Origin of the sequence: Mesorhizobium sp. WSM4308, assembly GCF_002294905.1 — a bacterium.
Lineage (GTDB): Bacteria > Pseudomonadota > Alphaproteobacteria > Rhizobiales > Rhizobiaceae > Mesorhizobium.
In genome coordinates, this window is sequence record NZ_NSFW01000004.1 from 115344 (window position 1) to 172774 (window position 57431).

The 57431-nt window shown below is 63.9% G+C and carries 53 protein-coding genes (1 of these 53 only partly in view); 32 read left to right on the forward strand and 21 right to left on the reverse strand.

Going from position 1 to position 57431, the window contains the following annotated elements; genetic code table 11:
- Window positions 1–106: 106 nt before the first annotated feature.
- Entirely contained in the window at window positions 107–1660 is a 1554-nt protein-coding gene (locus CK227_RS08615) for a heme peroxidase family protein (RefSeq protein ID WP_179296413.1), read from the reverse strand.
- 456 nt (window positions 1661–2116) lie between these two features.
- Between CK227_RS08615 and CK227_RS08620 the strand changes: the two genes are divergently transcribed.
- The gene (locus tag CK227_RS08620) at window positions 2117–3475 is read left to right on the forward strand and encodes a YcaO-like family protein (protein ID WP_245318108.1); all 1359 of its coding nucleotides are present in this window, start codon (window positions 2117–2119) and stop codon (window positions 3473–3475) included.
- A gap of 23 nt (window positions 3476–3498) precedes the next feature.
- The gene (locus CK227_RS08625; RefSeq protein WP_095772637.1) at window positions 3499–5565 is read left to right on the forward strand and encodes a BTAD domain-containing putative transcriptional regulator; all 2067 of its coding nucleotides are present in this window, start codon (window positions 3499–3501) and stop codon (window positions 5563–5565) included.
- On the opposite strand, the gene CK227_RS08630 is transcribed toward CK227_RS08625, so the two are convergent.
- On the reverse strand, window positions 5527–5928 hold the full coding sequence (locus tag CK227_RS08630; protein WP_095772636.1) for a hypothetical protein: 402 nt from the start codon (window positions 5926–5928) through the stop codon (window positions 5527–5529). The genes CK227_RS08625 and CK227_RS08630 overlap by 39 nt on opposite strands.
- A 2-nt stretch (window positions 5929–5930) precedes the next feature.
- On the reverse strand, window positions 5931–7670 hold the full coding sequence (locus CK227_RS08635) for a peroxidase family protein (protein ID WP_095772635.1): 1740 nt from the start codon (window positions 7668–7670) through the stop codon (window positions 5931–5933).
- Window positions 7671–7928: 258 nt separating this feature from the next.
- On the opposite strand from CK227_RS08635, the gene CK227_RS08640 reads away from it, so the two are divergent.
- A complete protein-coding gene (locus CK227_RS08640) occupies window positions 7929–8312 on the forward strand; it encodes a VOC family protein (protein ID WP_095772634.1) in 384 nt (127 codons plus the stop codon).
- 125 nt (window positions 8313–8437) lie between these two features.
- Window positions 8438–8965: a GNAT family N-acetyltransferase gene (locus CK227_RS08645; protein WP_095772738.1), complete on the forward strand. Its 528-nt coding sequence runs from the start codon at window positions 8438–8440 to the stop codon at window positions 8963–8965.
- Window positions 8966–8983: 18 nt separating this feature from the next.
- Here CK227_RS08645 and CK227_RS08650 read toward each other — a convergent pair whose 3' ends face one another.
- A complete protein-coding gene (locus CK227_RS08650; protein WP_095772633.1) occupies window positions 8984–10024 on the reverse strand; it encodes an aminopeptidase in 1041 nt (346 codons plus the stop codon).
- Window positions 10025–10416: 392 nt separating this feature from the next.
- On the opposite strand from CK227_RS08650, the gene CK227_RS08655 reads away from it, so the two are divergent.
- The 4 genes from CK227_RS08655 to CK227_RS08670 all read left to right on the forward strand — a co-directional run bounded on the left by CK227_RS08655 (window position 10417) and on the right by CK227_RS08670 (window position 12447).
- Window positions 10417–10977: a rod-binding protein gene (locus tag CK227_RS08655; RefSeq protein WP_095772632.1), complete on the forward strand. Its 561-nt coding sequence runs from the start codon at window positions 10417–10419 to the stop codon at window positions 10975–10977.
- 13 nt (window positions 10978–10990) lie between these two features.
- Entirely contained in the window at window positions 10991–11416 is a 426-nt protein-coding gene (locus tag CK227_RS08660) for a hypothetical protein (RefSeq protein ID WP_095772631.1), read from the forward strand.
- A 27-nt stretch (window positions 11417–11443) separates the two neighbouring features.
- A complete protein-coding gene (locus CK227_RS08665; RefSeq protein ID WP_095772630.1) occupies window positions 11444–11980 on the forward strand; it encodes a hypothetical protein in 537 nt (178 codons plus the stop codon).
- A 182-nt stretch (window positions 11981–12162) separates the two neighbouring features.
- Window positions 12163–12447: an SCP2 sterol-binding domain-containing protein gene (locus CK227_RS08670; protein WP_019861010.1), complete on the forward strand. Its 285-nt coding sequence runs from the start codon at window positions 12163–12165 to the stop codon at window positions 12445–12447.
- Between the two features lie 87 nt (window positions 12448–12534).
- Here CK227_RS08670 and CK227_RS08675 read toward each other — a convergent pair whose 3' ends face one another.
- Window positions 12535–13104, reverse strand: a complete 570-nt coding sequence (locus tag CK227_RS08675) for an N-acetyltransferase (RefSeq protein WP_095772629.1) — start codon at window positions 13102–13104, stop codon at window positions 12535–12537.
- 152 nt (window positions 13105–13256) lie between these two features.
- Window positions 13257–14390, reverse strand: coding sequence for an ornithine/lysine decarboxylase (gene odc2, locus CK227_RS08680; RefSeq protein WP_095772628.1), 1134 nt, complete (start codon window positions 14388–14390; stop codon window positions 13257–13259).
- 541 nt (window positions 14391–14931) lie between these two features.
- Between odc2 and CK227_RS08685 the strand changes: the two genes are divergently transcribed.
- The 4 genes from CK227_RS08685 (at window position 14932) to CK227_RS08700 (ending at window position 19093) form a co-directional block, all read left to right on the forward strand.
- Window positions 14932–16128, forward strand: coding sequence for an amidase (locus CK227_RS08685; RefSeq protein ID WP_095772627.1), 1197 nt, complete (start codon window positions 14932–14934; stop codon window positions 16126–16128).
- Window positions 16129–16131: 3 nt separating this feature from the next.
- The gene (locus CK227_RS08690; RefSeq protein WP_095772626.1) at window positions 16132–17031 is read left to right on the forward strand and encodes a LysR family transcriptional regulator; all 900 of its coding nucleotides are present in this window, start codon (window positions 16132–16134) and stop codon (window positions 17029–17031) included.
- Window positions 17032–17231: 200 nt separating this feature from the next.
- Window positions 17232–17900, forward strand: a complete 669-nt coding sequence (locus tag CK227_RS08695) for a DUF1007 family protein (RefSeq protein WP_095772625.1) — start codon at window positions 17232–17234, stop codon at window positions 17898–17900.
- Window positions 17897–19093: a nickel/cobalt transporter gene (locus tag CK227_RS08700; RefSeq protein ID WP_095772624.1), complete on the forward strand. Its 1197-nt coding sequence runs from the start codon at window positions 17897–17899 to the stop codon at window positions 19091–19093. Before CK227_RS08695 ends, CK227_RS08700 begins: the two co-directional genes overlap by 4 nt.
- Before the next feature lie 41 nt (window positions 19094–19134).
- On the opposite strand, the gene denD is transcribed toward CK227_RS08700, so the two are convergent.
- The 4 genes from denD to CK227_RS08720 all read right to left on the reverse strand — a co-directional run bounded on the left by denD (window position 19135) and on the right by CK227_RS08720 (window position 22116).
- Complete coding sequence (denD, locus tag CK227_RS08705; protein ID WP_095772623.1) at window positions 19135–20112, reverse strand: D-erythronate dehydrogenase; 978 nt, start codon at window positions 20110–20112, stop codon at window positions 19135–19137.
- A 12-nt stretch (window positions 20113–20124) separates the two neighbouring features.
- Window positions 20125–20337: a hypothetical protein gene (locus tag CK227_RS08710; RefSeq protein WP_081295203.1), complete on the reverse strand. Its 213-nt coding sequence runs from the start codon at window positions 20335–20337 to the stop codon at window positions 20125–20127.
- A gap of 82 nt (window positions 20338–20419) precedes the next feature.
- Window positions 20420–21397: a cation diffusion facilitator family transporter gene (locus CK227_RS08715; protein ID WP_095772622.1), complete on the reverse strand. Its 978-nt coding sequence runs from the start codon at window positions 21395–21397 to the stop codon at window positions 20420–20422.
- 32 nt (window positions 21398–21429) lie between these two features.
- Entirely contained in the window at window positions 21430–22116 is a 687-nt protein-coding gene (locus tag CK227_RS08720) for a GNAT family protein (RefSeq protein WP_095772737.1), read from the reverse strand.
- A gap of 83 nt (window positions 22117–22199) precedes the next feature.
- Here CK227_RS08720 and CK227_RS08725 point away from each other — a divergent pair, with 83 nt between their 5' ends.
- Both CK227_RS08725 and CK227_RS08730 read left to right on the forward strand, forming a co-directional pair.
- On the forward strand, window positions 22200–23384 hold the full coding sequence (locus CK227_RS08725) for a pyridoxal phosphate-dependent aminotransferase (protein WP_095772621.1): 1185 nt from the start codon (window positions 22200–22202) through the stop codon (window positions 23382–23384).
- 153 nt (window positions 23385–23537) lie between these two features.
- Complete coding sequence (locus CK227_RS08730) at window positions 23538–23912, forward strand: YciI family protein (RefSeq protein ID WP_019861024.1); 375 nt, start codon at window positions 23538–23540, stop codon at window positions 23910–23912.
- Window positions 23913–23945: 33 nt separating this feature from the next.
- On the opposite strand, the gene CK227_RS08735 is transcribed toward CK227_RS08730, so the two are convergent.
- The 3 genes from CK227_RS08735 to CK227_RS08745 form a co-directional block, all read right to left on the reverse strand.
- On the reverse strand, window positions 23946–24701 hold the full coding sequence (locus tag CK227_RS08735) for an SDR family oxidoreductase (protein WP_010911332.1): 756 nt from the start codon (window positions 24699–24701) through the stop codon (window positions 23946–23948).
- Between the two features lie 299 nt (window positions 24702–25000).
- Window positions 25001–25741, reverse strand: coding sequence for a tellurite resistance TerB family protein (locus tag CK227_RS08740; RefSeq protein ID WP_095772620.1), 741 nt, complete (start codon window positions 25739–25741; stop codon window positions 25001–25003).
- A 116-nt stretch (window positions 25742–25857) separates the two neighbouring features.
- Window positions 25858–26787, reverse strand: coding sequence for a rhodanese-related sulfurtransferase (locus CK227_RS08745; protein ID WP_095772619.1), 930 nt, complete (start codon window positions 26785–26787; stop codon window positions 25858–25860).
- 191 nt (window positions 26788–26978) lie between these two features.
- Between CK227_RS08745 and CK227_RS08750 the strand changes: the two genes are divergently transcribed.
- On the forward strand, window positions 26979–27617 hold the full coding sequence (locus CK227_RS08750) for a 2-dehydro-3-deoxy-phosphogluconate aldolase (RefSeq protein WP_095772736.1): 639 nt from the start codon (window positions 26979–26981) through the stop codon (window positions 27615–27617).
- A gap of 11 nt (window positions 27618–27628) precedes the next feature.
- On the opposite strand, the gene CK227_RS08755 is transcribed toward CK227_RS08750, so the two are convergent.
- Window positions 27629–28378, reverse strand: a complete 750-nt coding sequence (locus tag CK227_RS08755) for an SDR family NAD(P)-dependent oxidoreductase (RefSeq protein ID WP_095772618.1) — start codon at window positions 28376–28378, stop codon at window positions 27629–27631.
- Between the two features lie 129 nt (window positions 28379–28507).
- On the opposite strand from CK227_RS08755, the gene CK227_RS08760 reads away from it, so the two are divergent.
- Window positions 28508–29401, forward strand: a complete 894-nt coding sequence (locus CK227_RS08760; RefSeq protein WP_095772617.1) for an AraC family transcriptional regulator — start codon at window positions 28508–28510, stop codon at window positions 29399–29401.
- A 455-nt stretch (window positions 29402–29856) separates the two neighbouring features.
- On the opposite strand, the gene CK227_RS08770 is transcribed toward CK227_RS08760, so the two are convergent.
- Together CK227_RS08770 and CK227_RS08775 are read right to left on the reverse strand one after the other, a co-directional pair.
- Complete coding sequence (locus CK227_RS08770) at window positions 29857–31674, reverse strand: DUF882 domain-containing protein (RefSeq protein ID WP_245318107.1); 1818 nt, start codon at window positions 31672–31674, stop codon at window positions 29857–29859.
- A gap of 490 nt (window positions 31675–32164) precedes the next feature.
- A complete protein-coding gene (locus tag CK227_RS08775) occupies window positions 32165–33700 on the reverse strand; it encodes a sigma-54 dependent transcriptional regulator (protein WP_095772734.1) in 1536 nt (511 codons plus the stop codon).
- A gap of 159 nt (window positions 33701–33859) precedes the next feature.
- On the opposite strand from CK227_RS08775, the gene CK227_RS08780 reads away from it, so the two are divergent.
- From CK227_RS08780 to CK227_RS08840, 13 genes are all read left to right on the forward strand, one after another.
- Complete coding sequence (locus tag CK227_RS08780; protein ID WP_179296411.1) at window positions 33860–35698, forward strand: M3 family oligoendopeptidase; 1839 nt, start codon at window positions 33860–33862, stop codon at window positions 35696–35698.
- A gap of 361 nt (window positions 35699–36059) precedes the next feature.
- Window positions 36060–36812, forward strand: a complete 753-nt coding sequence (locus CK227_RS08785; protein WP_095772615.1) for a proton-conducting membrane transporter — start codon at window positions 36060–36062, stop codon at window positions 36810–36812.
- 171 nt (window positions 36813–36983) lie between these two features.
- Window positions 36984–38129 carry an aminodeoxychorismate synthase component I gene (locus CK227_RS08790; protein ID WP_095772614.1) on the forward strand — a complete coding sequence of 382 codons (1146 nt, stop codon included), beginning with the start codon at window positions 36984–36986 and terminating at the stop codon, window positions 38127–38129.
- The gene (locus tag CK227_RS08795) at window positions 38078–38740 is read left to right on the forward strand and encodes an aminotransferase class IV family protein (RefSeq protein ID WP_095772613.1); all 663 of its coding nucleotides are present in this window, start codon (window positions 38078–38080) and stop codon (window positions 38738–38740) included. The genes CK227_RS08790 and CK227_RS08795 overlap by 52 nt, the downstream gene beginning before the upstream one ends.
- Before the next feature lie 13 nt (window positions 38741–38753).
- Window positions 38754–39041: a YciI family protein gene (locus tag CK227_RS08800; RefSeq protein WP_095772612.1), complete on the forward strand. Its 288-nt coding sequence runs from the start codon at window positions 38754–38756 to the stop codon at window positions 39039–39041.
- Window positions 39038–39976, forward strand: coding sequence for a DUF3445 domain-containing protein (locus CK227_RS08805; protein ID WP_095772611.1), 939 nt, complete (start codon window positions 39038–39040; stop codon window positions 39974–39976). Before CK227_RS08800 ends, CK227_RS08805 begins: the two co-directional genes overlap by 4 nt.
- 131 nt (window positions 39977–40107) lie before the next feature.
- Window positions 40108–41553: a homospermidine synthase gene (locus tag CK227_RS08810; protein WP_095772610.1), complete on the forward strand. Its 1446-nt coding sequence runs from the start codon at window positions 40108–40110 to the stop codon at window positions 41551–41553.
- Window positions 41554–41735: 182 nt separating this feature from the next.
- On the forward strand, window positions 41736–42113 hold the full coding sequence (locus CK227_RS08815) for a hypothetical protein (protein WP_095772609.1): 378 nt from the start codon (window positions 41736–41738) through the stop codon (window positions 42111–42113).
- 190 nt (window positions 42114–42303) lie between these two features.
- A complete protein-coding gene (locus CK227_RS08820; protein ID WP_095772608.1) occupies window positions 42304–44454 on the forward strand; it encodes a bifunctional UDP-sugar hydrolase/5'-nucleotidase in 2151 nt (716 codons plus the stop codon).
- 145 nt (window positions 44455–44599) lie between these two features.
- Window positions 44600–45664, forward strand: a complete 1065-nt coding sequence (gene hemH / locus CK227_RS08825; RefSeq protein WP_095772607.1) for a ferrochelatase — start codon at window positions 44600–44602, stop codon at window positions 45662–45664.
- Window positions 45665–45821: 157 nt separating this feature from the next.
- Window positions 45822–47033, forward strand: coding sequence for an FAD-binding oxidoreductase (locus tag CK227_RS08830; RefSeq protein ID WP_095772606.1), 1212 nt, complete (start codon window positions 45822–45824; stop codon window positions 47031–47033).
- 121 nt (window positions 47034–47154) lie between these two features.
- Window positions 47155–48105: an SPFH domain-containing protein gene (locus CK227_RS08835; RefSeq protein WP_095772605.1), complete on the forward strand. Its 951-nt coding sequence runs from the start codon at window positions 47155–47157 to the stop codon at window positions 48103–48105.
- A gap of 20 nt (window positions 48106–48125) precedes the next feature.
- A complete protein-coding gene (locus CK227_RS08840; protein WP_095772604.1) occupies window positions 48126–48590 on the forward strand; it encodes an NfeD family protein in 465 nt (154 codons plus the stop codon).
- Between the two features lie 253 nt (window positions 48591–48843).
- Here CK227_RS08840 and CK227_RS08845 read toward each other — a convergent pair whose 3' ends face one another.
- On the reverse strand, window positions 48844–49845 hold the full coding sequence (locus tag CK227_RS08845) for a KpsF/GutQ family sugar-phosphate isomerase (protein WP_095772603.1): 1002 nt from the start codon (window positions 49843–49845) through the stop codon (window positions 48844–48846).
- A 207-nt stretch (window positions 49846–50052) separates the two neighbouring features.
- Here CK227_RS08845 and CK227_RS08850 point away from each other — a divergent pair, with 207 nt between their 5' ends.
- Entirely contained in the window at window positions 50053–51834 is a 1782-nt protein-coding gene (locus tag CK227_RS08850) for an outer membrane beta-barrel protein (protein WP_179296410.1), read from the forward strand.
- A gap of 52 nt (window positions 51835–51886) precedes the next feature.
- On the opposite strand, the gene galU is transcribed toward CK227_RS08850, so the two are convergent.
- Window positions 51887–52801, reverse strand: a complete 915-nt coding sequence (gene galU, locus CK227_RS08855; RefSeq protein WP_179295816.1) for a UTP--glucose-1-phosphate uridylyltransferase GalU — start codon at window positions 52799–52801, stop codon at window positions 51887–51889.
- Between the two features lie 203 nt (window positions 52802–53004).
- Between galU and CK227_RS08860 the strand changes: the two genes are divergently transcribed.
- Window positions 53005–54228 (forward strand): lytic murein transglycosylase, encoded by a 1224-nt coding sequence (locus tag CK227_RS08860; protein WP_095772732.1) that lies wholly within the window; start codon window positions 53005–53007, stop codon window positions 54226–54228.
- Here the strand turns inward: CK227_RS08860 and CK227_RS36660 are convergent.
- Entirely contained in the window at window positions 54215–54463 is a 249-nt protein-coding gene (locus CK227_RS36660; protein WP_179296403.1) for a hypothetical protein, read from the reverse strand. The genes CK227_RS08860 and CK227_RS36660 overlap by 14 nt on opposite strands.
- On the opposite strand from CK227_RS36660, the gene CK227_RS08865 reads away from it, so the two are divergent.
- Window positions 54354–55586, forward strand: a complete 1233-nt coding sequence (locus CK227_RS08865; protein ID WP_095772600.1) for a DUF459 domain-containing protein — start codon at window positions 54354–54356, stop codon at window positions 55584–55586. The two genes, CK227_RS36660 and CK227_RS08865, sit on opposite strands and share 110 nt — an antisense overlap.
- A gap of 31 nt (window positions 55587–55617) precedes the next feature.
- On the opposite strand, the gene CK227_RS08870 is transcribed toward CK227_RS08865, so the two are convergent.
- Both CK227_RS08870 and gltB read right to left on the reverse strand, forming a co-directional pair.
- Entirely contained in the window at window positions 55618–57072 is a 1455-nt protein-coding gene (locus CK227_RS08870; protein ID WP_095772599.1) for a glutamate synthase subunit beta, read from the reverse strand.
- 142 nt (window positions 57073–57214) lie between these two features.
- A protein-coding gene (gltB, locus tag CK227_RS08875) for a glutamate synthase large subunit (RefSeq protein ID WP_095772598.1) crosses the window boundary here: on the reverse strand, window positions 57215–57431 show its 3' end. Its footprint extends 4529 nt past the window's final position; the window shows 217 of its 4746 coding nt (coding positions 4530–4746); its start codon lies beyond the right edge, outside the window; the stop codon is at window positions 57215–57217.

Here is a 57431-nt window from a genome sequence, read left to right on the forward strand (position 1 = left end):
GGACATCTCAAGAATCTCCGCCCTGCTTCGCCCCCGCCGAATTGTCGAAGATTGTCACGACATATCCGGTCGTCCCCTGACTTCACCCGCTGCCAAGGACTGGTTGTCACCGGTAGTGAAGCGGCGGCCCCATGCCGAGCCCGTAGGAGACCAGGTCCTTCAGTCTGAAGCCTGCCCCGCTCACAGGCTTCCACAAAGGATCGAGCGACAGGTAAGACCTGCCGTCGCCAAACAGCAATCCGAGGAAGACCTCCGCCACAATCCGGCCGCCCACCGGTCCAAGCTGCGGCGTGGAACGTGTGCCGCCGCCTGTAATCGGGATAGCCATGTTGGTCTTGTGTGTTGCCGCTTCGGCAAGGACATAGGTCCAAAGTGGGCAGTTGTCGGCGAAGGCCTTGCCGTCGCCACCCTTGGCTGTGACGGCATCGATGATCGGGCCTACGACATCACCATCCTCGGGAGCGTCCACAGCCTTGCCGATTATGATGTCCGGATCGGCCAGGGGCTCGATGGCCATGGCACGTGCGACGCTCTGGCCGGACGGCAGGCCGAGTAGCCAGCCCCGCAAGAGATTGCGCTCGCCGAGGGAGACCGGCGGATCACCCGCCACGGCTTTCGGCAGATCGTGCAGGAAACCGACGAGGGATGTGTCGATCCTGTAGGCAAATTGCAGCCGACGCACGTTGGCAGGATCTCCAGTCTCGGGATCCGATCCGCCTGCGCGCTTGTCAATGTCGATAAATCGACCCCAGTCCAGGGCGCGACCCGGCTTCATCGTCTGGAAGCCGGTAAGCGCCTCCTCATGCGGCTTGCCGGCGCGTGGGAAGATCGGCAGCAGCTTGTCGTCGTTCAGCCGATAACCGGGCCTTACCATCGAATGGCCAAGCCTGTAGGCGGCGACCGAAAACTCGACTGGCATGAACGGCAGGTTGCGCCAGTGATAGTACCGCAATCGCTTTTGATCGAAGCGGCCGTCCGTCTTGAGTGCGTCAAGGATCGGTTGCGAAACGACCCTGGCGAGGAAGTCATTGACGACAACATACTGGTAGTGGAAGCGGACGAGCTGCTGGACCGCTTCAAAATCCAGGCCCGGATTGTCATCGACCATCCGGTTGTGCACGTTGAGCATCAGCCCTTGCAGTTGCGAAACCAGACTGTTTTCATCGTTGCGGGGGTCGCCGATGATTGCGCGTCCGGCGAAGCGCGGCAGATCGTGTCCGGGCTGGCCACCGGCTCCTGTCATTGCATCGCCGTGGCGGAAGCGGCCTTCTTTCGTATACATGTAAGGCTGGTCGGCGGGACCCCGGCCATAGACATTATCCAGATTAAAGCTCGGCGTGCGGAAATCCACCAGCCCATCGGGATCCAGCGATTTACGCAAGGTGCTGACGGGATCGAAGGTGATGTCGTGATCAACGAACTGGCCAAAATAGGTATAGAGGGCAGGAATCCCGCTTTCCTCGGCGTCGAGCCCATCTTTCGGCTCGTCAATATCAGCAGACATGGCGGCGCCGAGCGCCTTGAGGTTGCGACGGTTGTCATCGTCGTTTGCCCCGAACGTTGCGGGTGCCAGATTTCGGAACATGCGGCCGAAGCGGCCTTCGAACAACGGCGATCGTGTCGCATCAATGCCACGGGGCGGGGTGCCATGCGCTGCCATTTTTTGATCTCCTGTCTTGTCGAATTTCTGATCCGAGGATGGCCTTGTGTCGACGAAGCCGCTTCGCCCTTCCGAGTGGGCCGCGAGGCACAGGCCGGCCCCATCCGGTCATGGCCCCGCGGCGCCGCTCCCGGGAGGAAACCCGAAATGGGCCTTGTGTCGAAGAAGCCGCTTCGCCCTTCCCAGTGGGCCGCGAGGCACAGACCGGCCCCATCCGGTCATGGCCCCGCGGCGCCGCTCCCGGGAGGAAATGAATTGGCGCCGATTTTCCATCGTCTCGTCCGGTGCGGGTCGTTCAGCTCCGGGGCAGTCGAGATGACGTCTCGGAAACAACCATTAGACCAGCTAGCGTGAAATCAGCGTGAGATGACCGCCATCTTCGGCTCTCGCGTCTTTCAGAGATCGCTTTGCCTTGCCTGCGACGCTTGTTGACCCGATCAAAATCGTGAGGCGAAAGTGGCAGCCAGGAGTGAGAAGGCTTTCTTCAACAGCGAGGATGGTGAATTGACCGCCGCGAATGCGTTTGAACTGGCAGCGCGATTTTGTTCAAAGCCGCAAGATTTGGCACCTGACCAGGCTGCAATGGCACGCGGGTTGCTCACCTCACTTGGGTACTTTGGCTCCCGCGACACAGATCCCGACCCGGTGGTGGTCAACAACCGCCAAGGACTACTGTTGGCCGCAGCGAATTTTGGCAATCTGTTCCGCTTGCACGCCCGCCACGCACCGGGGCTGCACTTTTTTGGTGCGCAGGTACATCGCAGTTGGAGAGATTCGGCCTCACCCACTTCGGCGAGCTTCAGCGGTGTCGGCCTCACCCCGGGGCGCGCATTCGAGGCCTGCATCGGCGAGGGCATCGAATATCATAGCGAATGGCAAGTGCCGCACGGGACGACGCACGGCACGCCAGTAGATGGTGTAAGTCATTGGCAGGACATTCGGCTGGCTGAACACCTCGACGATTTCCAGGTGCAATCCGGTTTCGGTGAAAGTGACCGATGGGTGCCCGTGCGCCGGCTGGACGACGGTCGGCAGGGCTATCTGCCCGAGACACTTTTCATTCGCGGCGCAAACCGAAGCGCCTGGGTAACCAGTTGCGGATGCGCCGCAGGGATAACCCACGAGGCTGCCCTGACCTCGGCGCTGCTGGAAGCAATCGAGCGCGATGCGGCTGCCGCCTGGTGGCGCAGCAGGCGCGGCGGCCGGTTGATCGGACTGGAAGCGCTTGCTGGCGCGGGCGTGCTCGATCTGCTTGCGCGGATAAGGCAGGAGAAGCTCGGCAGATGCACCCAGTTTCTCGACATATCGGGTGAGTTTCCCGCGCCTGTAATCGCGGCGCTATCCTTCGACGCGGATGGTCGCGGCCTGGCAGTCGGGCTGGCTTGCAGGCTGGACGCGGGCAACGCCCTGAGGGCGGCGCTGCTGGAAATGTGCCAGATGGAACTGGCTCTCGATCTGGCGGCAATGAAACGCGCAGAACAGGGGGGTGAGAGGCTCGACGAGGTCGACCGCCTGCAGGCGGAGCGCGCCGAGACCGCTGGCGCAATCGACACGGGCCTCGTCTCACACCTGTCCAGTGGCGTGCTGATGCACAAAAATGATGAAAGGGACTTGAATTTCGTATCCTTGGTTGGCGAAATGCTTAAGAAGCAATACCGCATATACGCAGCGGATCTGACCACGCCGATGTTTGACATTCCCGTCGCCAAAGTCTTCGTCCCAGGGCTGCAGCCATTTCCGTCGCCGTTCCAGTCGCGTCGGCTTCGTTCCCTCATTGACCAGGCCGGCCCGAGCGGCCGCGCCGATCTTATGTAGACGGAGGCAGTTGCGGGACAACGATGATCGGGCACAACTCCCCAACGAGGACTGCGCCGCTGATCAGTGTCACGACGCTTGACAAGGTAGCGCTGAGCCAATTTGGGCGAGACGTCGCCGTGAGAAACCGCAAATCGCGTGCCGTCCTTGCCTATCTTGCACTGAGCCCTCATGGCTTTGAAACCCGCGAGCGCATCTGCGGCTTGCTCTGGAGTGAATCGGACGAAGCACGAGCGAGGGCCTCGCTTAGGCAAACCGTAGTCGATCTCAAGACCTGCCTGGCTGAAGTCGAAGGGGTCTTCCTCGGAGACCGGCTCAACGTGACGCTGAAGCAGTCGCTCGTCACAGTGGATGTGAGTGAGATCAGGCACGAGCTGAAAGCTGGAAGGATTCCGCCCGTCCTTCTGGAGAGGCAACGTGTCGCCGAAAGCTTTCTCAATGGCCTGGACGACATCGACCCCTCGTTTCGCAACTGGGTCCTCGTCCAGCGGCAATGCCTTCAGGACGAATTTATCTCATGTCTGGAAGCGATGGCCAAGGCCGCGGCAGACTGGCCAGCGCTAAAGCGAGCCGGACAAGCCCTGCTCAATCTCGATCCGACCAACGAGATCGGCTGCCGAGCAGTCATGGAAGCGTCGGCTCGGATGGGCGACCAAGCAACGGCCTTGAGGGCCTATAAGGGGCTTTGGGACCTGCTTGAAACAGAGTTCGACAGCGAACCTTCAGCCGCCACGCAGGCACTGGTCAGTGACATCAAGCTCGGTACGATCGGGGCCACGGACAGGGGGGCGGTAACCGCGGTTGCCGCCGAGGCATTCGGGTCCCAGGCGCAACGGCTGCAAGAGCCCGCCGCCGGCGTGCTGCTGTTCGTGCGGGAGTTCGAATTGGTGAGCGGTTCCGTCCGCGCGCGGAACGCCGTGCAAATCTTCCGCAGTGAACTGGTCGCGTCCCTGGTGCGGTTCCGCGACTGGGCGGTAATGGAGTGGGAAGGGCATCCTCCCCGCTTCACCGAGAATGCCTATTGCATCGAGGCGACCGGATTTATCGACGGGCCGGCATTGCGTCTCAGCATGACGCTTAAGCAGCTTGCATCGGGGCGCTACATCTGGAGCGAGCAGTTTGTCATCGAAAACAGCCAGTGGTACCAGACCCAGCAGAGGCTCATCCGCCGCATCGCCGTCGCGCTGGGTGTCAGCATGTCGTCCGAACGGCTGGTTCAGATCGCCAGCATCCCGGACCTGTCGCTGGAGCAGTTCGACCGCTGGCTGAGGGCGCAGGAACTGATCTTTCAGTGGCGCCCGGAGTCAGAGGAGAGGGCCGAGGCTCTGTTCAGATCAATCATCGCGGAGTCACCGCGGTTCGCTGCCGCCTACGCCGGGTTGGCCGGCATCATCAATTCACGGCATCTGATCTTTCCCGGCATCGGCCGGCGACGCGAACGCCACGCAGAAGCGCTGACGTTTGCCAAGCAGGCGACCCAGATCGATCCGATCGATTCGCGAAGCCAACTGCATCTGGCGTGGTCCTACGCCATGAACGGCATCCCGCAGCAGGCGGCCATCAGCTTCCTTCTGGCCTGCGAACTCAATGGCAACGATCCCTGGACCCTGGTCTCCGCGTCTCTCGGGCTTGCCTATTGCGACGATCGCGAGAACGCGCGGCGTATCGCCACTCTGGCGTTGCAGACCGGACTCGGCGTTTCACGCCTGCAATGGAGCTATCAGGCGGGCGTGCGGTTCCTGCTTGGCGACTATGCCGGTTGCGTCGAAGCGGCCGAGCGCGCCGCCGATAGTGTGTCGTACATCGGCGGCTGGAAGGCCGCGGCGCTCGCCTTGCTCGGAAATGAGCAAGCCGCGCATCAAGAGGCCGACCGATTTTTGGCGCAACTGAAGACGACGTGGTTTGGAAATGAGTCACCGGAGCCGGGCAATGTCGGCACATGGCTCATGGACAGCTTTCCGATCTACAGTCCAGACGCCCTCGAGGCGCTGCGCCGAGGGCTAGCCGGGGCCGGCATTGTCGTCAGCCAGATACCTTTGCCAGAGCCCGTTCTATCGGCAGCCCCGAATGGTGTAGTCCGCGATGCGTGAGTAGAAGAAACTGTCGCGGTTGAACGGCACCGTTTCGAGAATGGCATCGAAATAGAATTCCGGAATGCCATAGTCGGCCATGCCGCCTTGTTCGGTCTGGAGCTTCTTTTGCGATTGCGTCACTTGATTGTTGGGCGGTAACCGCAGGAAGAAGACGTGGTCGTATCCCTGAACGATCTGGATTTCCTTATAGCGGTCCGGCACGACGACGAGTCCATCGAGTTGGGCCTTGAACTCGGCCAAGTCGCGCGGACGCGTGCTGGGGTCCTGTGCCCATTGCACCACCTTGCGGCCGGTCGCCTCGAAGTTAAGGGTTCGGATCGGTTCGGGAAAGGCGTCCAAATTGTCGACGGGGTCAGCCATGTTTAAGCTCCAGGAGTTGTAGGCGGGGTGATGAACCGGGGCCAGGCATCGCCCAGATTGAGCGCGCTGGCGACGAAAAGGATCAGGTCGGCCATTGTTCGCGGGATGCCGGTGGGAAACAGTCTGGCGACGAGGTCCTGCGTAATTGGGTCGTCTTCGATCATGGCGCGCGAGGCCGCCAATCTTGCCATGAAGACATCCCCTATAATCACCGATCCGATGGTACCGAAACACAGCCCGTCCTGTTCGATCGCGGCCTCCAACAACAGCCAGAACAGCAAAGGCGGATTTTCTGCCAGCTCAGTCGCCTCGGCCGCGGTGAAGGCAACGGTCGATCCTTGAAGCCAGGATCGAATAGCCTGGTGCCGTTTCCCGGCATCGCCGAGTAACGGCGCGGTCGCGAGAGCGGCCTGAGGCAATTGTTCGATCAAGGCATCGAGCCTTAGCAGGCCACCAATGGTTCCTCGGACCAAATCGCTGAACAAAAGTCCCGACGCATTCGGATCGGGTAGTGCAGCGCTGTCTGCTTCGCTCAACAGCCCCGCTGTGGCGGGGTCAAGTGGCTTTGAATCGGGGCCGACGCACAGGATCGGCATGCTGTAGGCACTCAGCAGCACGTCGTTGACCGTTGGTCCGATCCGCCGACTGAACTGCGGCGTCGAGCCGGCGATCTGGAAGAAATGCGACCAATCGGCGATCCAGTGTTCGGAGACCGGGAATCTGTGCGGGCGTGATGAGGAGCGGTTGAGCAACACGTTCTCCAGCCCTTCGCCTTCCGGATGCTGGTCATTGAAGACATAGGAAAGCCTGACCATGGAATGGCCCAAGCGGTATGCCGCGTGGGAAAACTCAATCGGGATGCCTTGCGGCATGTCGACCAGTGGTCTGAACCCGTTCGCGTTGTAGAGGTCCCATATCGGCTTGGCGATGAGGCGCGGCAGCAAATCATTTTGCAGCACATTCCGGTAAATCGCCGTCGTGACGCGGCGTGTCCGGTCGAAAAGATACGCGCCTGCCGGCAGTTCGACGTCCTTTTTGGGTATTCCGCTGCTGCTCAGTGCACCGGCCACGGCATTGTGCAGGTGCAGGAAAAGCGCCGTCATTTGCGCAATGTTGGCGTTGTCGTCGCTACGCTGGTCTGCGACCAGGACATCCGTCCGACCCCTTTCGACCCCATCGCTCAGATCGGCCTGTTGAAAGCGTGGCAAGTCGCGTATGGCAAAGGGACAGGCGCCCGCGGGAATCGCCATGGCGTTCGGTGACGGCGGTGCCATCGGCCCGGTACGCATGAGCGACCTGACGACTTCACCAGGCTTGGCCACGACATACATGCCAGGGTTCGAGAACGGTCCTCCGCCGTAAAGCACGTCGAGCAGGAGTGCCTCCTCGCGTTCGTTGCGGCGCTCTGCCTCGTGGGCCGCCAACAAGGGACTGAGCGAGGAATTGCGGATAATGTCGTGCGCGGCGAACTGGGCAAGATAGGTGTATCCTGCCGGAATCCGCTCGTTGGTTTTGTTGCCACCTCCGGCGGATGCCACACTCATCCTGCGCAGCAGCTTGGCAAACAGGCACTGAGTGGCCCAAGGTGTCTCCAGGCCATGATAGAGCTTGGCTTCGTCCGCGCCGGCAGCATTGCCGAAGTTGCGAAACTGCACCTGACGCGGATCGACAGTGCCGGCGATGCCTTGAACACCGCCCGACACGGCCAGCCCGGCGGTAGTCGTGCCGCGATGAGCGTTCATTCCGGTTCTCCCCGTCCCTTGGACCGTATTCCATACGTGTCGTGAAACCAGCGTGAAATGCTACTAATTTCGCGGCGCGCGAGGAAAGTTGACGGCCCAAAATCTGCCGGTCAGCAATGCGCCGCATGGTCGCCGTCCGCCGATCCCCGCCAAGCCTGGAAGCTGCCGTACTGTATCTTTGAACGGCGACATAAACAAAGTGCTTCGTGCCCGCTGGTGACCTTGGCCTCGAATCCAAGCTTCGCTAGAGTTCACGACATGCTGAACGCCATTCACCACGTCGCGCTCATCTGCACCGACTACGACCGGTCGCGACGGTTCTACGTCGAACTCCTCGGCCTCGATCTGATCCGGGAGGTCTATCGGGAGGAGCGACAGTCATGGAAGGCCGATCTGCGGATCGGGTCCGTCCAGCTGGAATTGTTCTCCTTCCCCGCCCCAGTGACGAGGCCGTCCTATCCAGAGGCGACGGGCCTGAGGCATCTGGCATTTGCCGTGGCCAATCTTGATCCCGTAATCATTCGCCTGGAAGCCGCAGGCGTCGCCGTTGAGCCGATCCGCGTCGACCCATATACAGATCAACGGTTTACCTTCTTCAGCGACCCGGATGGATTGCCGCTGGAACTCTGCGAAGTCCCATAAGCAACGGTACGCTTTCGCCACCATGCCGGTCGCGGCCTGCCCGCGCCGTTGCATTGGCGCCGCCTCGGGTCGAAAATGCCCCCATGGAAGCAGTCCGATTTCCCAAACTCATGACACCAAGGCTCGTGCTTCGGGCGCCCAGCGAAAGGGATGTCCCGGCATGGTTTGCGCGCGCGACGGATGTCGAATCCGCCTCCCTCGCCGGTGATCCCATTCCCGGCGACATAAGCGCGGGCGAGCGATGGTTGGCCCGCTCGCGTCAGCGGTTCGCCGACGGCAAGGCGATCCAGTGGTCGATGGACCAGACGGGAGTATCGGACGCGATCGGGACGATAACCCTGACCTTCGGCGCAACCGATGCCAAGGCAGCCGCATTGGGATTTGTGCTGGCACGCGCGCATTGGGGGCACGGGCTGGGTAGCGAGGCGGTGCGCGAAGTCCTGCGCTACGCCTTTGAAACCCTGGCGCTTGAACAGGTGACGGCCGAGGCGGCGGCGCGCAATTTCGCGTCGCTGCGGATATTGGCGAAGCTCGGCTTCAGGCATATCGAGAGCTTCATCGATGAGTCCGATGGCGAGCGCTGCGAGCGTTTCGCACTCGACGCGGATATTGGATCGCCACTGTTGGCGAGCAAGGCGACGAGCGACCGCTAGGTCCCGTGCTTGCTCGATTCAATTGCAGGTATTCGCGGCCTTAAGCGCTTCGGCACGGGAGGGTTCGTGCAAATCCGCGATCCGGCGGACAGCAGCGTAGAACCTTGGATAGTCGCCGGAACACAAATCGAACAGATGAAGGAACGCCGGAACCTGTTCACCGTAGACGGCAGTCGCGGCGAGCTTTGCATTGTTGATCGGGGCATCGAACCAGGCATCGTATCCCCGGTATCCGGCCCAGCTTTTGTCGCGCATCTGTCGGTAGCGCATCCGCAGCCTGTCGATCGTGGCTGCCTTGGCAGCCGCCATCTGCTCAGGGGCGCGGGGACTTCCATAGACCTGCCGCAACTCATCCCGCGTTTTCGCGATCAGTCCGAGAAAATCCGCCTGGCGCTTGCGGTTCGTTTCGTAGCGGCGCAACCCGGCGCGATCGCCGGCAGCTCGGAGCCATCTCCTCACACCGCTGGTTTCGACGGAGACCGCGAAAGCCTCGTTGAACGCGGAGTCGTTGTTCACATAGATTTTCTGATGCGCCAGCTCATGAAAGACAAGGCTGGCGATATAGGTGTCGTCCTGACGCAGCATGGTGCTGAGCAGCGGGTCGCTGAACCAGCCCAGCGTGGAGTAGGCGGTGACGCCTGACACATAAACGTCCAGTCCTTGCCGCTGCAGTTCGGCGGCGCTATCAGCCGCTGATTTGCGGGAAAAGTAACCCCGGTACGGAACGCAGCCGAAGACCGGAAAGCACCATGTTATCGGCGTAAGCGAGAATCGCGGCGCGGCAAAAACGGCAAGGGTCACATCGGCCCGGCCGATGTCGACATAGCTGCGATAGCTGCTGTTGTCGGGCAGCGCCAGTTCTTCCGTGGCAAAGCGGCGTATGGCGCTGGCCGACGTCAATTTGGCGCGCAATGCCTCGGGCGTCGAGGGATCACGGATGAGCCTTCCGACATTTTTCCGCGCGGCCATGATCTGCACGTGGCCCTCCACCGACTGCGCGTAGTAGGAAATGCTGGTGCACCCGGCCAGGCCGGACGCCACAATCACAGCGGCAAGCATTCGAAGAACGCGCTTCACTGTTTGCCCACCGCTTGCCCATCTCCCATGCAGCAAATGTCTCGATCCCGTTCTCAAACAGGCGCACCAATTCCCGTCAAGATGTACAGGGGCAGCGGGCCGGACTTTCGACGTTGGCAGGATTGGCGATGCGGCCATTCGCCTACGGCGTGCCGTGTCCCCCTGGCTGTCGTCAGCTTGCGGGCTGCCGCGGTCATTCGAGAACGGCGGCGGATGCCCGCTTCCGGCCCGAAGCCGACACCTCGTCTCCACCCCACATTCCGCGCCCTCCCCTCGCGCAAGCCTGCCACAAGCTTGTTGAGGCATGGTCTGGCCAAGGAAAAACCGGTAAAAGGCGGACTTTCTTGGCGATTTCTCCACCCAGCGACATCGTTATGGATGTCGCCCGAGCTGCCGATCCGATGGATATCGAGGCTGCCCGTGCCGCGCTGACCAGGCGCGCGGGTGGCGCGGCCGGTGCCTTTTCGGTCGACACCTCCGGTTCGCTGGATACCGCGGCGTCGGTCGACGCCGGCTCGATTCTGTCGCGCGCCACGGCTGACAAGGCGGCGGCGACAGCCGATCCGGCCAAGAAATTCAAGAAGTTCGAGGCGATGGTCTTGCAGACCTTCATTCAGAACATGCTGCCCAAGGACACGGAGGGCGTCTATGGCACGGGTCTGGCCGGCGACATGTGGAAGTCGCAGCTCGCCGAGCGCGTTGCCGACGTGATGGCCGAGCGCGGCGGCATCGGCATCGCCAAGTCGCTGCTTGCCGACCACTATATGGACGGCAAGCGCAAGGTGCCGATCGGCCCGGTTTCAAACGGACCGGAAAAGACCGAGATCGATCAGCAGACCCGTCTGTCCAGCTCGCTCGTCCAGGAATTGCAGCGCAAGGCCGCCAGGTCGATGACCGGCGACGAGACAACCATAAAAACAGACATCAAGATCTAGACTGGGAAACACCATGGCCGATTCTTCCGAATTCACTGCCAACCTGCCGGCGCGCACGACCGCGTCGGAGGCTCCGATCCCGTTCGCGCGGCCCGGAAACCTTGCCGCCATCATCGGCCGCATCGAGGAGGTGGTCGAGGAAGAGACCGCCGGCATCCGCAGCGATACCGGCTATGATCTCAAGGCGTCGAACGCCCGCAAGAGCCGCTATCTCTACGAGCTGACCCGCGCCATGAAGGGCGGCAGCGAAGCTGAGTTCCTCGAACAGCACCGCGAGGGCCTGACCCGGCTGCGCCAGAAACTGGCGAAGAACGAGGCGGCGATCCTGGCGCATCTGAGCGCCGTCAATGAGGTCGCCGGCCTGCTGCGCAGCGCCATCCAGCGCGCCGAAACCGACGGCACCTACTCCGCCGCCGAGTTCGGCCGGATGAAAGGTTAGCGCGATGATCTCGGGCTCGGGCTCTGAATGATCAAGATCATCGCCATCGCGGTCTGGGTCTGCGCCGCCACGCTCGGCGCCGTCTTCTATTCGTTCCAGGCAGCCGGTGAACGCGGTGTCGGCGAGAAACCCAAGCCGATGCTGGGCGGGCTGGACTACGTCAAGACCGACGTCATTTCGGTGCCGCTGATCCGCGATTCCAAGATCGGCGGCTATTTCCTGGCCAAGCTCGTCTACACCGTCGAACCGGAGCAGATAAAGAAACTGTCGATTCCAGCCGAAGCGCTCATCACCGACCAGGTCTACAGCTACCTCTACGCCAATCCCCAGATCGACTTCACCAAGAAGGCGACGATCGACCTCGATGCCTTTCGCGCCGCCATCCGCGACACCGTCAATGCCCGCGTCGGCGCGAACCTGGTGCATGAGGTTCTGATCGATCAGGTCAATTTCCTGAGCAAGGACGAGATCCGCGACAACTGGCTACGCCGTCGGCAGGATTCCGACACCGCGGCTGCCGGGACCGTCAAGCCGGCCGAAGCGGACGCGCCGCCAGCCCACTGACCACCGGTGCCCCGACAGGCTTCCTGGTGCGGCGATAGGAACCAGCCTCCAGGATTTGCGTTGACGTAAACGTCAACCAGAAGCTATATGCGGCAGCGACCGTGATCGCCAGAGATGCCGCATGGACTTCGGCCAGACCGAAATGCCCTGCGCGACAGGTGCAACCAGACAGGGAGAACAGCGTGAGCGTTCAGGAGATTGCCGAGAAGATCAAGTCGCGCGTGGCCAGCAGCGGGTTTGATCGTTCCGTGAAGTTCGACACCGGCGGCGACGGCGTCATCGTCATCGACGGCGCAACCGTCTCGAACACCGATGCCCCCACCGACTGCACCATCAAGCTCTCGCTCGACGATCTCGATTCACTGATCGCCGGCGACCTGAACCCGACCATGGCGTTCATGACCGGCAAGATCAAAGTCGAAGGCGATATGACGGTGGCCATGGCACTCAGCCAGTTGATTGGCTGAACACACACGATTACCCGATCGTCAATGGATCGCAAAACGCCGCCGCTTCAGGCGGCGTTTTGTTTGAGGAATAGCGTGGTCGATTCCTCAGGCGGCCAGTGTCGGCGCCTGGGCCTTCATCTTGCGGCCGCAGGCCTTCAGCGTGCCGAGCACGCCGTCGAGCGCACCGTCCACCAGTTCCAGCGCCAGCAGGCGATGCCGCTCATAGGGGCCCGGCATCGCCAGCCGGCCCGTCTTGTCGGCCGAGAAACCGAAGCGTCCGTAATAGGGCGCATCGCCGACCAGCAGGATCGCCGCGTGACCGAGACGCGCCGCCTCGGCCACGGCGTGGCGCATCAGCGCCGAGCCGATGCCGGCATTCTTGAGTGACGGATCGACGGCGAGCGGGCCAAGCAGCAATGCCGGCGGGCCGCCCTCGCCCAACCTGACATCCCACAGCCGCACCGTGCCGGCGACGCCGCCCGACGCGTCGCGCGCGACGAAAGCCAGGCCTTCCGAGGGCCGGCGGCCACGCCGCAGCTTCTCCGACGATTTTTTCCGCCGCATCGGCCCCATGGCACGATCGAGCAAGGCTTCGCGTGCCGCTACGTCGGCGACGGTTTCGGCGACCATGGAGAAGGCCGGCGCATGAGCTACGATTTCAACTGACATTTCCATTTCCGCAATCCCTGGCAAGCGGAGATCTGTTCCACAAGCGAGCCCGGGCGGGTGGCAAGCGCCCACCTGGGATGATCTGATCGGCTCTCAGCGCATTTTCAGGCGAAGTGGTATCCGGTTCGCCGTCCGAAAATGCGCCAAATAAAGAACCGTCAGATCACGTAGGATCGGAGAGGCTCGAAGCCGTTGAAGGCGACCGCCGAGTAGGTGGTCGTGTAGGCACCGGTGCCTTCGATCAGCACCTCATCGCCGATCGTCAGCGACAGGGGCAGTGGATACGGCGTCTTCTCGTACATCACGTCGGCCGAATCGCAGGTCGGGCCGGCGAGCACGCAAGGCGCGGTCTCTGAGCCGTCATGGCGGGTGACGAGGGGATAGCGGATCGCCTCGTCCATCGTCTCGGCCAGACCGCCGAACTTGCCGATGTCGAGGAACACCCAGCGCACATTGTCATTGTCGGCCTTCTTCGAGATCAGCACGACTTCCGACTTGATGACGCCGGCATTGCCGACCATGCCACGGCCCGGCTCGATGATGGTTTCGGGAATGGCATTGCCGAAATGCTTGCGCAGCGCCGAGAAGATCGCCTGGCCATAGGCCTGGGCCGCCGGCACGTCACGCAAATAGCGCGTCGGGAAACCGCCGCCCATGTTGACCATCTTCAAGACGATGCCTTCCTCGGCCAGCGTCGCGAACACCTTCTTGGCGTCGGCCAGCGCACGGTCCCAGGCGGTCAGGTCGGTCTGCTGCGAGCCGACGTGGAACGACACGCCATAGGCGTCGAGGCCGAGCGCCTTGGCATGGCGCAGCACGTCGACGGCCATGGCGGGCACGCAGCCGAACTTGCGCGACAGCGGCCATTCGGCGCCTTCGCCGTCGGTCAGCACGCGGCAGAACACGCGCGCGCCGGAAGCAACGCGGGCGATCTTCTCGACCTCCTCGACGCAGTCGACCGCGAACAGCCGGATGCCGAGCTGGTAGGCGCGTGCGATGTCACGCTCCTTCTTGATGGTGTTGCCGAAGGAGATGCGGTCCGCGGGCGCACCCGCGTCCATCGCCATCTCGACTTCGGCAACGGAAGCGGTGTCGAAGGACGAGCCCATCGCAGCAAGGAGGCGCAGGATTTCCGGCGCCGGGTTTGCTTTCACCGCATAGTAGATCTTGGAATCGGGCAGCGCCTTCTCGAAGGCGCGGAAATTGTCGCGCACGACATCGAGGTCGACGACGAGGCAAGGGCCGGACGGACGTCGGGTGGCGAGGAAATCGAGGATGCGCTGCGTAGCCATCGGGTTCTCCAAACACGCCTTTCGGCGCGCACAAGGGTGCGGACGCGGGCTGTCGGCCTCGCGAACACGCGGTGGACAAAGGCGGGACGGAAAATCCATGGAACCAGCCGGTGGAGACCCCGGAACCATGAAACGCCGTCTCGCGGCGATGAACCTCGGCCTTGCCCGGCTTCGGTCCGCTTTGTCTGCCTTGGCTTGGATTGGGAGAACCCCGTTCCGCACTGCAGGCAATGAAGGTGTGCCTCTTCAGTAACCCCGGTCTTTGGACAACCGGCAGAGAACCAGAAAGGCCCGCACCGTCGTTGCTTCAAGGTGTCCTCGGTCTGGCGGTTGGCCGCTAAACCGACTGGAGGGGTTGGCTCCAGTTACCTTACCGATTTCCCTCACCATTCGAGGATCGGCGGACACCCACAGGCACGTGCGACTTTGGGCAAGCGCGATATAGGGGCGAAGGATTTCACAATCAATAAAAATCGTATCGCAGGTTGTAAAATTTCTGGCATCGAACAATGTAGGTGCAACCGTATCCGGATATCGAACGATGACAGGCACGCACGGCCCCTACAACGCCTTCCTCGATCTTCGCCAGATACCGGTGGCCCATGCCAACCTCGGCCCGCTCGCCGGCCTGCGGCTGGCTGTCAAGGACATCTACGACGTCGCCGGCTACCGTACCGGCTGCGGCAATTCCAGGAAATTCGCCGAAAGCAATGCCGCCTCGAGCACGGCGCCGGCCGTGCAGACGATTCTGGATGCTGGCGCGCGCTTCGTCGGCAAGACGCAGACCGACGAACTGGCTTTCGCGCTGTTCGGCCAGAACGCGCATTTTCCGTTTCCGGTGAACCCGGCGGCGCCCGACCGCGTCACCGGCGGCTCGTCGTCCGGATCGGCAGCGGCTGTGGCTGGCGGGCTGGCCGACATCGCCACCGGCTCCGACACCGGCGGCTCGATCCGCGCGCCGGCGAGTTTTTGCGGCCTGATCGGGTTGCGCACCACGCATGGCCGCATCGCGCTCGATGGCACCATGAAGCTGGCGCCGAGCTTCGACACGTTCGGCTGGTTCGCCGACGACATCGAGACCTACGAGACCGTCGGCAAGCTACTGCTTGGCCGCGACCCGCACCAGCATTCGCTGGACCGCCCGATATCGCTCACCTGGCTGGACGAGATGGTCGCTCGCCCCGCCCTTGCCGAATATGCCAGGATGAAGGCGCTGGCGGGTGCGGTTTTCGGTACGCCGGCGACCTCGACCACGCGCTTGAGCTCTTCCCCCGATGAACTCTACTGGTGCTTTCGTCGGCTGCAGGCCAGGGAAGCGTGGGGGGTGCATGGCGAATGGATCACCAGCGGCGAACGTGACCTTGGTCCCGGCGTCGAGGAGCGTTTCGGCTTCGGCCGCGCCGTCGATGACCGCACGGCGCAGGCCGAAAAAGTGCGCCGGCTGACCTTCCGCGGTGAACTCAGCGCCCTGCTCGGCAAGCACGGCGTCCTTGTGCTGCCGACCGTGCCGGGTCCGGCGCCCTATGTCGACTCGACGCCGGAGCAGTTCCAGGCCTATCGCGAGCGCGCCCTGCATCTTCTGTGCCTCGCCGGGCTTTCCGGCTTTCCACAGATCACCTTGCCCATCGGCTCGGTCGCCGGCGCACCGTTCGGCCTTTCGCTGCTTGGCCCTTCCGGCAGCGACATTGCCCTGATACGGCTCGGCCGAAAACTTCTCGACGCAGCACAAAAGGCCTGAACCATGGACACACTGACCCGCATGCGCGCCTTCATCGACGTCGTCGAGGCCGAGGGCTTTTCGGCGGCGGCGCGCAAGATCGGCCGCTCCAAGGCGCTGCTGTCGAAATATGTGCGCGAGCTGGAAGACGAACTCGGCGCGCTGCTGCTGAACCGCACGACGCGCCAGTTCTCGATGACCGAGGCCGGCCATACCTATTACCGGCGCGCCTCGGAGATCGTGCGCGAGGTCGACAGCCTGGCGGACGCCGTGCGCGAATCTTCCGGCGACGTGCGCGGCAGGATCAAGGTGTCGGCACCGCGCACCTTTGCCGACGCGCCGATCGGCCAATCGCTGATCGACTTCGCCAAGCAGCACCCCGACATCGTGCTCGACATTCAGCTCGACGACCGCTTCGTCGACCTCGTCGAGGAAGGTTTCGATCTCGCCGTGCGCATCTCACGCCTGGAGAATTCGTCGCTGATCGCGAGACGCCTGGCGCCGTTTTCGATAAAACTCTGCGCTTCTCCCGAACTGATCGCCAAGCATGGCATGCCGACGCGGCCGCAGGATCTCGGCCACATGCCCTGCATCGTCGACACCAATGGCCGCGGGCTGAACAACTGGCCGTTCAAGGGCGACAACAACGATCAGCTGAGCGTCGCCGTGTCAGGTCCGATCGAGGTCAACAGCCCGATGGCGGCGCGCGCCGCCGCCGTGTCGGGACTCGGATTTTGCGTCCTGCCGGATTTCATCGCCGGACCCGATCTTGCCAGCGGCCGGCTGGTGACGGTGCTCGACGACCGCATCCTGTCCGGCGGCGGCATCTTCGCCGTCTACCCGCACCGCCGCTATCTGCCGGCCAAGGTCCGTGTTTTCGTCGACTTCCTGGTGCAGTGGTTCAAGACGCGTGAGGTCGCTTGACCTGTCCAGGGCTTCTGTTGCGTGCGTGTCGTAGTTCCAAAGCCGCCACGCACTTTTGGCTGACACGCTTTGGGTTTGTGCGTGTCATAAATCCCAAAACCGCCACGCACTTTTGGGTGACACGCACCGGCGGTCCCACTTTCGCCCCCTTTCTGGTAACCTTCGGTTCCTCTCCAAGGCCAAGGGAATCGCGACCGGGAATGCAGCTCAAACGGCACGCAATCATACTGGGTTCGGCCCTGGCGGCGACCTTTGCCGCGACGGAGCCGGCTTACGTGCATCCGCACGTCTTCGCCGAGGCACGCCTGGACGTCATCCTGTCCCCGGATCACCAAAGTGTGAAAGCGCTGCGTCATCTCTGGCGCTTCGACGACCTGTTTTCGAGTACCGTGATGATGGAGTTCGACAAGAACTCCGACCTGAAGCTTGACGACAAGGAGCTGAAGGAGGTCGCCGACACCGTTCATGCCTCGCTCGCCGAATTCAACTATTTCCAGCTCGTCACGCAGGACGGCAAGGACGTGGCAATGACGCCACCGCCGCACCTGATGGCCAATTTCGACAACGACCAGTTGATCATCCTGTTCGAGTCCGAGCCGAAGGCGCCGATCAAGCTGACCGGCAAGATCGATATCGGCGTCTACGACCCGACCTTCTACACGGCGATCGACTTCACCGAGGATTCCAACATCACGGTCGAAGGCCTGCCGCCGAACTGCACCAGCAAGGTCGTGCGGCCGGATCCGGACGAAGCGATCAAGGAAAATCAGAAGACCCTGACGGACGCCTTCTTCAACGATCCGACAGGCACCGACATGAGCAAGATCTTCGCCACCAAGCTCGAACTGACCTGTCAGCCAGAAGGATGAAGCCAGTGACGAAACCGTCCCTGCGTTTGGCATTCGGCCTGTTGGCCCTCACCTTTGCCGCGATGCATTTCGCCAACGCCGCGCATGCCCAGTCCTCGCTCGGCATCGGCGTCAATGACGGCATGGCGCCCACCACCGGTCCGTTTGCGCACATCCTGATGTGGATCAACCTGCGGCAACAGGAATTCTACCGCGCGCTGGCGACGGCCATGAAGGCGATGCGCCAGGACAACAGCAAGCTCTGGCTGCTCGTCGGCCTGTCCTTCGCCTATGGCATTTTCCACGCCGCCGGCCCCGGCCACGGCAAGGCTGTCATCTCGTCCTACATGGTGGCCAATGAAGTGGCGCTGCGGCGCGGCATCCTGTTGTCCTTCGTCTCGGCGCTGCTCCAGGGCCTGACGGCGGTCGCCGTGATGGCGGTCGCCTATTTCGTCCTACGCGGCACCGCGATCTCGATGACCGACGCGGCCTGGTTCATGGAGATCATGAGCTTTGTCTTCGTCACCCTGTTCGGCGCCTGGCTGCTGTGGCGCAAGCTCGGCCCGTCCATCCTGCGCCTGTTCGGCAGGGCGCCCGCCTACAGCCTGTCGGCGGCGCACGCGGGTCATTCCCACGCCGGCCATTCGCATGCCGCGCACAGCCATTCGGCGCATGCCCATTCGCGCGCGCCGCATGGGCAAGGCGACCACGACCATGACCATTCGCACGACCATCACGACCACGCCGCGCATGACCACCATCACGACCATGGCGCGCACGATCATGCGCATCATCATGACCATGCGCATCACGATCACGCCGCGGGCGAGGTCTGCGAAACCTGCGGCCACTCGCATGCACCCGATCCGGCGCTGCTTTCGGGCGACCGCTTCGACTGGCGCACGGCCTGGACGGCGGTGGCCGCCGTCGGCATCCGCCCCTGCTCAGGCGCGCTGATCGTGCTGAGCTTCGCGCTGCTCAACGGGCTCTGGCTCGGCGGCCTGCTGTCGGTGCTGGCGATGTCGATCGGAACCGCCATCACCGTCTCGGCGCTGGCGACGCTTGCCGTGACCGCCAAGAACTGGGCTGTGTATTTCGCTGGTGACGGCCGCATGGGCAACCGCATCCATTCGATCGTCGAGATCGGCGGCGCTGCCTTCGTGTTCCTGTTCGGATTGCTGCTGCTGTCGGCGAGCCTGACGGGCAGCGTCTAGGTCTGTCTATCCCATTGAAATGGGACGGGGCCGGCAAACTCCTAACCAGGAATCTTGCCGCCCAACTCATCCTCGATATGGGCTTGGATGATCTCGTCAAAGCTCTTCTCGGCGCTGAAGCCGAGCTCCCGTGACCGCTTCGCCTCGAAGCGGGTCGGCCAGCCCTTGACGATCGCCCAGATCGTCTCGTCCGGCACCTCGCGGATCAGGCCTGCCGTCTTCGGCCCGGCGATGCGCTCCAGCGCCTCGATCTGCTCGCCGACGGTGACGGCGACACCGGGCATCGTCAGGTTGCGACGCGGCCCTACGGCGGCGCCATCGATACCAGCCGCATGGATCAGGAAATTCACCGCCGAGCGCGGGCTGGCATGGGTGTGCACGACCGAGCGCGGCACCGGCAGGATCGCCTCTTGCCCGCTCAAGGGCTCGCGGATGATGCCGGAGAAGAAACCGGAGGCCGCCTTGTTCGGCTTGCCGGGCCGCACGCAGATGGTGGGCAGGCGGATGCCGATGCCGTCGAAGAAGCCGCGCCTGGTATAGTCGGCGAGCAATGCCTCGCTCATCTGCTTCTGCGTGCCGTAGGAGGTCAGCGGCGTCGGATGGAAGTCATCGGGAATGACATCCGGGAACGGTGCGCCGAAGACGGCGATCGACGAGGTGAAGACCACGCGCGGCGCAAAACCCGCCAGCCGGATGGCGTCGAACAGCGCCCGCGTGCCGTCGAGATTGACGCGGTAGCCAAGTTCGAAATTTGCTTCCGCCTCGCCCGACACGATGCCGGCGAGATGAAAGACGACATCGGGGCGCGACGCGACCAGGCTTTCGGCGGCGCCCGCCTCCGCGAGGTCGCCGGTGTGGGTGCCGATGCTGACGCCCTCCATGGCCGGGGCCTGCGGCGGCACGATGTCGTGCAGATCGAGCGCGGTGATCTTCTCGGCTCGCAGCGTGCCGTCCTTGGCCAACCGGGCGATGAGTTTGCGGCCGACCATGCCCGCGGCGCCGGTGATCAGAATGCGCATGTCAAAATTCCCTTACTTGCCCTGATTTTTGCGCTGGCTGCGCGCGCGAAGCCAGAACACGAGAAAAAACGCCAGCACGAAGACAATGCCGAATATGCCGGCGAGCACGGTCGAAAGGCTGCCCAGTGCCAGCATCACGGTCGGCAGGTAGAACGCCGCGATACCGAAAAGGAGCATGATCCACAGCGCGGCGATGGCGGCATTCCTGGTGTCGCGATCCATCATGCCGCACCGGGACAGCAAGCATTCGTAGGACTGGCTTTCAAAGCTGTGGAACTCCTGAGGCAGGGCCGGTTACCGACCGGACCTAGTGATGGTGGCTGTGATGCGCGGTCGCATCATGCTCATGCTCATGCTCATGATCGTGGTCGTCGGCCTCGTCGGCGCATTGGCCGAATTCCGGTTCCACGGTGGCATGGCTGATGCCGTGCTCGCTGGCAAGCCGCTTCTTGACGGCGCTAACCGCCTTGTGCGCATCGACGCCCTCATCGAGGCAGGCGTGCAGCGTCGCCATGTTGCTCGATCCATCGATCGACCAGACATGCATATGGTGCACTTCGCGCACGCCCTGGATCGTGGTTTCCAGGTCCCTTGCGATAAGATCGCGGTCGAGGGTTGGCGGCACGCCTTCGAGCAGCACATGGGCGGCGGCGCGCATCAGCGACCAGGCCGTCGACAGGATCAGCAGCGAGACCAGCACGGAAAGGATCGGGTCGATCGGCGTCCAGCCGGTCGCCAGGATAACCAGCGCCGCCACGATTGCCGCCGCCGAACCGAGCAGGTCGCCCAGCACATGCAGGATGGCGCCGCGCATGTTGAGACTTTCGTGGTCGCCGCCATGCAGCACCAGGAAGGAGCCGATATTGACCAGCAGGCCGAGGATCGCCACCACCAGCATCGGTCCGCCCAGCACCGGCGCCGGTGTGAGCAGGCGCTGCCAGGCCTCGTAGACGATCCACAGCGCGATGACGAAGATGGCGATGCCGTTGGTGTAGGCGACCAGCGTCTTGACCCGGCCGAAGCCATAGGTGAGGCGGACGGTCGCCGGCCGCCCGGCAAGATGGAAGGCATACCAGGCAAGGCCGAGCGCGATGGCGTCGGCAAGCATGTGGCCGGCATCCGCCAGCAGCGCCAGCGAACCGGTGAAGAGACCGCCAAGCGCCTCGGCCACCATGAAGCCCGCCGTCAGGCAGGCGGCGATCAGCACACGCTTCTTGTCGGTCGTGCCATGCACATGGACGGCCGCGCCGCGATCATGGCCGCTATGGTCGTGGGAATTCGCCAATGGCAGCTCCTGTCATGCGCCCCAAGCCGGACTTAAGCGCCGAATTCCGCGCGACAATCCTCAAGCCGTCGCTTCTGCTGGCCGGCGCCGTCGAAATTGGCCGGGTCGAGCCACGCTACATAGGCTTTGCGCAGGGCCGGCCATTCCTTGTCGATAATCGAATACCATGCAGTATCGCGGTTTTCACCCTTGACGATGAGATGCTGGCGGAAAATGCCTTCGAACTTGAAGCCGAACCTTTCCGCGGCCCGCTTCGACGGCTCGTTGCGATTGTTGCACTTCCATTCGTAGCGGCGGTAGCCGAGTTCGTCGAAGATGTATTTCATGAACAGGAACTGCGCTTCCGTCGCGCCCGGCTTGCGCGAGATCAGCGGCCCCCAATAGATGTTGCCGATCTCGATGACGCCGTAAGCCGGATCGATGCGCATCAATGTCTGGCGGCCCGCGACCTTGCCGGTCGCCTTGTCGATGACGGCGAAGAACAGCGGGTCTTCGCTCGCCTCGACCTTGTCCAGCCAGGGTTGGAAGGCGGGGCGGGTTTCCGGCGGATAGTCGGGCAGCCAAGCGAAGCGGCCGTCGACATCGGACACGGAAGATGCCTCATAGAGCCCGTCACCGTGCTTTGCGGCGCTCAGCGGTTCGAGCCTGACATAGCGGCCGTCGATCGCCTTGCGCTCGGGTCGCGGACGCGGTTGCCAATCTTTGAGATTTTCCGACACCGAAGACTCCAATCCGTTTGACTTTTGCGGGCCGAAGCTCACAAAAACGCAACCTCACAGTAAGAACCACACGGACGGGAAAAATGCTCCACACGATTTCGGCCTTCGACCGTCTCGGCGAGGAAAATGCCTTCGCGGTGCTGGCGCGGGCGACCGCATTGGCCCAACAGGGCCGCGACATCGTCAATCTCGGCATCGGCCAGCCCGACTTCAAGACGCCGCAGCACATCGTCGAGGCCGCGATCAAGGCGCTGCGCGACGGCCACCACGGCTACACGCCCGCCAACGGGCTTCTGGCGACGCGCGAGGCGGTGGTGCGGCGCACGCTGACCACCACCGGCGTCGAGGTCTCGCCCGAGACGGTGATGATCCTGCCCGGCGGCAAGCCGACCATGTTCGCCGCCATCCTGATGTTCGGCGAACCCGGCGTCGAGATCCTCTATCCCGACCCCGGCTTTCCCATCTACCGCTCGATGATCGAATTCACCGGTGCCGCACCCGTTCCCGTGCCGATGCGCGAGGAAAACGGCTTTGCCTTTTCGGCCGAGGAAACGCTGGCACTGATCACCTCCAAGACAAGGCTCTTGATCCTCAACTCGCCGGCCAACCCGACCGGCGGCGTCACGCCGCGCGCCGAGATCGAGAAGCTGGTCAAGGGGCTGGAGAAGCACCCCGATGTCGCCATCCTCTCAGACGAGATCTACGACGTCATGACCTATGACGGCGAGACGCATTGCTCGCTGCTCGGCTTCCCCGAGATCCGCGACCGGCTGATCGTGCTCAATGGCTGGTCCAAGACCTGGGCAATGACCGGCTGGCGCATGGGCTGGTCGATCTGGCCGAATGGCGACAAGGGCGCCCATCTCTACGACAAGGTGCGCAAGCTGGCGGTCAATTGCTGGTCCTGCGTCAACGCGCCGAGCCAGTTCGCCGGCATCGCGGCCATCGACGGCCCGCAGGATGACGTCGACAAAATGATGCGCGCCTTCGACCGCCGCCGGAAGGTCGTGGTCGAGGGGCTGAACGCCTTGCCCAACATTTCCTGTATCACGCCAAAGGGCGCGTTCTACGCCTTCCCCAATGTCTCGAAGACCGGCTGGAAGGCAAAGAAGCTCGCCTCCGCGCTGCTCGACGACGCCGGCGTGGCGCTGATCGGCGGCCCTGATTTCGGCATTCTCGGCGAAGGCTATGTCAGGCTCTCCTACGCCAACTCCGAGGAGAACATCTTGCGCGCGCTGGAACGGATCGGGGCGTTCCTGGCCAAGTGAGCTTCGAGGTAGGCCGGAGCTCCTTTCCCGGATGGTCTGCGGCCGGCCGGCATGTCGGTGTCATGATCCGTCGGCAGGCTCGCGGCCAAGACTGTGCGTGCATGTCGGGAACGGTTACCGTCCAACGATCAGGATCGGAGTGAGGTTCCTCGGATGTTCTATGCAATCCTTGCCTATCACGTGGAAGATGCGATCAAGGCGCTGACGCCGCAGGAAGATGCGGCACTGATGGCCGAGCTGCTGAAGATCAACACAAGGCTTCGTGAGGAAGGCACACTTGGACCGTCCGCGCGTCTGGGGGCGACGCAGGATGCCTTCACCCTGCGCGGCCCAGGCGACGGCGTGGTCATCGACGGCCCTTTCGCCGAGACCAAGGAACAATTGCTTGGCCTCTATGTCGTCGACTGCGCTACGCGGGACGAGGCCATCGCGATCGCCCGCGACCTTCGCCGTGTCAATCCGACCGCCGTTTACGAGATCAGGCCCATTCTGCTTTTCAAGCCCGGCGCACCGCTGGCGGGCAAATGAGTCGGCGGCGGAGGCCCTGCCAGCGTCCGCTGCTCACCCACGCCCGACGAACGGCATCTTGGTTGCCATCACGGTCATGAACAGCACGTTCGCCTCGAGCGGCAGGCTGGCCATGTGGACGACGGCATCGGCGACGTGCTGGACATCCATCACCGCTTCAGCGGCGATCGAGCCATTGGCCTGCGGCACGCCGACGGTCATCGGCTGCGCCATGTCGGTCAGCGCATTGCCGATGTCGATCTGGCCGCAGGCGATGTCGTAGGGACGGCCGTCGAGCGCCAGCGTCTTGGTCAGCCCGGTGATGGCATGCTTGGTCGCCGTATAGGGCACCGAGCCCGGGCGCGGCGCATAGGCCGACACCGAACCATTGTTGATGATGCGCCCACCCATCGGCCGCTGCTTGCGCATAGCCCCGAAGGCGGCGCGGGCGCACAGGAACGAACCGGTGAGATTGACGCCGACAATATCGTTCCACACTTCGACCGGGATCTCGTCGATCGGCGTAGACTTGTAACCCATGCCGGCATTGTTGAAGAGCAGGTCGACGCGGCCAAAGGCTTCCGCCACCGTCTCGAACAGATCGTCGACCTCGCCGGCCTTGCTGATGTCGCAGGCGACCGCCAGTGCCTTGGCCTCGGTCCGGCCGGCCTCGACGATCGCGGCATCCAGCACCGCCTTGCGGCGGCCACAGAACACCGTGTTCCAGCCGGCCTTGAGCAGCGCCGTGGCGACGCTCTTGCCGATGCCCGTGCCGGCGCCGGTGACGATGGCGGTTCTTTCTTCGGTCATGGCTGATGTCCTCCGGCAGCGCCGAGCGTGCCCGACTGATTTTCAGGATTTGGCTCAGCAGAAGGCATCGCAAATGACGGCAGCGATGGCAAGCGGACCGCACGAACATGCCTTGAAAAATGGCGCTCGTTTTGCGGAGCAGGCCCCGGCGTGGGCCGACAAAAAGGGCGGTCATTGGCGACCGCCCTGATCTGAACCGGGCTTGGGAGGAGGAAAAGCCGATCCGACTGTGTAGAATCATGCGCTTCCTGAGTTAACGAAAGGTTAACGCCGGAAAGACGGCCTGTCCCGATCTGACCCTACCAGCGTGGATTGGGCGAAGTCCCGGCCGTTGTTGCGGGAACCTTGACTGCCGAAACCGTCGCCTCGACATGGTCGACCAGCGCGTCCGGCAGGCCGAGCCGACCGGCGAGCAGGTCGAGATAGCCGCGCTCGGCGCGCGTGTCGGGATCGATGGTGAGACGCGATGCCGTGTAGAGTTCGAGCTTCTGCGCGTCGGTCTTGGCCTGCGCCACCAGCACGTCGAGGTCGAGCGGGCTTTCCAGCTCCGCCATCAGGAATTTCTCGGCATCGGAGCCGATCCCCGAAAGGCTGAGCTTGCCGGCGATCTTCTTGCGCTCCTCGTCGTCGACATGACCGTCGGCCTTGGCCGCCGAGATCATCGCCCGCACCAGGGTCAGCGTGAATTCATCCTCGCCCTGCGGCGCCTGCGACGGATGGAAGGCGGTGTCCTTGGGCGGCGGCAGCAATTCCGGTTCGCCGGCGGAGGGCGCCTGCTCCGGTGCGTTGCCGGCCTTGTAGTTCTGGTAGGCCTTGTAGGCAAGGCCGCCGATCGCGGCCAGGCCACCGAGCTTCACCGCCGCACCTGTCACCTCGCGGCCGACCCCTGTTCCAAGCAGCACGGCGGCCAGCGCACCCGCTGCCAGCGGGTTGTCCTTGGCCATCTGCACAGCCTGGCCCGCCTTGTCGCGAACGGTGCCGCTGGTGCCGGGAATTTGCGAACCGAGCAGATCGTCGAGAAGCTTCTTGGGATCGAACATTCAGTGCCTCCAGCATGTGCCCGGCCGAACGGGCAGGTTTCGAACGCCGAAGACGTAGGTCCCGAAACCTGACATTGCAATGACAGGCCGCCGCTTGCCGGGCTCGCTCTCCCGGATCAGGACCCGATATGCGGCCCCTTGCCCCGCGCCTGCGCAAGCTCGACCTGCCGCTGGCGCTCGGCGTAGCGCTGACGGTCCTCGTCGGTACGAGCGTCGAAGCAATGCGGGCAAGAAATGCCTGCGGCATATCTGGGCGATGCCAACTCACTTGCCGTCAGCGGATGGCGGCAGGCACGACAGAGTTGCGCGTCACCCTCGGCGAGACCATGCGACACCGAAACCCGCTCGTCGAAGACGAAGCACTCGCCTTGCCACAGGCTCTGCTCGGCCGGAACCTCCTCGAGGTATTTGAGGATGCCGCCCTTGAGATGGAACACATCCTCGAAGCCGAGCGATTTCACGTAGGCGGTCGCTTTTTCGCAGCGAATGCCGCCGGTGCAGAACATCGCCACCTTGCGGCCCTCGAGTTCCGCCCGGTGCGCTTCCACCCAGGCCGGGAATTCGCGAAAGCTCGCGGTGGCCGGATCGACCGCGCCCTGGAAGGTGCCGATAGAAACCTCGTAGGCATTGCGCGTGTCGATCACGATCGTGTCGGGCTCGGAAATCAGCGCGTTCCAGTCGGCGGGCGCGACATAGGTTCCGGCGCTTGTCGCCGGGTCGATGTCCTCGACGCCCATGGTGACGATCTCGCGCTTCAGCCGCACCTTCATGCGATGGAAAGGCATTTCCGTGGCTGCGCTGTATTTGATCTCGAGCCCTGCAAGCCCGTCGATGGCCTCGATATGGTCGATGAGCTCGGCGATCGCTGCTTCGCTGCCGGCGACGGTGCCGTTGATGCCCTCATGCGCCAGAAGCAGCGTGCCCTTGATGCCGCGTCCGCAGCAGAAGGCCGCGAGCGGCGCGCGCAGCCTCTCGAAGGCGTCGAGCCGGGCGAACCGGTAGAGGGCGGCGACGCGGACGGGCTGGGATGGGTCGGACAGTGTCATTGCCAGAGCAACTAGACGCTCGTAAAAGCCGATTCAAGGCGAAACCGGCTTCGGCGCCTGTCATGGCCCTGTCGGGAAAGAGCCGGTAAGCTGTCCGGTGGCGCGTGACATCGCGACGCGACCGCTTTCGTGGACAGGCAAACACCCGTCTGCTAATCGGTTGAAATCACCCCTTGGCAATGGAGAGGCAGATGCCCAGCAAGACCGAAAAACTCCTGTCGCTCCTCAACGGCCAGCCGGTCATCCCGGTGCTGAAGATCGATGATGTCGCCAACGCCGTGCCGTTGGCCCGTGCCCTGGCACGCGGCGGCCTGCCGGCGATCGAGATCACACTGCGGACCGCCGACGCGCTGGAAGCGATCCGGCGGGTGGCGGCGGAGGTCGAGGAAGCCATTGTCGGCGCCGGCACCATTCTGGACAGCAGGCAGTTCGACGAGGCGGCCAGCGCCGGCTCGCGCTTCATCGTCAGCCCCGGCATCACGCGCGAGCTTCTGGCAGCCGCCGCCGACAGCGAGGTTCCGCTGCTGCCCGGTGCCATCACGCCCGGCGAGATCATGGCCGCGCGCGAGGCGGGCCTGCGCTTCCTGAAATTCTTCCCAGCCGAACAGTCCGGCGGCATCGCCTCGCTGAAGGCTTTCGCCTCGCCTCTGGCCGATGTCAAATTCTGCCCGACCGGCGGCATCACCGGCAAGAACGCCGCCGACTACCTCAGCCTGCCCAACGTCATCTGTGTCGGCGGCTCCTGGGTCGCGCCCGACGACATGGTCAAGGCCGGCAAGTGGGACGAGATCGAAGCGCTCGCACGCGCTGCCAGCCAGCTCAGGAAATAGTCGGTCCCGGCTCACCAGGGCAACGGACCGTTCTCGTCGAAATAGCCGCCGGTCGGTCCGCCGGCCTCCAGCGTCGCCAGCTGCACGATGACCCCGGCGGCCTGCTGCACCGTACGGCCGCCTCTGTGCGCATTGAGGTCCGTCGCGGTGTAGCCGGGAGCGGCGGCGTTGATCATGATGCCGCGCGGCGACAGCTCCCGGGCGAAGGCCACGGTGACGGCATTGAGCGCTGTCTTCGAGCTGCCATAGCCCATGACATTGGGCGACGGGCTGTTGCCGGCGGCGCGCGCGATCGAGCCGAGATAGCTGCTGACCATGACGATACGGGCGGCGGGCGCTGCCAGGAGCAGCGGCAGCAAGGTCTGGGTGACGCGAACGGGTCCGAAGACGTTGACGTCAAAGGCGGCCTTCATATCCTCAACGTTCTCTCGGCTTGGCGGCCGTTCGTAGCGGCCGTCATCTCCGAGCGCGTCAACATAGCCTGGGGCAATGCCGGCGTTGTTGACCAGCACGTCGAGACTGGAGACCTGCGCCGTCAAGATCCTGGCCGCCGCCGCCACGCTGTCGTCGCTGGCGACGTCGAGAGCGAGCCATTCGACGTCGAGCCCTTCATTGCGCAACGCCCTTGCCGCGGCCTCCCCGCGCTCGGCATCGCGGGCGCCGAGCCAGACCTTGAACCCCATGGCTGCCAGCCGACGAGCGGTTTCGAGGCCGATGCCCTTGTTGGCCCCGGTGATCAGCGCATTCGTTTTCGTCGTCATGTCCACATCCCTTCTTTGAAACCCAGAGATGACGTGCGCCGGCCGATTTGGCGCGCCGGATACTCGCGTCCTCTTGCCTAATCCTCTCAACTGGTTGCGCAGCCTGCATGGATCGGCAATGCTGACGACATGAAAGACGCCTTGCAGGAACTGATCGCGATCGCCGGCCGCCATGCGCATGGGCGGCGCACAAGGACGGCCATCCCGCGGGTCACGATCGGCCGCAGCGAGGTTCCAACCGCGCCGCTGCCCGAGCTTTGTCAGCCGACGGCGCTGTTCGTTCTGCAAGGCGCCAAGACAGTGCTGATCGGCGACCGCACGCTTCGCTACGGCGCCGGCAGCTATTTCGTCTATGCGGTGGAGACGCCAGCCACCAGCCAGCTCATCGAGGCGAGCAGCGCCTTTCCTTACATGGCCATCGCCTTCGCCCTCGATGTCGGATTGATCGCCAGCCTGCTTATCGACCACAAGCCGGCAGTCGACGGCGACAACTTCGTGACCAACCGGGTGGATGACAAACTGCTCGATGCCTGGCGCCGCATGCTGCGGCTGCTCGACCGTCCGGCCGAAATTCCGGTGCTCGCGCCCATGCTCGAACGCGAGATCGCGTTCCGCCTGCTGCAGGGCCCGCAAGGCGCGAAACTGCGCCAGCTCGCGCGCGCTGACGGCCGCCTGTCGCAGATCCGCCGCGCCACCGCCTGGATACGATCGCACTACAACGAGCCTATCGATGTGACGGAGCTGGCGGCGCTCGCACATATGAGCAACGCTTCGTTTCACCGCCACTTCAAGGCGGCAACCGCCATGAGCCCGATCCAGTACCAGAAGCAGGTCCGGCTGCTGGAGGCGCGTCATCTGCTGATCGCGGAGCCAGGCAGCGCCGCGCGTGTCGCCTTTGCCGTCGGCTATGAAAGCACATCCCAGTTCAGCCGGGAATATGCGCGCCATTTCGGATTGCCGCCGGCGCGTGACGCCGCACGGCTTCTGGCCAGGGGCGAGGCAGCCACGCTGGAAATCGACTAAGGCTCGCAATCAGGACGTACGCGCTGCATCAGCTGGCACGAAAAAGGCCCGGCCGACTCCCGCCGACCGGGCCAATTCTCCCGGATCCTATCTGTTCCGGATCAGTGGCAGACCCTGACCTTCTCGGTCACCCTGTGATGGTGCACCCAATGCGTGACCAGCCTGGTCCTGCAGTGATGCTTGCCATTCTTGATGATCACGGTTTCGGCTTGAGATGGAGCGATCGCGGCAGATGCTGCAACCAATGCCAGAACTGACGCCAGTAGAACCTTCTTCATGAATATCCGCAGGTTGGAACGCACCCACGCCAACCCGGAAACGAGGGTGCATTTCCGGCCTCACGAGAAGTTCAGCGATGTGTGATCCCCAGCATCGCGACATCGCATCCGCCGTATCCTGAAAGCAAAAAGCCGCGCTGATTGCCCAGCGCGGCTTTTGCTGTATCTGGCCAGCCGCTACTTCGTCTGGAAGCGGGCGACCGACAGGAACTTGACGGCATTGCCGGTGAAGCGGCTGGGGTCCGGCGCCTGGGCGTCGGTCTGGAAGCCAGCCGTATAGACCTCGCTCGGCGGCGTATGCACGATATTGTAGGCGTAGCCCGGCGCCGTCGTCGCGCTCGAAACGGTGGCGACATTGTCGCCGCTGGTCAGCGCCCAGCGGGCGGCCTGGGGCGCCGCGGCGACCACCATGGCCCTGGGGCCCGGCTTCTGGTCGCGGGCGGTGGCCCTGGCTTCTTTGCGGGTTGTCTTCACGCCGGCGCCGATCGCTGCGGCCGGATCGGAACCGGCCGGACGGGCGGCAACGGCCTGGCGCGGCGATGCGACATCGACGTAAGACGGATCGTTGAAGGCCGAGCGCGGCTCTTCGGAGAGCGACGCAACCTGATATTGGTCGGCATTGCCGACCTGGGCGTTGGCCTCGTCGAGCACGGCCTTGACGGCGTCCGGCTTGGCCGGCTCGGGCCGTGCCGAGGGCAGCACCGAGAACGCATCAGTCGCGGTCTTCTCCTGTTCGGCCGTATCCGCCAGCGCCATCAGCACATCCTTGCTGGGCGGCGGCGCGAGATCCGCCGGCAGCGTGCGTTCGGGCCGCCATGTCGGCACGGGGATGTTGTTGACGGCAACCTGCGCCGGATCGGCGGCGGCAGCCGCAGCGAGCGCCGCGGGGTCAGCCTTGCCGAACGGCATGTTCGCCGGCGCCTGCGCGGTCGCCACGGCCTGTTCGGTGGTCGTCGTCGCGTCCGCCATGGCGAACGGAACGTTCTCGGGCTGCGCCCCGACATCGGCCTTTGGCCTCGGCGCGAAATCGGGCAGCGGAATCTCCTTGGCCGGCAAGGCGGCGATGATCGTCTCCGGCGTATCCTTTTCCGGGTCCGGTGCCGGTGCCTGTTCGTCGGCAATCTGCGGAACGTTGGCGCGCTGCGCATTCTCGGGCGCCACGATGGCGATGCCCGGCAGGTTGCCGCTCTTGGCGGTCGCCGCCGGCTTCAGGCTTCTGGGCTTGGGCGCGGGAGCGGCCGAAGCGGTCTCGACATCCGCGCTGTCGTCGGCTTCGTCGTCGCCGCCACCGCCGAAGAAAGCGGAAAGGAAGCCGCCGGATTTCTTGCCGCTGCCGCCTGCGCTCGCAAGCTCGACATTGGGCGTACCAGCACCCTTGCGTGCCTTGTAGGCGGCCATCGCCTGCTCATAGCCAGGCAGCGGCCGGCCGTCGCTCGGCACATGCAGCGTCTTGCCGTTGGGGAACAGGCTGACCAGTTCCTGGCGGCTGATGCCGGGCCAGTGGCGCACATTGCCGACATCCATATGGACGAACGGCGAACCGGAGGTCGGATAGAAGCCGACGCCACCGCCCTGCATCTTCAGGCCGATGTTGCGCAGCTTCTTCAGCGGCACGCCGGGAATGTAGAAATCCATCGCCTTGCCGAGCATATGCTGGCTCTTCTCGGCGACACCGCGGCTGCGGCTGCGCAGCATCGAGTTGGTCGCCGGCGAACGGTAGCCGCACACCACCTGGATATAGTCGGTAGCGCCGCTTTCGCGATAGGCCTCCCAGACCAGGTCCAGCAAGCGCGGATCCATCTTGGTCGGCTCATTGCGGCGCCAGTCGCGCAGGATGATGTTGATCTTGCGCAAGCCCTCGGGAACGTAGCGGCCGTTGCGCTTGTAGACGATCTCGGCCTTTTCGTGCGTGTGCAGGTGATAGAGCTTCAGCGAACGTGTTTCGGCGCTGGCGCCGGTGGCCGCCGCGGCAACAAAACCAAAAGCGACAATCACCGCTGCCAGCCATCTCGGCCAGACGCTCAAATGATCATGACGCCCGTTTGTGAGTCGTTCGATTCTGTTCAAATCAAAAGGCCTTGCAGGCTGCCGTTTGTCCCCGGATTTGCCCAAACGGATGTGTCGTTTTCACATCCGAATATCGATCCTAATGGTTAATCATCGCTTATTGAAGCCGAAATGCGGTAACACCATGGCGATATCCCGTCAAAAATCGTTCACAAGGTTTCTTGGTAAACCGCTGGTTTAGATCAGGAATCCGGCTTTGGCCGAACACGATCTGTTACCGTTAGCGTTAATGCGTGAACAGAGCTGTCCACAGGCATGCCATATTCCAGCCGAAACCCCGATAGAGGCGCAATCCTGCCATTGCAAGCTGGTCCCGGCCTTGCATCGGGAACGTGATCCTGGTTTTGGAGGGGATCGAGCGCGCCCAAGGCGTGGAGAGATTCAGGTCAGGCCGGCCTCACCTGAATATCAACGCACCTTAGGAAGCGAGGCGGTCGACACGGCCCGTCTCCGGGTCGATGCCATATTCCTTGAGCTTGCGGTAGAGCGTCGAGCGTCCGATGCCGAGGCGGCGCGCGACTTCGCTCATCTGGCCGTTGTAATGGTCGATGGCGAGCTTGATCATCTCCAGTTCGACATCGGCCAGCGCGCGCACATTGCCGCGTTCGTCGAGCGCCCGCAGCGTGCCGAATCTGGGCTGAAGCAGGGCCGGCCGATCCGGCTGGGCGGCTGGAGCAGCATCGCCGACCAGGCCCCCCTCATCGCGGAGCTCCGGAGGCGATGGCAGGCGAGGTGCCACGTCGTCCGTTTCGAGATTGACGGTGCCTTCCACCTGCGCGCGGATCTGCGGAAAATCATCGACATCGAGCACGTCGCCTTCACACAGCACCGAGGCGCGGAACACGGCGTTTTCGAGCTGCCTTATGTTGCCGGGCCAGTCATAGGCCTCCAGCACGGCAAGCGCTGCCGGCGAAATGCCTTGCAGGCGATGGCGCGGGTCGGCGGGCGCCACCTTCTCCATGAAATGCGCGACCAGATGCGGAATGTCGTCTCGGCGGTCGCGCAGCGGCGGCACGAAGATCGGGTAGACGTTGAGCCGGTAGAACAGGTCCTCGCGGAACTTGCCGTCCTTGACCTGCTGCAGAAGGTTGCGATGCGTCGCCGAGATCAGCCTGATGTCGACCTTGACGGTCGAACGCCCGCCGACCGGATCGACCTCGCCCTCCTGCACGGCGCGCAACAGCTTGACCTGCACATCGAGCGGCAGGTCGCCGATCTCGTCGAGGAACAGCGTGCCCGAATGCGCTTCGACGAACTTGCCGGTGTGCTTGTCGGTGGCGCCGGTGAAGGAGCCCTTCTCGTGACCGAACAGGATCGATTCGACCAGATTGTCGGGAATGGCGCCGCAATTGACGGTGACGAAGGGTTTCGAGCGGCGGTCGCCGCTGCCCTGAATGGCGCGCGCCACCAGTTCCTTGCCGACGCCGGATTCGCCTTCGATCAGGATCGGGATGTTGGATCCGGCCGCTTTCTGTCCGAGGCGTATCACCCTGTCCATGGCCGGGCTGTGGGTGATCATGTCCCTGAACGTCAGCAATCCGCCGCGCTTGCGCGACGTGCGCTTGACCTCGCCCTCGACCGCCTCGACCTTGAGCGCATTGGCGATCGAGGCCTGCAGCCTGTCGGGTGACGCCGGCTTGACGACGAAATCGAAGGCGCCGTGGCGCATCGCCGACACCACGGTTTCGATGCCGCCCTGGGCGGTCTGCACGATGACCGGGACGGAGATGTCGCGTTCGCGCATGGCTTTCAGCACGCCGATGCCGTCGAGACCGGGCATGACCAGGTCCAGGATCACCACCGCGATGTCGCGGTCGCCAGGCCCGTCGAGCACGGTGAGGCCGGCCTCACCGCCGTCGACGACGATTGCCGTGTGGCCGAACCGCGTCACCGCCGCCTCGAGCAGCCGGCGCTGCACGGGATCGTCATCGACTATGAGTATGGAACCTGTCATGACTGTCTTGAACTGCCCGCGCCCGAAATCCCCATGGATCATCTTGGCACAGGGTTCTAAATAAGGTTTCAAAAAACCCGGTGAACGAATTCCTTACGATTTGACCGGCTTGCCTGATCCCCTTGATTCTGACCTCATAATTCACAGAAGGTATTGTCGATGCGCATGATGTTTGGTCGGCGGCTTGCGGCACCGGCGTCCGGTCAGGGTGCGGCCGAGCTTGGCGATCTGCCGGAATGGAACCTTGCCGACCTCTATGCCGGCATGGAAGCCCCGGAACTGAAGCGTGACATCGTAAAAGCCGCCGCCGACGCAATCGCTTTCGAGACCCGCTGGAAGGGCACGCTCGCCGCCGAGGCCGGGCGCGGCGGCGCAGGCAAGCTGGGCGAGGCGCTGGTCGCCTACGAGGCGCTGGAGGAGCTGATCGGCCGCATCGTCTCCTATGCCGGCCTGGTCTATGCCGGCAACACCGCCGATCCGCAGCGTGCAAAGCTCTATGGCGACATCCAGGAGAAGATGACCGACGCCAGCGCGCATCTCCTGTTCTTCGCGCTCGAACTGAACCTGATCGACGACGACGCGATCGAAAGCGCGCTCACCAGCGATCCCGCTTTCGGCCACTACCGGCCTTGGGTGCTCGACCTCAGAATGGACAAGCCCTACCAGCTCGAGGACCGCGTCGAGCAGCTTTTCCACGAGAAGTCGATCACCGGGCGCGGCGCCTGGAACCGGCTGTTCGACGAGACGATGACCGACCTTCGCTTCGACGTTGACGGCGAGGAACTGACGCTGGAGCCGGCCCTCAATCGCCTGCAGGATGCCGATGGCGAAGTGCGTCGCCGGGCCTCCGAGGCGCTGGCCGCGACTTTCCGCAAGAATTTGCGCACCTTCACCCTGATCACCAACACGCTGGCCAAGGACAAGGAAATTTCCGACCGCTGGCGCGGCTTCGAGGACATTGCCGATTCCCGCCATCTCGCCAACCGCGTCGAGCGCGGCGTGGTCGACGCGCTCGCCACCGCGGTGCGCGAGGCCTATCCGCGCCTGTCGCATCGCTACTACGCGATGAAGGCGCGCTGGCTCGGCATGGACGTCATGAACCATTGGGACCGCAACGCGCCGCTGCCGGAAACGCCGCAATCAGTGATCGGCTGGGACGAAGCGCGCAACACCGTGCTGTCCGCCTATCAGCGCTTCTCGCCCGAGATGGCCGCGATCGCGCGCACCTTCTTCGACCGCAACTGGATCGACGCGCCGGTGCGCCCGGGCAAGTCGCCAGGCGCCTTTGCCCATCCGACCGTGCCGTCGGCCCACCCCTATGTGCTGCTCAACTACATGGGCAAGCCGCGCGACGTGATGACGCTGGCGCATGAACTCGGCCACGGCGTGCACCAGGTGCTGGCCGCCGGCCAGGGCGCGCTGATGGCCTCGACGCCGCTGACCCTGGCCGAGACGGCATCGGTCTTCGGCGAGATGCTGACCTTCCGCTCGCTGCTCGAGCAGACCACCGACCGGCGCGAGCGCAAGGCCATGCTCGCCCAGAAGGTCGAGGACATGATCAACACGGTGGTGCGCCAGATCGCCTTCTACGAATTCGAGCGCAAGGTGCATGCCGAGCGCCGCAACGGCGAACTGACATCCGACAGGCTCGGCCAGTTCTGGCTGGAAGTGCAGGCCGAAAGCCTCGGCCCGGCGATCAAGCTGCGCGAGGGTTACGAGGTGTTCTGGACCTACATCCCGCACTTCATCCATTCGCCGTTCTACGTCTATGCCTATGCCTTCGGCGACTGCCTGGTGAACTCGCTCTACGCCGTCTACCAGAATGCCGAGCGCGGTTTTCAGGACAAGTATTTCGAGATGCTGCGCGCCGGCGGCACCAAGCATCATTCGCAGCTTCTGGCGCCCTTCGGCCTCGACGCCACCGACCCTGCCTTCTGGCAGATCGGGCTCGGTGTCATCAGCGGCCTGATCGATGAACTGGAAACGCTCGACGGCTGAGACGCCTCTCGCCTGCAAAGAACAGTTTAGCCGGAATGCATGTTGGGACGGCACTGTTCTTTCGCTAAATATTTGTTCTTGAAGAACTCTAGGCGGAAGTTTTTCCCATAGCTTTCCACAAGCTCTATGATAGCCTTCGCCGCAAGCTCAGCCGGAGCCTACGCGGATCGGCGAGGGAAGATCTCAGCCGGCCGTGACGCTCAGGCGAACGCGACAACGGCCGTTGGCCATGGGCTTGAGAAGCCGATCGCCGACAGCTCGAACCGAAGCCGGCTGTTCTGCGAACCCGCGGAACCTTCACCGAGTAGTCCATCGCCGAAGGTCATGACCCACGGCAGACGGATCTGACTGGAGAGAGACAATGGGCACTTTTTTCTACGTGGTCCTGGCGTTCCTTGTAGGCGTTTTGGTTGGCTGGTTCATCTGGGGTCGCCTGCGTGGTGAGCTCGACGGTTTGCGCGGCGACCTCGACCGCACCCGCGGCGAGCGCGACAAGCTGCGTGCCGACAGCGACCGCCTGACCGGCGAACTCAATGCATGCGGCAAGACCCGCGCCGACCTCGAGCGCCAGTTGCGCGACGCGCAGACGGGTGGAGCAAAGGCCGCCAGTCAGCCGCCGGCCGCCCTGATGTCAACGCCGGCGGCCGCCAAATCCGCTCCGACAGCGGCCAAGGCCGCGCCTGCCAAACCAGCAGCCAAGGCTGCACCGGCGAAAGCCACCGCCACCAAGTCGGCTGCACCGAAGCCCGCCGCCGCCAAACCCGCGGCCTCCGCCGCTTCCTCGGCAAAGAGTTCGGCCGCGCCCAAGCCGGCAGCCGCCAAGAAGGCCGCACCGGCGGCAGCCAAGCCTGCGGCTGGCAAATCAGACAATCTGCGCCGGCTGATCGGTATCGGCCCGGTCAACGAGAAGCTGCTCAAGGCGCAGGGCGTCACCACCTTCGCCCAGATCGCCGCCTGGACCGCAGCCGACATCAAGCGGATCGAGGACGTGATGAATTTCGACGGCCGCATCGCCCGCGAACGCTGGATCGACCAAGCCAGGCTGCTCGCCGCCGGCGACGAGAAGGAATTCGCCAAGCAGTTTCCGACAGCCGGAACCGCCAGCAACACCTGAGCGCCAGAGACAGATCATCAAGCCGGCGGGGTCACAGGCCTCGCCGATTTCTTTTTTTGGCAGGCAAGGCCGCCACGAGGTCGGCTTTGAGGGGCAAGGTGCCGTTCCCTCGATTGCACGCGAGCGGCCCCCCATATAGAGCGATCGACGGCTTCATCGATCCCGGTCCCCATGTCCCTGCCCGCCGCCATTTTCCGCAACGACGAAAGCGCGCGTCAGCTCGTGTTCGACCGGCCGGCCGATATCATCGTCGCGCATGAGGCCAGGGATTTCGGGCCGGCGCTGGAAGCGGCACAGGCCGCGCACGACGCCGGCAAATGGCTGGCCGGCTATTTCTCCTACGAGGCTGGTTATCTGCTCGAACCGAAACTCGTTCCCTTGCTGCCGCGGGGACGTCGCGCGCCGCTGATCTGCCTCGGTGTCTTCGATGCTCCGGTCGAAGAAGCGGTGCCGCCGCGCGATGCGGCAACCCCGAACGGCCCGATCTTCGATGCGCGGGCGGCCTGGTCATTCGAGGATTATGAGAAACGCTTCTCGCGGCTGCACCAGCACATCAGGCAGGGCGACTGCTACCAGGGCAACCTGACCTTTCCGGTGCAGGCGCAATGGTCGGGCGACCCGCTTGCCGCCTTCGATGCGCTGACCGAACGCCAGCCGGTGAAGTACGGCGCACTGGTGGGGCTGGGCGATCCGATCGTGCTGTCGCGCTCGCCCGAACTGTTCTTCGAGATCAATGCGGCTGGGATGATCGAGACGCATCCGATGAAAGGCACGGCCCCGCGCGGCGCGACCAAGACCGAGGACGAGCGGCAGAAAACCTTCCTGCGCAATGACGAGAAGAACCAGGCCGAGAACCGGATGATCGTCGATCTCCTGCGCAACGACATCTCGCTGATCAGCGAGGTCGGCACGCTGGAAGTGCCGGAACTGTTCCGCATCGAGAGCTACCCGACCGTCCACCAGATGGTGAGCGACGTCAGGGCGAAGCTGCTGCCGGGCCTTACCATCCGCCAGGTGTTTGCAGCACTGTTTCCCTGCGGCTCGATCACCGGCGCACCGAAGATCCGCGCCATGGAGATCCTGCACGACCTGGAGGGCACGCCGCGCGACGTCTATTGCGGCGCCATCGGCTGGATCGCACCCGGGGGCACGATGCGCTTTTCCGTGGCGATCCGCACCATCTCGCTCTTTGCCAGCGGCGAGGCCGTCTACAATGTCGGCGGCGGCATCGTCTTCGATTCGACGCCTGAGGAGGAGTATCAGGAGTGTCTGCTCAAAGCCCGCTTCGCGACGGGGACACCGCCGATTTCGAGCTGATCGAGACCATGCGCTGGCAGCCCGAGACGGGCTTCCTGCGCTTCGATCGCCACCTTGCGCGCCTCTATGGCTCGGCGGCGGAGCTTGGCTTTGCCTGCGATCCACAGAAGATAGGCGCCGTGCTAGGCAAGGCGGTCGACGGCGCCCGAACCGCCATGCGCACGCGGCTCGCCTTGGCGCGCAACGGCGACGCGACGGCCTCGGCACAGCCCTACGAACCGCTCGCCGCCGACAAGGTCTGGATATTGCGGCTGGCGCGGACACGGCTCGATTCGCAAAACACGCTGCTGCGCCACAAGACCAGCCGGCGCCAGCTCTACACCCATGCCCGTTCCGAATATCTCGTCACCCAGGCCGACGAGGTGCTGCTGGCCAATGAGCGCGGCGAAATCTGCGAAGGGACCATCACCAATGTCTTCGCCGATTTCGGCGACGGCGTGCTGGCAACGCCACGGCTCGATTGCGGCCTGCTGCCTGGCGTATTGCGCGCCGAGCTTCTGGATGAAGGCCGGGCGGGAGAAGCGATCTACAGCTACGACGATCTGAAGTCGGCCAAGGCACTCTTCGTCGGCAATTCGCTGCGCGGCCTGGTTCCCGCAAAGTTGGTATGACTAGGAGAACGCCATGTTCGTCGTTTCGCTGAACTACAAGGTGGCCCTGACCGAGATCGACCGACTGCAGGCAGCGCATGTCGAATGGCTGAAGGCCTGCTACGCGGAGGGCATCTTCATCGCTTCCGGGCCGAAGAAACCGCGGACCGGCGGCATCATCATCGCGCAATGCCCACGCGAGATCCTCGACGCCAGGCTGGCGGCCGACCCCTTCGCCAAGGCGGGCGCCGCGGACTACGAGGTCACCGAATTCCTGGCCAGGATGACCGCCGCCGGTCTTGACGCTTTCAAGGAAGCATGAGCTTGGTCGAGGCCCTGCCCACCCACACCCCTTATGACGGCTCGTCGAAGCTGTTCAACATCGGGCTGAAGCCGCTCGATCCGGCAAACTGGATCGAGGTCGACGGCTATCTTCTGCCCTATCTCGCCGAGAAGCGCCGGCTTTATGCCGAAATCCCCGAACGGGTTTTCGTCGAGGAGGACGGCACGAGGGACGCCCAGCAGGAAGTGCTCGGCTTGCTCGGCGCGTATCTGCCGGAGCGATTTCCGCGCACCCATCGCCGCAGCGATGCGGGCGTCGAGATCGTGGGCGCTGTGAACCACCCTGCCTTGCCTTCGGGTCTTGCCGACGCGCCACTGGTCGCGGCCTCGCTGCTGGTCCAGGAAGACCTGATCCTGATGCGCCGCGACGACAGCGGCTGGCGGCTCGCCGCCGGCTCGCTGTGCTTTCCCTCGTCCTGGTCGCTGCTCGAAAAATTCGGCAAGCCGCTGCAGCAGATTCACCAGCCCGTGCCGGGTTTCGGTCCGGGAACGCGTCCCGCCGAATTGATCAACCGCATGTTCGACGGCCTGCAGGGACAGGCGGTCGAGCGCTTCAACTGGTCGATCCAGGCCGACAATGCGCTCTACCATCCGCTGTCCAACGTCGAGCGCATCGACCGCGCCACCAGCCGGCCGACGCGCTTCCCCGACGGTGATGTCAAGGCGCACGCCTTCATCCGGGTCGAACGGCAGACGCTGCGCAAGCTGCCGTCCTCGCGCGACATCCTGTTCACCATCCGCATCCATCTCGATCCGCTCGCCGTGCTGGCGCGGCACCCGGACAGGGAGACGCTGGCACTGTCCTTTGCCGCCCAGCTCGAGGCGCTCGATCTCGACCAGCTCGACTACAAGGGCCTGACATCCGACCGCGACGGGCTGATCATGGTCCTTAACCACATGGCCAGGGACGGCTAGCCACGGGTTGGCGCTTTTCGCTGGTTTATGACAATGATCTGTGATGTAGCGCATGACCGTCGGGTGAAAATGCCCGGGTTTTGCGGGTGTTTGCCCGGCTTTTGCATGTGCCTGAAGGAGTGCTCGATAAAATGGCGAATGAAAACTGGCCCGTTTACGGTGAGATCACCGGCCCGGTGGTGATGATCGGCTTCGGCTCGATCGGACGGGGGACGCTGCCGCTCATCGAACGCCATTTCAAGTTCGACAAGTCGCGCATGACGGTCCTCGACCCACGCGACACCGACCGCACGCTGCTCGACGAGCGCGGCATCGCCTTCGTCCAGGAAGCGGTGACCGAGAAGAACTACAAGAAGCTTCTGACGCCGCTCTTGACCAATGGCGGCGGCCAGGGCTTTTGCGTCAACCTGTCGGTCGACACGGGCTCGGTCGATCTGATGCGTCTCTGCCGCAAGCTCGGCGTGCTTTACATCGACACCGTCGTCGAGCCGTGGCTCGGCTTCTATTTCGACGCCAAGGCCGACAATGCCAGCCGCACCAACTATGCGCTGCGCGAGGCGATGATCAAGGAAAAGCACGACAAGCCCGGCGGCGCCACCGCCGTCTCCACCTGCGGCGCCAATCCCGGTATGGTCTCGTGGTTCGTCAAGCAGGCGCTGGTCAACCTCGCCACCGATCTTGGCCTTGAGTTCTCGGAGCCGGCGCAGGAAGACCGCGAGGGCTGGGCCAGGCTGATGAAGAAGGCCGGCGTCAAGGGCATCCACATCGCCGAGCGCGACACCCAGCGCACCAAGAAGCCGAAGCCGATGGATGTGTTCTGGAACACCTGGTCGGTCGAGGGCTTCATCTCCGAGGGCTTGCAGCCGGCCGAACTCGGCTGGGGCACGCATGAGAAGTGGATGCCGAAGAACGCCAAGAAGCACAAGCACGGCTCCAAGGCCGCGATCTACCTGGAGCAGCCCGGCGCCAACACGCGCGTTCGCTCGTGGTGCCCGACGCCGGGAGCGCAATACGGCCTGCTGGTGACGCATAACGAGTCGATCTCGATCGCCGACTTCTTCACCGTTCGCTCGAAGAAGGGCAAGGTGCAGTACCGGCCGACCTGCCATTACGCCTACCATCCCTGCAACGATGCGATCCTGTCGCTGGACGAGATGTTCGGTGCCGCCGGCAAGCCTCAGCCGGTGCACCACGTGCTCGACGAGAACGAACTGGTCGACGGCGTCGACGAACTCGGTGTCCTGCTCTACGGCCACGACAAGAACGCCTACTGGTTTGGCTCGCACCTGTCGCTGGGCGAGGCGCGCAAGCTGGCGCCCTATCAGAACGCCACCGGCCTTCAGGTCACCTCGGCGGTTCTGGCCGGCATGGTCTGGGCATTGGAAAATCCCGATGCCGGCATCGTCGAGGCCGACGAGATGGACTACAAGCGCTGCCTGGAAGTCCAGTCGCCCTATCTCGGACCGGTCGAAGGCCATTACACCGACTGGACGCCGCTCGACCGACGCCCGGGCCTCTTCCCGGAGGACCTCGACCGCAGCGATCCGTGGCAATTCCGCAACATCCTCGTCCGATAGCATCCTGCGCACCATGCGCCATTGCCTTGCAATCGCCCGGAAATCGGGCGATTGAAGAGATGCGGCCTGGGGCAGCGCACGTCTTGCGGGACGCACGCCCGTTCCAGCACTTTGGACGTTCGCATCGTGCCTCTCAAAATCGAAACCGATTTTTGGGCCGATGCGTTTGGAGAGGATTTAAGATGACTATTGCGCGCAAAGTTCTTTCGATGGGCGTGGCGGGTTCCTTTGCCATGATCCTCGCCGCCTGCACCACAGGCGGTCCCGAGGCACCGCCGATGGCGGCCACGCCGAAAGGCGTCGAGGGTTCCTGGATTGATGCCAAGGGCACCGGTCTGTCGACCTTCACCGGCGGCAAGTTCACGACCGTCGCCACCGACACCGGCCAGAAGCTGTCCGATGGCAGCTACACGATGACCGGAGCCACATCGGTCGAGATCAACGGGACGTCGCTGATCCGCCAGACGCCGGTCAGCTTCAACTGCCTGCTGATCTCCACCAGCCAGCTGAACTGCACCAGCTCGTCCGGCCAGAACTTCGTGCTGACGCGACGCGTCTGAACGAGCGAACGCTGGACTCATCGAGGATGGCGGCCGATTGGCCGCCGTCCTTTTTTGCGCCTGCAAAGAGTGGCGGCATTTCCGCTTGCGTCAGCCGAAACGCGATGGGAACATGGTCAAAACGCTGGCTGTTATACCCCAGTCAAGCAAGGGCGCTAAACGCCTCTGATCAGCCTACCGGGAGACGAAGATGAAGAAGCTTGCCGCCATTGCCGCCCTGTCCGCATCGACGCTTGGCCTGTCGGCCGGCGCATCCTTTGCCGACTACACATTGAACATTTTGCATTTCAATGACTGGCACAGCCGCATCGAAGGCAACAACAAATATGAGTCGACCTGTTCGGCCGACGAGGAGACCAAGGGCGAATGCATCGGCGGCGCCGGCCGGTTGATCACCGCAATCGCCCAGGAGCGCAAGAAGCTCGAAGGCCAGAACGTGCTGCTGCTCAATGCGGGTGACAGCTTCCAGGGATCGCTGTTCTACACCACCTACAAGGGCACCGTGGAGGAGGAATTCCTCAATCAGATGAAACCCGACGCGGTGACGCTCGGCAACCATGAATTCGACGACGGCGAGAGCGCGCTGGTGCCTTACCTCGACAAGGCGAAATTCCCGATCGTCAGTGCCAATGTCGTGCCCAACGACAAGTCCGGCGCGGCCGGCAAGATCAAGCCGTCGATCGTCGTGGACGTCGGCGGACAGAAGATCGGCATTGTCGGCGCCGTCACCAACGACACGCCCGAACTCGCCTCGCCCGGTCCCAACATCGCGATCGCGGACGACGTCAAATCGATCACCGCCGAGGTCGAGAAGCTCAAGGCGCAAGGCGTCAACAAGATCATCGCCGTGACCCATATCGGCTATAACAGGGAACGCGACATCATTGCCAAGATCCCGGGCATCGACGTGGTTGTCGGCGGCCACAGCCATACGCTCTTGTCGAACACCGATCCGAAGGCGGCAGGCCCCTACCCGACGATGGTCGACAACCCGGACGGCTACAAGGTGCCGGTGGTGCAGGCGGCCTCCTATTCGAAATATCTCGGCGAGTTCAAGGTGGTGTTCGACGACAATGGCGTCGTCAAATCGGCCAGCGGCGACCCGATCTTTCTCGACAAGTCGATCACACCCGATCCCGCTGTGCTCGCCCGCATCAAGGAACTCGGCGCGCCGATCGAGGCTTTGAAGAACAAGGAAGTGGCCGAGACCACCGACGTCATCGACGGCAGCCGCGAGAATTGCCGCGCCAAGGAATGCGCGATGGGCAACCTCGTCTCCGATGCCATACTCGACCGCGTCAAGGGACAGGGCGTCGAGATCGTCATCTCCAATGGCGGCGGCCTGCGCGCCTCGATCGACAAGGGCACCGTCACCATGGGTGAGGTGCTGACCGTGCTGCCGTTCCAGAACACGCTGGCGACCTTCCAGATTTCGGGCAAGGACCTGGTCGCCGGCCTCGAAAGCGGCCTCAGCCAGATCGAGGACGGCGCCGGGCGCTTCCCGCAGGTGGCGGGCCTCAAATACGCCTTCGACAAATCGGTCGCGCCCAATGCCGGCCGCGTCAAATCCGTCGAGGTCATGGAGAACGGCGCCTGGACGCCGATCAAGCCCGACAAGGACTATCTCGTCGCCACCAACAATTACGTGCGCCAGGGCGGCGACGGCTACAAGGTCTTCGCCGAAAAGGCCAAGAACGCCTACGACTACGGCCCCGGTCTCGAACAGGTCGTGGCCGACTATCTCGGCGCCCACCGGCCCTACACGCCCAAGCTCGACGGCCGCATCACCGAGATCGCCGCGACCGTCGCGGCGGCCCCGGCGGCGGAACCAGCCAAGCCTGCAGAGCCGGCAAAGCCAGCCGAGGCAACTCCGGCCCCCGCGCCGGCGGAACCTGCCAAACCGGCCGAGGCCGCGAAACCGGCTGAACCGGCAAAGCCCGCGGAAGCGGCACCGGCAATGCCTGAACTGCCCGCGAACTCAGGCGATATCGCCAACACGCCGCCGGCCGTATCGGCGGAGAATGCACCTGCGCCACCGGCCCCGCCGGCTCCCGCTGCTCCGGCACCTGCACCAGCCGAGCCGGCAAAGCCGGCCGAGGCCGCCCCTGCACCGGCAGCGCCGGCCCCGGCGGAATCTGCCAAGCCGGCAGAGCCGGCAAAGCCCGCTGAAGCCGCACCAGCAACGGGCAGCCATGTCATCGTTACCGGCGACACCTATTGGGATCTGGCCAAGAAGGCCTATGGCGACGCCACCAAGTGGAAACTCATCTACGAGGCCAACAAGGGTCAAAGGCCGCATCGGCTGATGCCCGGCGCGACGCTGACCATCCCGGCGAAGTAACCTCACTTCGCCTCTTCCATCCAACACCCGCCTGGGAAACCGGGCGGGTGTTCTGTTTTCAGCTGGACACGCGTTAAGGTGCGGCCAGACGCGGCATTGAAAGCCCGTGCAGGATGATTAGGTTCGCGCCTCCTGGAGGACCGCTATGACGTTCACAACCGCTGTCGATCCCAAAGCCGCGAAGGCCCTCGGCCCACTGCCGGCCGGGCATCCGCCGGTCAAGACCGGCAAGATCGGTGTCATGCTGATCAATCTCGGCACGCCTGACGGCACCGACTTCAAGCCGATGTGGCGGTATCTCAGGGAATTCCTGTCCGATCCGCGCGTCATCGAACTCAACAGGGCGATCTGGTATCCGATCCTCTACGGCCTGGTGCTTACATCGCGGCCGAAGAAGTCCGGCGCCAACTATGCCCGGATATGGAACCAGGAAAAGAACGAGTCGCCGCTGCGCACCTACACCCGCGCGCAGGGCGAAAAGCTGGCCGAGGCGTTGCGCGACCTGCCCGATGTCGTCGTCGACTGGGCGATGCGCTACGGCAATCCTTCGACCGCGAGTGTCGCCGAAAGGCTGGTCGCGCAGGGCTGCGATCGCATTCTTTCGTTTCCGCTCTACCCGCAATACTCCGCGACGACGACGGCCACCGCCAATGACCAGCTGTTTCGCGCCTTGATGAAGATGCGCGCGGCCCCTGCCATCCGCAGCGTGCCGCCTTACTATGACGAGCCCGTCTATATCGAGGCGCTGGCGCGTTCGATCGAGCAGAATATCGCGACGCTGGATTTCGAGCCTGAAGTGGTCATCGCCTCATACCACGGCATCCCAAGACCTTATTTCGAAAAAGGCGATCCCTACCATTGCCACTGTCTCAAGACGACCCGGCTGTTGCGCGACAGGCTCGGCTGGGACGAGAAGAAGCTGATCACCACCTTCCAGTCCCGCTTCGGCGCCCAGGAATGGCTGCAGCCCTACACCGACAAGACGGTGGAGAAACTCGGCAAGGACGGCGTCAAATCCATCGCCATCGTCAATCCCGGCTTTTCCGTCGACTGCATCGAGACGCTGGACGAAATCCGCCGGGAAGCGGCCGAGACCTTCCATCATGCCGGCGGCAAGAACTTCGTGCATATCCCTTGCCTCAACGACAGCGTCGAAGGGATGGCGGTGATCGAGGCGATGGTGCGACGCGAACTGTCCGGCTGGGTCTAGGAGAAATTCCAGGAAAAGTGTGAAACGGTCTTCCCGGGAAAAGCGCATAGCGCTTTCCCTTGGGAATTTCGTCAACCAGAGAGTTGGAGCGGCTCGCCGCTCTGACACCGGAACAAGGGCCACTCCGGAGCGTTGAGCAGTTCCTCCGGAGAATTCGATGCCCCGCAAACTCGACCTCAGAACTGGCCGGCCCGTCTGGTCCGCCTATCGGGCACCTGCCGTGCCGACGGACAGGTTGACCCGCGACGTCAAGACCGACGTGCTGATCATCGGCATGGGCATCAGCGGCGCCATGACGGCCGAGGCGCTGACGGCGGACGGTCATCAGCTAATCTGCATCGACCGGCGTGGTCCGCTGAAAGGCTCGACCGCGGCGACCACGGCGCTGGTCCAGTTCGAAATCGACCAGCCGCTTTCCGTGCTCTCGAAGATGATCGGCAGGATCAAGGCACAGCAGACCTGGCGCCGCTCGCGGCTCGCCGTTTCCAACCTGGCCGGCCGCATCGAATATCTCGCAATCGACTGTCGCCTGCGCCGCACCCCGTCGCTCTATCTGGCCGGCACGCTGCTCGGACCGTCGGAACTGCGTGAGGAAGCCGAAGCGCGGCGACATGCGGGCATTGCGGCCGCCTATCTGACGCCGCAGCTGCTGGCGCAGACATTCGGCATAGACCGCGGCGGCGCCATCCTCAGCCATGGCAACATCGCGCTCGACCCGCGCAAGCTGACGGCCGGCTTGCTGCTCAAGGCGCTGGAGCGCAAGGCACGGCTTTACGCTCCCGCCGAAGCGACGGCGATCGAGGACAATGCCGATGAGGTAGTCGTGACGACAAAGGACGGCCCGACCATCACCGCACGGCATGTTGTCCTGGCCACCGGCTACGAACTGGTCGACATCGTGCCGGCGGCCGCCCACCGGATCATCTCGACCTGGGCGATCGCGACACGCCCGCAGCCGCGAAAACTCTGGCCGGGTCCGTCGTTCATCTGGGAAGCGTCGGATCCGTATCTCTACATGCGCTCTACGGCCGACGGCAGGGTCATCTGCGGCGGCGAGGACGAGGATTTTGTCGACGAGACGCGGCGCGACGGACTGATCGCCGACAAGAGTGCCCGCATTGCCGACAAGCTGGGCCGGCTGTTCCCCCGTCTCGACGTCAGGCCCGAATTCGCCTGGACCGGCTCGTTCGGCACAACCAGCACCGGCCTGCCCTATATCGGCGCCGTCCCCCGGCATCCGCGCATCCATGCAGTCATGGGTTACGGCGGCAACGGCATCACCTTCTCGCGCATCGCTTCCGAAATTATTTCGGCTTCGATCAAAGGGATGACCGACATCGATGCGGAGCTCTTCGCCTTCAACCGCTGAGTGCAGAGCAACAAACAATCCTTCATCACCTGATTGTAACGTTCCTGAAACACACTTAAGTCTTTGGTGAAGTCGGCTGCGCGGGAATGGCTCTCGCGGCCCGCTTCTGAGGGAGAGCCAAATGGATTTCAGTGGTTTCGATATTGCGGTCGTTGTTCTTGTCGCGCTTGTCGTGCTGGTGCTGTTCAAAGGCATCAAGACAGTTCCCCAAGGCTACAACTATACGGTCGAACGTTTTGGTCGTTACACCAAGACACTGAGCCCCGGCCTCAACATCATCACGCCGTTCGTCGACCGCATCGGCGCCAAGATGAACATGATGGAGCAGGTGCTCGACGTTCCGAGCCAGGAAATCATCACCCGCGACAACGCCATCGTCGGTGTCGACGGCATCGCCTTCTACCAGATCCTCAATGCGGCGCAGGCCGCCTACCAGGTTGCCGGCCTGCAGAACGCCATCCTCAACCTGACGATGACCAACATCCGTACCGTCATGGGCTCGATGGACCTCGACGAGCTGTTGTCCAACCGCGACGCCATCAACGAGCGCCTGCTGCGCGTCGTCGACGAGGCGGCGCATCCGTGGGGCATCAAGATCACCCGCGTCGAGATCAAGGACATCAACCCGCCGGCCAACCTCATCGAATCGATGGGTCGCCAGATGACCGCCGAACGTAACAAGCGCGCCCAGATCCTGGCCGCCGAAGGCCTCAAGCAGTCGCAGATCCTCGAGGCCGAGGGCCGCAAGGAGGCCGCCTTCCGCGACGCCGAGGCGCGCGAGCGCTCGGCCGAGGCCGAGGCCCGCGCCACCCAGGTGGTGTCGGAAGCGATTTCCAAGGGCGACGTGCAGGCGCTGAACTACTTCGTCGCGCAGAAATACACCGAGGCGCTGGGCAAGATCGGCACGGCCACCAACAGCAAGATCGTGCTGATGCCTTTCGAGGCGTCGTCGCTGATCGGCTCGCTCGGCGGCATCGGCGAGATCGCCAAGGAAGTCTTCCGCAGCGAGGGCACGACCGGCGCGCAAAGGCAGGCCGCGCGCCCGCCAGTTGTGCGCCCGAGCGACAACTGAGTCCGCAGGAGCTCACTCCCATGTTCGATCGCATCATTTCCGAACTCGGTCCGTGGAACTGGATGGTTCTGGGCTTCGTGCTGCTGGTGGTGGAGGTCATCGCGCCGGGCTTCTTCATGCTGTGGATCGGCATCGCCGCGCTCATCATCGGCGCGGCGTCGCTGCTGATCTGGGATGCGGCGATCTGGAGCTGGCAGGTCCAGGTCCTCGCCTTCCTGGCGCTGTCGCTGGTTTCAGCCTTCGTCGGCAAGAAACTCATGGGCGGACGCGACCAGCCGACCGACCAGCCGCTGCTCAACCGGCGCGGCGCCCAGATGGTCGGCCGCATGGCGACGCTTGCCGAGCCGATCAAGGACGGCCGCGGCCGCATCAAGCTCGGCGACACGCTATGGCGCGTCTCCGGCCCGGACCTGCCCGCCGGCACGCAGGTGCGCGTGACAAGTGCCGCCGACACGGACCTGGAACTGACGGTGGAGCGCGTCTGAGTTTCCAGACGGCGCCGGTGCGAAAGATGTGTTGAGATCCAGGACAGGCCGAGCCGGAGTCGAAGACGGGCGCGAAGCGACCAAACAAGGCGGGTTCCGAGAACCGGAGCGGAGCGTACTTAAGTACTTGAGCACCGGCCTAACCCGGCCGTAGCCCTAGTAGCGACGATCCCTCTTGAGTGCTTCGGCCGGCGAAGGCCGGAAGCGCAGGTATCAGCCGTTTGCAACCGGCCTCACCTGAATATCGGCATGCCTAGGCAGCGCCGATGCGCAGCAGGTCGTGGAAATGCACCACGCCCAGCGGCATGTTGTTCCTGGTCACCACCAGCGCGCCGATATTGTGCTCGTTGAGCAGCGCGATCGCCGTGCCGGCCAGCGTCTGCGGGTCGACCGTCTTGGGCGTGCGGGTCATCACCTCGTCGACGATGACGTCGGCCAAATTGCGGTGCAGGTTGCGCGCGACATCGCCGTCGGTGATGATCCCGGCCAGTTCGCCATTGGCGTCGACGATCAGCACGCAGCCGACCTTCTTCTGCGACAGCGTCATTACCGCTTCCGGCATCTTGGTGCCGAGCACGGCCAGCGGCATCTGGTCGCCGACCCGCATGATCTCGGAGACCATGGTCAGATTGGCGCCGAGCTGGCCGCCGGGATGGAAGGTGCGGAAATGGTCTGGCGTGAAACCCCGCGCCTCGAGCAGCGCGATCGCCAGGGCGTCGCCGATGACCAGCTGCAGCAGCGTCGACGTCGTCGGCGCCAGCCCGTGCGGACAGGCCTCCGGGGTGCGCGGCAAAAGCAGCACCACGTCGGCGGCGCGCGCCAGCGCCGATGTCTCGCCTGACGTGACGGCGATGAGCGGAATGGAAAAACGCCTGGAATAGGCGACGATGCCGAGCAGCTCCTTGCTTTCGCCTGACCATGAGATGGCGATGATGGCGTCGTCCTTGGCGATCATGCCGAGATCGCCATGGTTGGCCTCGACGGGATGGACGAAGAAGGCCGGCGTGCCGGTCGAAGCCAGCGTCGCCGCGATCTTCGAGCCGATATGGCCGCTTTTGCCGACGCCGGTGACGATCAGCCGGCCTTCGATCTTCGAAATCATACCGACGGCCTGCGCGAAAGGCGCGGCCAGTCCGTTCTCGAGCGCCTCGGCAAGGGCGGCGATGCCGGCCTGCTCGGTCATCACCGTTCTCAGTGCCGAATCGATCGACGCTTGCCTGTCCAGGGGCTTCTTATCGAGGGATCTCGCATGCATGGATGATGCGATTAGCGCGTTGCCGCCCGCCTGTCCAACAGAAATGCCGCTGGCGCCCAGGCGGCGGAGGCTTCGGACAGGTCACGGGATCGGCAAACAGCGGCACTTTAACCGGCCGAACGATCGCCGCCTCAACCCTCCATTAACCATCCCCATTTACGGTTCGGTAAGTATGGCGCGCACAGCGCCGCGCAAGCAGTGGTGGCGATGTCCGGGGCCCAGCCAGAGAAATCAAGAGGACGACAGGGCAAGGCGGTCTGCGCCTTGTTGCTGGCGACCAGCATGTTTGCCTTGTTGCGCCCGGGGCAGCTTCATGCCCAGGAAACCGAGCTGCGCGGCGAGGTGTCCGAATCGGCGATCCTGTCCGACCAGCAGCGCAAGGCAAAGCAGCTCGCCCTTGCCACCCAGCGCCAGCAGCAGTCGGCCAACTCTGCGCAGGACGATGCGCCGCCGCGCACCTATTTGCCGGCCAGTGCCGGCGCTGTCCCTGACGACACGAACACCGATGCCGCCACCGGCAGCATTTTCGATCCGCCGCAGGCGACCGACGACACGGCCACCGACAATCCGACGCCGCCCAAGCCTCGTCCCCGTCCGTCGAGCGCCGGCCAGAATGCTGCGGACCAGGACAAGACCAAGACGGACCGCAGGGCAACCGGCAAGTCGAAGAAAAAGAAGAAAGCGACCACCGCGACCACGGACACCACTCAGGCCGCGACCGACGATACCGACGGCGCGGACCAGGAAGCGGCCAACCGCCGTGCTCTCACCGTCGACAGCGCCGACAGGCAGAAACTCGACCCCGGCGCCGAACGCACCGCCGCCATCGAAGGCCAGAACAAGAAAGCCGAGGAGGACCCCTTCCAGCCCACCGGCGTCAAATGGGGTTCCTTCGTCATCCGCCCGTCGATCGAACAGGGCATGACCGCCACCACGAACGGCGATTCGAGCAGTGCCGGCACCTCGGCGCTGCTGTCGGAGACGGCGTTGCGCTTTACCGCCGTCTCCGACTGGCGCGAAAACGCCGCCACCATCGACGGCTATGGCCTGTTCCGCGAGACGGTGTCGGGCTACCGCGTTCACGATGCGCAGGGCCGCATCGAAGGCCAGCTCAATGTCGACCTCGACAACGAGCTGCGCGCCATAGCCAAGCTCGGCTATGAGGCCGTGCCTGAAACGGCGTCCTCGCCCAACGCCATTGCCGGCGTCAGCACCCAGCCGCTGCGGCAGACCATCGACGGCAGCCTCGGCGTCGAAAAGGCCGTCGGCAAGATGCAGTACACGCTGACCGGCGCGGTCTCGCACGACTTCTACGGCGACGCCGAGCTTTCGGACGGCACCACGCTGTCGCAGAAGGATCAGGACAACACGCTCTATACGGCGACCCTGCGCACCGGCTACGAAATCTCCCCGGTCCTCACCCCGTTCAGCGAAATCGAGGTCGGCCGCCGGGCCTACGATCAACGCATCGACAATGAAGGCTTCGAGCGGTCCTCGACCCGGCTCGGCGCCCGCGCCGGTCTGCAACTCGATATGGGCGAGAAGCTCTCCGGCGAGTTCTCCGCCGGCTGGCTGAGGGAAGCGATCGACGACAAGAGCCTGGAGGCGATTTCGGGCGCCACCGTCAACGCCGATCTCAAATGGTCGCCGGAACGCGGAACCACGATCGGCCTGACCGGCAAGACCACCGTCGAGACCACCACGACGGCGGGTGAAAGCGGCGATATCCTCTATTCCGGCCGCTTGACGGCCGAACGGCAGATCCGTGCCAACCTTACCGCGAATGCGGCTCTGGGGCTCGACTGGCGCGACTATGTCGGCATCGACGGCCATGACAGGATCCTGAGCGCCGAGACCGGGCTGACCTGGTGGCTGAACCGCTATGCCGGCCTCACCGGCCGGGTCAGAACCGAAAAGCTGACCAGCAACCTGCCCGGCCGCGACTACACCGCCAACAGCATCTACCTCGGCCTGAAGGTGCAGCGCTGAAACACGCCTGCGCAGGGGCGGTCAGCCGCTCGCGCTGGCATGACCCATCCAGTTAAGATACCGCGACTCGCCGATCCGATGGCGTCATCTCGTCGAGAAGCGTGCGGATGACGCCAGCCATGTTCTCCTTCATATCGCTGCGCCACAGCGCGAAGGCGACATTGGCCTCGACAAAACCCTCCGGCGATCCGCAGTCGAAGGTGCGGCCCTGATAGTGGTAGCCGTAGAAGGCCTGCTGCTTTTCCAGCTTCAGCATCGCATCGGTGAGCTGGATTTCGTTGCCGGCGCCCTTTTCCTGGTCCTCGAGGATGTTGAATATCTCGGGCTGCAGGATGTAGCGGCCATTGATGTAGAGATTGGACGGCGCCGTGCCTGTCTTCGGCTTCTCCACCATCTCGGTGATGCGGAAGCCGTGATGCGTATCCTCGCCACGGCCGACAATGCCGTATTTGTGAGCCTCCGCCGGATCGCATTCCTGCACGGCAATGATGTTGTTGCCGGTTTCCTCGTAGAGCTCGACCATCGATTTCATGCAGCTCTTTTCCGACTGCATGATCATGTCGGGCAAGAGCAGCGCGAACGGCTCGTCGCCGACCAGTTCGCGCGCGCACCAGACGGCATGGCCGAGTCCCATCGGCACCTGCTGGCGCGTGAAGCTGGTCTGCCCCGGCGCCGGCTGCAACCGCTGCAGGCGGGCAAGCTGCTCGTCCTTGCCGCGCTGGGCGAGCGTGTCATAGAGCTCGAACTGGATATCGAAATGGTCCTCGATGACCGCCTTGTTGCGGCCGGTCACGAAGATGAAATGCTCGATGCCCGCCTCGCGCGCCTCGTCCACCACATACTGGATGACCGGCCGGTCGACGACTGTCAGCATTTCCTTGGGAACAGCCTTGGTGGCCGGGAGGAACCGCGTGCCGAGACCGGCGACCGGGAAAACTGCCTTGCGAACTCTCTTCATGCTTTCAATTATCCGTTTGCTGGCCGGCTTCGCAATCCCTGTCCCGCGACATTTTCACGCCGGAATTGAAGATTAGTGGGAGCGGGTGAGGGAAATTTCCACCGGTTAAAGCATCGAGGTGTCTTTTCGTTCCAGGAGACACCTATGGTAAACTAATTCCTAACCCGGTTCGGCGATGAATGGTCTTTCCTGAGACAGAGAAGGAGGAAAACATGTCCGTTCGCAATGTCGCAAAACGTTTCACCAGCGTCATGACGGCCGCCAGCCTCTCGCTCGCTCTGTTGATGCCTGCCGGACCCGCTTTCGCTGACGCCGGTTTCCGCCAATGGGTCGCCGGCTTCCGCGCCACCGCCGTGGCCGGCGGCGTTTCCGGCGCTGTCTACGACCAGGCTTTCCGGGACATCAAGGAGCCTGATCCGGTGGTGCTGGAGAAGGCACGCACACAGCCCGAATTCACGGCACCCGCCTGGGACTATTTCGACAACCGCGTCCACGACCAGTCCGTCGCCGTCGGGCAGCAGATGGCGAAGAAGTGGAAGCCGTGGCTGGACAGGATCGAGGCGCGGTTCGGCGTCGACCGCCACATTCTGCTCGCCATCTGGTCGATGGAATCTAACTATGGCGAGATCCTCAAGCGCGACGACATCATGCGCAACGTCATCCGGTCGCTGGCGACGCTGGGCTATGGCGATCCGAAGCGGTCGAAATATGCCGGCACCCAGCTGGTCGCAGCCCTGAAGATCCTGCAGACCGGCGACATCGATGAAAGCCATCTGATGGGCTCCTGGGCCGGCGCCATGGGCCAGACCCAGTTCATCCCCACCAGCTACCAGCACTATGCCGTCGACATGGACGGCAACGGCAAGCGCGACATCTGGAATTCCATCCCCGATGCGCTGGCGACATCAGCCAATCTGTTGAAGAAGAATGGCTGGCAGGCCGGCAAGACCTGGGGCTACGAAGTCACCATACCGGCCGGCAAGCTGCCGGGCGGAGCGAAGTCGCTAGCGCAATGGCAGGCGCTTGGCGTCGTCAGGGCCAGCGGCAAGCCGTTCAAGAACCTTACCGACAAGGCGACGCTGAAAGTGCCTGACGGCCGTGGCGGGCCAGCCTTCCTGATGATCCGGAATTTCTCGGTCATCAAGGCCTACAACAACGCCGACAAATATGCCCTGGCCGTTGGCCTTCTTGCCGACGAGATCGCCGGTGGCAACGGCCTTGTCCAGGACTGGAAGCGACCCTTCACCAAGCTCACCTTCGAGGAACGGCAGGAGCTGCAGAAGCGGCTTTCGCAGCACGGCCTTTACGACGGCAAGTTCGACGGCAAGATCGGTGACGGCTCCAAGACCGCCATCATGGCCTATCAGGCAAAGGTCGGCTTGAGCCAGGACGGCTACCCAAGCATGGAAGTGCTCAAATGGCTCAGGCAAAAATAGAGCCGGCCACGGCGCCGCGCGTATTTTGGGCGCGCATATCCAGGCGCCATGGCACTTTGAACTTGCGCCCGGCCGCAAAACCGGCTCCGGTTTGCCGGACCAGGCGCAAGGGGATGGAGGAGTGATTGGTTTCGGCCGCGCGTATCGCGATCCTTGCTCGTCGCACGCCGATCCTTTTTCTGGCGATCATCTTGTTGGCGATCGGCGCCGCCGGCGCCTTCCATGTGCCGGCCATGGCGCAGGAGCAGCCGCAGCAAGATCGTGGATGGTCGTTGCGTGACCTTCTGTTTCCGCGCCGCAGCGAGCGGGTCGAGCCGCCGCTCGACATCCAGAAGGCAAGACCGAAGGCCAAGGCGAAAAAGCGCGCCCCGCGTCCGCCCGCGGAGCCTGAAACCCCCGCGGTCGAAAAGGCGCCGGACGCCCGCACCGTGCTGGTGGTCGGCGACTTCATGGCGACAGGTCTTGCCGAGGGCCTGGACACCGCCTTCGCCGACAATCCAGGCGTCAGGATCGTCGTGCGCAGCAATGGCTCGTCGGGCTTCGTGCGCGATGATTTCTACAACTGGCCCGAACAGATCAAATCGCTGATCGAGACCGAGAAACCGGCCGCGGTGGTCGTCATGCTGGGCTCCAACGACCGCCAGCAGATGAAGGTGGGCGACGTGCGCGAGCAGCCCCGGTCCGAGAACTGGACCAAGGAATACGAGCGCCGCACCGACGAACTCGGCAAGGCCATTGCCACCGCCAAGGTGCCTTTCCTGTGGGTCGGCATGCCGGCCTTCCGGGTGCCGAAGATGACCTCCGACATGCTGGCCTTCAACGACATCTACCATCAGGCCGCCGAAAACCATGGCGGCGAATTCGTCGATGTCTGGGATGGTTTCGTCGACGAGAACGGCGCCTTCGTCACCAACGGCCCCGACATGAACGGCCAGCCGGTGCGGCTGCGGGCCGATGACGGCATAAACGTCTCCAAGGCCGGCAAGCGCAAGCTCGCCTTCTACACCGAAAAGCCGCTGGCCAAGATCCTGGGCCTCGCCGCGCCGGGCAGCGTGGCCCCGGCGACGGCACCGGCCGGCGCGCCCGTCGAGGCACCGGCGCCGGCCGCGGCACCCATTGTCATCGACCGCACCGCACCCATGCTGCTCAGCGACCCGGCGCTCGACGGCGGCACCGAGCTGCTCGGCGCCGCCCCGCCGGCAAACGCCAATCCGGCTCTTCCCGGGGAGCGACTGGTGATCGAAGGCAAGGCGCCGGAGGCCGCGCCCGGCCGCGCCGACGATTTCTCCTGGCCGCCGAAGGCAGAGCCGCCAGCGACAGCCGCGGCGACCGACACGACGACGGCGATCACCCCTTAGTCACGCAGGACTCTTGAGATCGTCCCGCAACTCAGCGGGGCAATACGCTCGTCCCCATCAGCGCTTCATCGATCGAGCGCGCCGCCTGGCGGCCTTCGCGGATCGCCCAGACGACTAGCGACTGGCCACGGCGCACGTCGCCCGCCGCGTAGAGCCGGTCGACGCTGGTCTTGTAGTCGCGGTCATTGGCCTCGACATTCCGCGAGCGGCGGCTGTCGGTGACGATCTTCATCTCGCCCTCGAGTTCCTTCGCCACGCCCACCATTGCCGGCCCGGCAAAGCCGATGGCGATGAAGGCGAGATCGGCGCGGATGACGAATTCGGTGCCGGCGATCGGCTTGCGCTTATCGTCGACCTCGCAGCATTTGACGCCGGTCAGTTGGCCGTCCTCGCCGATGAACTCGAGCGTCGCCACCTGGAATTCGCGCTCCGCACCCTCGGCCTGCGAGGACGAGGTGCGCATCTTGGTCGCCCAGTAGGGCCAGACCGCGAGCTTGTCTTCCTTCTCGGGCGGCTGCGGGCGGATGTCGAGCTGCGTGACGCGCACCGCGCCCTGGCGGAAGGCGGTGCCGACGCAGTCGGAGGCGGTATCGCCGCCGCCGACGACGACGACATGCTGCCCGCCGGCGATGATCGGGTGCGACGGCCACGCCACCGACTGGATCGGCTCGCCGCCGACGCGGCGGTTCTGCTGCACCAGATAGGGCATGGCATCATGCACACCGCCGAGATCGTCGCCCGGAATGTTGGCCGCACGCGGCGTTTCCGAGCCGCCGCAATAGAGCACCGCATCATGTTCGGCGAGCAGTTCGGCGACGGGCTTGTCGACACCGACATTGACGCCGCAATAGAAGGTCACGCCCTCGCCCTGCATCTGTTCGATGCGCCGGTCGATATAGTGCTTCTCGATCTTGAAGTCGGGAATGCCGTAGCGCATCAGCCCGCCCGGGCGGCTCTCGCGCTCATAGACATGGACGTCGTGGCCGGCGCGGCCGAGCTGCTGTGCGGCGGCCATGCCGGCGGGGCCGGAGCCGATGATGGCGACCCGCTTGCCGGTCTTCTTTTCCGGCGGATAGGGCCTGATATGGCCGGTCTCGTAAGCCTTGTCGGCGATCGCCTGTTCCACCGTCTTGATGGCGACCGGAATGTCCTCGAGGTTCAGCGTGCAGGCTTCCTCGCAAGGGGCGGGGCAGATGCGGCCGGTGAACTCCGGGAAATTGTTGGTCGAATGCAGGTTGCGGATCGCGTTGTCCCAGTCTCTGTTGTAGACGAGGTCGTTCCAGTCCGGGATCTGGTTGTGGATCGGACAGCCCGTCGGCCCGTGACAGAACGGGATGCCGCAATCCATGCAGCGCGCGGCCTGTTTCTCGACCTCCTTGTCCGACATCGGCAGCGTGAACTCGCGGAAGTGCCGGATGCGGTCGGAGGCCGGCTGGTATTTGTGCACCTGCCGGTCGATTTCGAGAAAGCCTGTTACCTTGCCCATAGTCCAGTTCCTGCTGTCCAGATGGTGCGGTTTTCGCCGCACCCGTTAACCTCTTGAGGCAGCCATGGCAACCTTGCGCCCGAGGTCAAACTGTCGATGAAGGGGGCCGGGAAGCCTGGGCTCCCCGGCAATTCTCACAAATCTATTCGGCCGCGACGCCCATGCGCATGCGTTCCATCTCGATCAGCGCGCGGCGGTATTCGACCGGCATGATCTTGCGGAATTTCGGCCGGAACGTCGCCCAGTCGTCGAGGATCTCGCGGCCGCGCACCGAACCCGTATAGTGCACATGGTTCGAGATCAGCTGGTAGAGGCGTTCCTCGTCATGGCTGGTCATGTCGCCGGACACGTCGACGCGA

Bases quoted from the DNA above. Each gene is read 5' to 3' on its own strand.
- CK227_RS08615 (WP_179296413.1), bottom strand. From the start codon at position 1,660: ATGGCAGCGCATGGCACCCCGCCCCGTGGCATTGATGCGACACGATCG.
- CK227_RS08625 (WP_095772637.1), top strand. From the start codon at position 3,499: ATGATCGGGCACAACTCCCCAACGAGGACTGCGCCGCTGATCAGTGTC.
- CK227_RS08630 (WP_095772636.1), bottom strand. From the start codon at position 5,928: ATGGCTGACCCCGTCGACAATTTGGACGCCTTTCCCGAACCGATCCGA.
- CK227_RS08635 (WP_095772635.1), bottom strand. From the start codon at position 7,670: ATGAACGCTCATCGCGGCACGACTACCGCCGGGCTGGCCGTGTCGGGC.
- CK227_RS08640 (WP_095772634.1), top strand. From the start codon at position 7,929: ATGCTGAACGCCATTCACCACGTCGCGCTCATCTGCACCGACTACGAC.
- CK227_RS08650 (WP_095772633.1), bottom strand. From the start codon at position 10,024: ATGCTTGCCGCTGTGATTGTGGCGTCCGGCCTGGCCGGGTGCACCAGC.
- CK227_RS08655 (WP_095772632.1), top strand. From the start codon at position 10,417: ATGGATGTCGCCCGAGCTGCCGATCCGATGGATATCGAGGCTGCCCGT.
- CK227_RS08660 (WP_095772631.1), top strand. From the start codon at position 10,991: ATGGCCGATTCTTCCGAATTCACTGCCAACCTGCCGGCGCGCACGACC.
- CK227_RS08665 (WP_095772630.1), top strand. From the start codon at position 11,444: ATGATCAAGATCATCGCCATCGCGGTCTGGGTCTGCGCCGCCACGCTC.
- CK227_RS08675 (WP_095772629.1), bottom strand. From the start codon at position 13,104: ATGGAAATGTCAGTTGAAATCGTAGCTCATGCGCCGGCCTTCTCCATG.
- odc2 (WP_095772628.1), bottom strand. From the start codon at position 14,390: ATGGCTACGCAGCGCATCCTCGATTTCCTCGCCACCCGACGTCCGTCC.
- CK227_RS08685 (WP_095772627.1), top strand. From the start codon at position 14,932: ATGACAGGCACGCACGGCCCCTACAACGCCTTCCTCGATCTTCGCCAG.
- CK227_RS08690 (WP_095772626.1), top strand. From the start codon at position 16,132: ATGGACACACTGACCCGCATGCGCGCCTTCATCGACGTCGTCGAGGCC.
- CK227_RS08695 (WP_095772625.1), top strand. From the start codon at position 17,232: ATGCAGCTCAAACGGCACGCAATCATACTGGGTTCGGCCCTGGCGGCG.
- CK227_RS08700 (WP_095772624.1), top strand. From the start codon at position 17,897: ATGAAGCCAGTGACGAAACCGTCCCTGCGTTTGGCATTCGGCCTGTTG.
- denD (WP_095772623.1), bottom strand. From the start codon at position 20,112: ATGCGCATTCTGATCACCGGCGCCGCGGGCATGGTCGGCCGCAAACTC.
- CK227_RS08710 (WP_081295203.1), bottom strand. From the start codon at position 20,337: ATGATGGATCGCGACACCAGGAATGCCGCCATCGCCGCGCTGTGGATC.
- CK227_RS08725 (WP_095772621.1), top strand. From the start codon at position 22,200: ATGCTCCACACGATTTCGGCCTTCGACCGTCTCGGCGAGGAAAATGCC.
- CK227_RS08730 (WP_019861024.1), top strand. From the start codon at position 23,538: ATGTTCTATGCAATCCTTGCCTATCACGTGGAAGATGCGATCAAGGCG.
- CK227_RS08735 (WP_010911332.1), bottom strand. From the start codon at position 24,701: ATGACCGAAGAAAGAACCGCCATCGTCACCGGCGCCGGCACGGGCATC.
- CK227_RS08740 (WP_095772620.1), bottom strand. From the start codon at position 25,741: ATGTTCGATCCCAAGAAGCTTCTCGACGATCTGCTCGGTTCGCAAATT.
- CK227_RS08745 (WP_095772619.1), bottom strand. From the start codon at position 26,787: ATGACACTGTCCGACCCATCCCAGCCCGTCCGCGTCGCCGCCCTCTAC.
- CK227_RS08750 (WP_095772736.1), top strand. From the start codon at position 26,979: ATGCCCAGCAAGACCGAAAAACTCCTGTCGCTCCTCAACGGCCAGCCG.
- CK227_RS08755 (WP_095772618.1), bottom strand. From the start codon at position 28,378: ATGACGACGAAAACGAATGCGCTGATCACCGGGGCCAACAAGGGCATC.
- CK227_RS08760 (WP_095772617.1), top strand. From the start codon at position 28,508: ATGAAAGACGCCTTGCAGGAACTGATCGCGATCGCCGGCCGCCATGCG.
- CK227_RS08775 (WP_095772734.1), bottom strand. From the start codon at position 33,700: ATGACAGGTTCCATACTCATAGTCGATGACGATCCCGTGCAGCGCCGG.
- CK227_RS08780 (WP_179296411.1), top strand. From the start codon at position 33,860: ATGCGCATGATGTTTGGTCGGCGGCTTGCGGCACCGGCGTCCGGTCAG.
- CK227_RS08785 (WP_095772615.1), top strand. From the start codon at position 36,060: ATGGGCACTTTTTTCTACGTGGTCCTGGCGTTCCTTGTAGGCGTTTTG.
- CK227_RS08790 (WP_095772614.1), top strand. From the start codon at position 36,984: ATGTCCCTGCCCGCCGCCATTTTCCGCAACGACGAAAGCGCGCGTCAG.
- CK227_RS08800 (WP_095772612.1), top strand. From the start codon at position 38,754: ATGTTCGTCGTTTCGCTGAACTACAAGGTGGCCCTGACCGAGATCGAC.
- CK227_RS08805 (WP_095772611.1), top strand. From the start codon at position 39,038: ATGAGCTTGGTCGAGGCCCTGCCCACCCACACCCCTTATGACGGCTCG.
- CK227_RS08810 (WP_095772610.1), top strand. From the start codon at position 40,108: ATGGCGAATGAAAACTGGCCCGTTTACGGTGAGATCACCGGCCCGGTG.
- CK227_RS08815 (WP_095772609.1), top strand. From the start codon at position 41,736: ATGACTATTGCGCGCAAAGTTCTTTCGATGGGCGTGGCGGGTTCCTTT.
- CK227_RS08820 (WP_095772608.1), top strand. From the start codon at position 42,304: ATGAAGAAGCTTGCCGCCATTGCCGCCCTGTCCGCATCGACGCTTGGC.
- hemH (WP_095772607.1), top strand. From the start codon at position 44,600: ATGACGTTCACAACCGCTGTCGATCCCAAAGCCGCGAAGGCCCTCGGC.
- CK227_RS08830 (WP_095772606.1), top strand. From the start codon at position 45,822: ATGCCCCGCAAACTCGACCTCAGAACTGGCCGGCCCGTCTGGTCCGCC.
- CK227_RS08835 (WP_095772605.1), top strand. From the start codon at position 47,155: ATGGATTTCAGTGGTTTCGATATTGCGGTCGTTGTTCTTGTCGCGCTT.
- CK227_RS08840 (WP_095772604.1), top strand. From the start codon at position 48,126: ATGTTCGATCGCATCATTTCCGAACTCGGTCCGTGGAACTGGATGGTT.
- CK227_RS08845 (WP_095772603.1), bottom strand. From the start codon at position 49,845: ATGCATGCGAGATCCCTCGATAAGAAGCCCCTGGACAGGCAAGCGTCG.
- CK227_RS08850 (WP_179296410.1), top strand. From the start codon at position 50,053: ATGTCCGGGGCCCAGCCAGAGAAATCAAGAGGACGACAGGGCAAGGCG.
- CK227_RS08860 (WP_095772732.1), top strand. From the start codon at position 53,005: ATGTCCGTTCGCAATGTCGCAAAACGTTTCACCAGCGTCATGACGGCC.
- CK227_RS36660 (WP_179296403.1), bottom strand. From the start codon at position 54,463: ATGGCCGGCACATGGAAGGCGCCGGCGGCGCCGATCGCCAACAAGATG.
- CK227_RS08870 (WP_095772599.1), bottom strand. From the start codon at position 57,072: ATGGGCAAGGTAACAGGCTTTCTCGAAATCGACCGGCAGGTGCACAAA.